56 protein-coding genes and 4 pseudogenes (1 of these 60 cut by a window edge) are annotated in these 55,086 nt (G+C 70.8%); 37 read left to right on the forward strand and 23 right to left on the reverse strand.

The features are described from left to right. Window positions 1–66: 66 nt before the first annotated feature. From ACLQ2T_RS09035 to ACLQ2T_RS09045, 3 genes are all read left to right on the forward strand, one after another. Entirely contained in the window at window positions 67–1,110 is a 1,044-nt protein-coding gene (locus ACLQ2T_RS09035; protein ID WP_425765601.1) for an Rv2578c family radical SAM protein, read from the forward strand. 58 nt (window positions 1,111–1,168) lie between these two features. Continuing rightward, complete coding sequence (locus ACLQ2T_RS09040) at window positions 1,169–1,576, forward strand: CoA-binding protein (RefSeq protein ID WP_425765526.1); 408 nt, start codon at window positions 1,169–1,171, stop codon at window positions 1,574–1,576. Between the two features lie 153 nt (window positions 1,577–1,729). Further along, window positions 1,730–2,257, forward strand: coding sequence for a DUF4190 domain-containing protein (locus ACLQ2T_RS09045; RefSeq protein ID WP_425765527.1), 528 nt, complete (start codon window positions 1,730–1,732; stop codon window positions 2,255–2,257). 6 nt (window positions 2,258–2,263) lie between these two features. On the opposite strand, the gene ACLQ2T_RS09050 is transcribed toward ACLQ2T_RS09045, so the two are convergent. Beyond that, window positions 2,264–3,169, reverse strand: a complete 906-nt coding sequence (locus tag ACLQ2T_RS09050) for an SDR family NAD(P)-dependent oxidoreductase (RefSeq protein ID WP_425765528.1) — start codon at window positions 3,167–3,169, stop codon at window positions 2,264–2,266. A 116-nt stretch (window positions 3,170–3,285) separates the two neighbouring features. On the opposite strand from ACLQ2T_RS09050, the gene ACLQ2T_RS09055 reads away from it, so the two are divergent. The 3 genes from ACLQ2T_RS09055 (at window position 3,286) to ACLQ2T_RS09065 (ending at window position 5,529) form a co-directional block, all read left to right on the forward strand. After that, window positions 3,286–3,807 (forward strand): DUF4190 domain-containing protein, encoded by a 522-nt coding sequence (locus tag ACLQ2T_RS09055; protein WP_425765529.1) that lies wholly within the window; start codon window positions 3,286–3,288, stop codon window positions 3,805–3,807. Window positions 3,808–3,877: 70 nt separating this feature from the next. Next, window positions 3,878–4,726: an SDR family NAD(P)-dependent oxidoreductase gene (locus ACLQ2T_RS09060; protein ID WP_425765530.1), complete on the forward strand. Its 849-nt coding sequence runs from the start codon at window positions 3,878–3,880 to the stop codon at window positions 4,724–4,726. Window positions 4,727–4,809: 83 nt separating this feature from the next. Then, window positions 4,810–5,529, forward strand: coding sequence for a GNAT family N-acetyltransferase (locus ACLQ2T_RS09065; RefSeq protein WP_425765531.1), 720 nt, complete (start codon window positions 4,810–4,812; stop codon window positions 5,527–5,529). Between the two features lie 8 nt (window positions 5,530–5,537). Here ACLQ2T_RS09065 and ACLQ2T_RS09070 read toward each other — a convergent pair whose 3' ends face one another. Further along, a complete protein-coding gene (locus tag ACLQ2T_RS09070) occupies window positions 5,538–6,500 on the reverse strand; it encodes a DMT family transporter (RefSeq protein WP_425765532.1) in 963 nt (320 codons plus the stop codon). A gap of 105 nt (window positions 6,501–6,605) precedes the next feature. On the opposite strand from ACLQ2T_RS09070, the gene ACLQ2T_RS09075 reads away from it, so the two are divergent. Then, complete coding sequence (locus ACLQ2T_RS09075; protein ID WP_425765533.1) at window positions 6,606–7,319, forward strand: HAD family hydrolase; 714 nt, start codon at window positions 6,606–6,608, stop codon at window positions 7,317–7,319. Here the strand turns inward: ACLQ2T_RS09075 and ACLQ2T_RS09080 are convergent. Then, a complete protein-coding gene (locus tag ACLQ2T_RS09080; protein ID WP_425765534.1) occupies window positions 7,313–7,834 on the reverse strand; it encodes a hypothetical protein in 522 nt (173 codons plus the stop codon). The genes ACLQ2T_RS09075 and ACLQ2T_RS09080 overlap by 7 nt on opposite strands. 23 nt (window positions 7,835–7,857) lie before the next feature. Then, the gene (locus tag ACLQ2T_RS09085) at window positions 7,858–8,727 is read right to left on the reverse strand and encodes a PhzF family phenazine biosynthesis protein (protein ID WP_425765535.1); all 870 of its coding nucleotides are present in this window, start codon (window positions 8,725–8,727) and stop codon (window positions 7,858–7,860) included. A gap of 33 nt (window positions 8,728–8,760) precedes the next feature. On the opposite strand from ACLQ2T_RS09085, the gene ACLQ2T_RS09090 reads away from it, so the two are divergent. From ACLQ2T_RS09090 to ACLQ2T_RS09100, 3 genes are all read left to right on the forward strand, one after another. Then, a complete protein-coding gene (locus ACLQ2T_RS09090) occupies window positions 8,761–10,044 on the forward strand; it encodes a magnesium transporter MgtE N-terminal domain-containing protein (protein ID WP_425765536.1) in 1,284 nt (427 codons plus the stop codon). Next, window positions 10,037–10,666, forward strand: coding sequence for a DUF1003 domain-containing protein (locus tag ACLQ2T_RS09095; protein ID WP_425765537.1), 630 nt, complete (start codon window positions 10,037–10,039; stop codon window positions 10,664–10,666). Before ACLQ2T_RS09090 ends, ACLQ2T_RS09095 begins: the two co-directional genes overlap by 8 nt. A 66-nt stretch (window positions 10,667–10,732) precedes the next feature. After that, complete coding sequence (locus ACLQ2T_RS09100) at window positions 10,733–11,881, forward strand: Mrp/NBP35 family ATP-binding protein (protein ID WP_425765538.1); 1,149 nt, start codon at window positions 10,733–10,735, stop codon at window positions 11,879–11,881. A gap of 83 nt (window positions 11,882–11,964) precedes the next feature. On the opposite strand, the gene ACLQ2T_RS09105 is transcribed toward ACLQ2T_RS09100, so the two are convergent. Next, entirely contained in the window at window positions 11,965–12,375 is a 411-nt protein-coding gene (locus tag ACLQ2T_RS09105; protein WP_425765539.1) for a preprotein translocase subunit TatB, read from the reverse strand. Window positions 12,376–12,447: 72 nt separating this feature from the next. Next, complete coding sequence (locus ACLQ2T_RS09110; protein WP_425765540.1) at window positions 12,448–13,770, reverse strand: S1C family serine protease; 1,323 nt, start codon at window positions 13,768–13,770, stop codon at window positions 12,448–12,450. A gap of 282 nt (window positions 13,771–14,052) precedes the next feature. On the opposite strand from ACLQ2T_RS09110, the gene ACLQ2T_RS09115 reads away from it, so the two are divergent. After that, on the forward strand, window positions 14,053–14,640 hold the full coding sequence (locus ACLQ2T_RS09115; protein WP_425765602.1) for an O-methyltransferase: 588 nt from the start codon (window positions 14,053–14,055) through the stop codon (window positions 14,638–14,640). Window positions 14,641–14,667: 27 nt separating this feature from the next. On the opposite strand, the gene ACLQ2T_RS09120 is transcribed toward ACLQ2T_RS09115, so the two are convergent. Next, window positions 14,668–16,134, reverse strand: a complete 1,467-nt coding sequence (locus tag ACLQ2T_RS09120; RefSeq protein WP_425765541.1) for a leucyl aminopeptidase family protein — start codon at window positions 16,132–16,134, stop codon at window positions 14,668–14,670. Between the two features lie 166 nt (window positions 16,135–16,300). Further along, window positions 16,301–16,468 carry a DUF3117 domain-containing protein gene (locus ACLQ2T_RS09125; RefSeq protein ID WP_013283866.1) on the reverse strand — a complete coding sequence of 56 codons (168 nt, stop codon included), beginning with the start codon at window positions 16,466–16,468 and terminating at the stop codon, window positions 16,301–16,303. Window positions 16,469–16,657: 189 nt separating this feature from the next. Between ACLQ2T_RS09125 and ACLQ2T_RS09130 the strand changes: the two genes are divergently transcribed. Both ACLQ2T_RS09130 and ACLQ2T_RS09135 read left to right on the forward strand, forming a co-directional pair. After that, window positions 16,658–17,482, forward strand: a complete 825-nt coding sequence (locus ACLQ2T_RS09130; RefSeq protein WP_425765542.1) for a PaaX family transcriptional regulator C-terminal domain-containing protein — start codon at window positions 16,658–16,660, stop codon at window positions 17,480–17,482. Continuing rightward, the gene (locus ACLQ2T_RS09135) at window positions 17,479–18,270 is read left to right on the forward strand and encodes an enoyl-CoA hydratase-related protein (RefSeq protein ID WP_425765543.1); all 792 of its coding nucleotides are present in this window, start codon (window positions 17,479–17,481) and stop codon (window positions 18,268–18,270) included. The genes ACLQ2T_RS09130 and ACLQ2T_RS09135 overlap by 4 nt, the downstream gene beginning before the upstream one ends. A gap of 3 nt (window positions 18,271–18,273) precedes the next feature. Here the strand turns inward: ACLQ2T_RS09135 and ACLQ2T_RS09140 are convergent, their stop codons facing one another. From ACLQ2T_RS09140 to ACLQ2T_RS09155, 4 genes are all read right to left on the reverse strand, one after another. Next, a complete protein-coding gene (locus ACLQ2T_RS09140) occupies window positions 18,274–18,900 on the reverse strand; it encodes a hypothetical protein (protein ID WP_425765544.1) in 627 nt (208 codons plus the stop codon). A gap of 4 nt (window positions 18,901–18,904) precedes the next feature. Beyond that, window positions 18,905–19,492, reverse strand: coding sequence for a DNA-3-methyladenine glycosylase I (locus ACLQ2T_RS09145; RefSeq protein ID WP_425765545.1), 588 nt, complete (start codon window positions 19,490–19,492; stop codon window positions 18,905–18,907). Window positions 19,493–19,575: 83 nt separating this feature from the next. Beyond that, entirely contained in the window at window positions 19,576–20,073 is a 498-nt protein-coding gene (locus ACLQ2T_RS09150; protein ID WP_425765546.1) for an SRPBCC family protein, read from the reverse strand. Then, entirely contained in the window at window positions 20,070–20,657 is a 588-nt protein-coding gene (locus tag ACLQ2T_RS09155; RefSeq protein ID WP_425765547.1) for a DivIVA domain-containing protein, read from the reverse strand. The genes ACLQ2T_RS09150 and ACLQ2T_RS09155 overlap by 4 nt, the downstream gene beginning before the upstream one ends. A 142-nt stretch (window positions 20,658–20,799) precedes the next feature. On the opposite strand from ACLQ2T_RS09155, the gene folP reads away from it, so the two are divergent. After that, window positions 20,800–21,669 carry a dihydropteroate synthase gene (gene folP, locus ACLQ2T_RS09160; protein WP_425765548.1) on the forward strand — a complete coding sequence of 290 codons (870 nt, stop codon included), beginning with the start codon at window positions 20,800–20,802 and terminating at the stop codon, window positions 21,667–21,669. 6 nt (window positions 21,670–21,675) lie between these two features. On the opposite strand, the gene ndhC is transcribed toward folP, so the two are convergent. Next, entirely contained in the window at window positions 21,676–22,053 is a 378-nt protein-coding gene (gene ndhC, locus ACLQ2T_RS09165; RefSeq protein ID WP_425765549.1) for an NADH-quinone oxidoreductase subunit A, read from the reverse strand. Between the two features lie 220 nt (window positions 22,054–22,273). Here ndhC and ACLQ2T_RS09170 point away from each other — a divergent pair, with 220 nt between their 5' ends. Both ACLQ2T_RS09170 and ACLQ2T_RS09175 read left to right on the forward strand, forming a co-directional pair. Then, window positions 22,274–24,121 (forward strand): 2-oxoacid:acceptor oxidoreductase subunit alpha, encoded by a 1,848-nt coding sequence (locus tag ACLQ2T_RS09170; protein ID WP_425765550.1) that lies wholly within the window; start codon window positions 22,274–22,276, stop codon window positions 24,119–24,121. Further along, window positions 24,114–25,151, forward strand: coding sequence for a 2-oxoacid:ferredoxin oxidoreductase subunit beta (locus tag ACLQ2T_RS09175; protein WP_425765551.1), 1,038 nt, complete (start codon window positions 24,114–24,116; stop codon window positions 25,149–25,151). The genes ACLQ2T_RS09170 and ACLQ2T_RS09175 overlap by 8 nt, the downstream gene beginning before the upstream one ends. Window positions 25,152–25,213: 62 nt before the next feature. Here ACLQ2T_RS09175 and ACLQ2T_RS09180 read toward each other — a convergent pair whose 3' ends face one another. After that, window positions 25,214–26,227, reverse strand: coding sequence for a potassium channel family protein (locus tag ACLQ2T_RS09180; protein ID WP_425765552.1), 1,014 nt, complete (start codon window positions 26,225–26,227; stop codon window positions 25,214–25,216). A gap of 192 nt (window positions 26,228–26,419) precedes the next feature. Between ACLQ2T_RS09180 and ACLQ2T_RS09185 the strand changes: the two are divergent. The 3 genes and pseudogenes from ACLQ2T_RS09185 to ACLQ2T_RS09195 all read left to right on the forward strand — a co-directional run. After that, window positions 26,420–26,656: pseudogene (locus ACLQ2T_RS09185) on the forward strand (helix-turn-helix domain-containing protein); the annotation flags it as partial. Between the two features lie 653 nt (window positions 26,657–27,309). Next, window positions 27,310–27,894, forward strand: coding sequence for an ATP-dependent Clp protease proteolytic subunit (locus ACLQ2T_RS09190; RefSeq protein ID WP_425765553.1), 585 nt, complete (start codon window positions 27,310–27,312; stop codon window positions 27,892–27,894). 196 nt (window positions 27,895–28,090) lie between these two features. Then, a complete protein-coding gene (locus ACLQ2T_RS09195; RefSeq protein WP_425765603.1) occupies window positions 28,091–30,754 on the forward strand; it encodes an HAD-IC family P-type ATPase in 2,664 nt (887 codons plus the stop codon). 3 nt (window positions 30,755–30,757) lie between these two features. On the opposite strand, the gene ACLQ2T_RS09200 is transcribed toward ACLQ2T_RS09195, so the two are convergent. The 5 genes from ACLQ2T_RS09200 to ACLQ2T_RS09220 all read right to left on the reverse strand — a co-directional run bounded on the left by ACLQ2T_RS09200 (window position 30,758) and on the right by ACLQ2T_RS09220 (window position 35,601). After that, window positions 30,758–31,420 (reverse strand): response regulator, encoded by a 663-nt coding sequence (locus ACLQ2T_RS09200; RefSeq protein ID WP_425765554.1) that lies wholly within the window; start codon window positions 31,418–31,420, stop codon window positions 30,758–30,760. A 34-nt stretch (window positions 31,421–31,454) separates the two neighbouring features. Next, on the reverse strand, window positions 31,455–33,437 hold the full coding sequence (locus tag ACLQ2T_RS09205) for a histidine kinase (RefSeq protein ID WP_425765555.1): 1,983 nt from the start codon (window positions 33,435–33,437) through the stop codon (window positions 31,455–31,457). Window positions 33,438–33,464: 27 nt separating this feature from the next. Then, window positions 33,465–33,935: a hypothetical protein gene (locus ACLQ2T_RS09210; protein WP_425765556.1), complete on the reverse strand. Its 471-nt coding sequence runs from the start codon at window positions 33,933–33,935 to the stop codon at window positions 33,465–33,467. A 207-nt stretch (window positions 33,936–34,142) separates the two neighbouring features. Beyond that, on the reverse strand, window positions 34,143–35,198 hold the full coding sequence (locus ACLQ2T_RS09215) for an ETX/MTX2 family pore-forming toxin (RefSeq protein WP_425765557.1): 1,056 nt from the start codon (window positions 35,196–35,198) through the stop codon (window positions 34,143–34,145). 190 nt (window positions 35,199–35,388) lie between these two features. Beyond that, entirely contained in the window at window positions 35,389–35,601 is a 213-nt protein-coding gene (locus ACLQ2T_RS09220; protein ID WP_425765558.1) for a hypothetical protein, read from the reverse strand. Between ACLQ2T_RS09220 and ACLQ2T_RS09225 the strand changes: the two are divergent. Next, a pseudogene (locus tag ACLQ2T_RS09225) lies at window positions 35,555–35,668 on the forward strand (nucleotidyltransferase family protein); the annotation flags it as partial. The gene ACLQ2T_RS09220 and the pseudogene ACLQ2T_RS09225 overlap by 47 nt on opposite strands. A 99-nt stretch (window positions 35,669–35,767) precedes the next feature. Here ACLQ2T_RS09225 and ACLQ2T_RS09230 read toward each other — a convergent pair. Further along, window positions 35,768–36,088 carry a lipopolysaccharide assembly protein LapA domain-containing protein gene (locus ACLQ2T_RS09230; protein ID WP_425765559.1) on the reverse strand — a complete coding sequence of 107 codons (321 nt, stop codon included), beginning with the start codon at window positions 36,086–36,088 and terminating at the stop codon, window positions 35,768–35,770. A 577-nt stretch (window positions 36,089–36,665) separates the two neighbouring features. Between ACLQ2T_RS09230 and ACLQ2T_RS09235 the strand changes: the two genes are divergently transcribed. From ACLQ2T_RS09235 to ACLQ2T_RS09300, 14 genes and pseudogenes are all read left to right on the forward strand, one after another. Beyond that, window positions 36,666–37,394 (forward strand): GAF and ANTAR domain-containing protein, encoded by a 729-nt coding sequence (locus tag ACLQ2T_RS09235; protein ID WP_425765560.1) that lies wholly within the window; start codon window positions 36,666–36,668, stop codon window positions 37,392–37,394. A gap of 83 nt (window positions 37,395–37,477) precedes the next feature. Next, window positions 37,478–38,209: a GAF and ANTAR domain-containing protein gene (locus ACLQ2T_RS09240; protein ID WP_425765561.1), complete on the forward strand. Its 732-nt coding sequence runs from the start codon at window positions 37,478–37,480 to the stop codon at window positions 38,207–38,209. 221 nt (window positions 38,210–38,430) lie between these two features. Next, window positions 38,431–39,150: a SigB/SigF/SigG family RNA polymerase sigma factor gene (locus ACLQ2T_RS09245; RefSeq protein ID WP_425765562.1), complete on the forward strand. Its 720-nt coding sequence runs from the start codon at window positions 38,431–38,433 to the stop codon at window positions 39,148–39,150. 79 nt (window positions 39,151–39,229) lie between these two features. Then, a complete protein-coding gene (locus ACLQ2T_RS09250) occupies window positions 39,230–39,403 on the forward strand; it encodes a hypothetical protein (protein ID WP_425765563.1) in 174 nt (57 codons plus the stop codon). Window positions 39,404–39,703: 300 nt separating this feature from the next. Beyond that, a complete protein-coding gene (locus tag ACLQ2T_RS09255; RefSeq protein ID WP_425765564.1) occupies window positions 39,704–40,741 on the forward strand; it encodes a fatty acid desaturase family protein in 1,038 nt (345 codons plus the stop codon). A gap of 260 nt (window positions 40,742–41,001) precedes the next feature. Next, window positions 41,002–41,400 (forward strand): lipopolysaccharide assembly protein LapA domain-containing protein, encoded by a 399-nt coding sequence (locus ACLQ2T_RS09260; RefSeq protein ID WP_425765565.1) that lies wholly within the window; start codon window positions 41,002–41,004, stop codon window positions 41,398–41,400. After that, on the forward strand, window positions 41,400–41,957 hold the full coding sequence (locus ACLQ2T_RS09265) for a DUF5994 family protein (RefSeq protein WP_425765566.1): 558 nt from the start codon (window positions 41,400–41,402) through the stop codon (window positions 41,955–41,957). The genes ACLQ2T_RS09260 and ACLQ2T_RS09265 overlap by 1 nt, the downstream gene beginning before the upstream one ends. Window positions 41,958–42,086: 129 nt before the next feature. Then, window positions 42,087–42,278, forward strand: a pseudogene (locus tag ACLQ2T_RS09270) (inorganic diphosphatase); the annotation flags it as partial. A 65-nt stretch (window positions 42,279–42,343) separates the two neighbouring features. Further along, a complete protein-coding gene (locus tag ACLQ2T_RS09275; protein ID WP_425765567.1) occupies window positions 42,344–42,517 on the forward strand; it encodes a hypothetical protein in 174 nt (57 codons plus the stop codon). Beyond that, the gene (locus ACLQ2T_RS09280) at window positions 42,514–43,527 is read left to right on the forward strand and encodes a glycosyltransferase family 4 protein (protein WP_425765568.1); all 1,014 of its coding nucleotides are present in this window, start codon (window positions 42,514–42,516) and stop codon (window positions 43,525–43,527) included. Before ACLQ2T_RS09275 ends, ACLQ2T_RS09280 begins: the two co-directional genes overlap by 4 nt. Before the next feature lie 121 nt (window positions 43,528–43,648). Continuing rightward, window positions 43,649–44,785: a glycosyltransferase gene (locus ACLQ2T_RS09285; RefSeq protein WP_425765569.1), complete on the forward strand. Its 1,137-nt coding sequence runs from the start codon at window positions 43,649–43,651 to the stop codon at window positions 44,783–44,785. Then, window positions 44,782–45,834 carry a glycosyltransferase gene (locus ACLQ2T_RS09290; RefSeq protein ID WP_425765570.1) on the forward strand — a complete coding sequence of 351 codons (1,053 nt, stop codon included), beginning with the start codon at window positions 44,782–44,784 and terminating at the stop codon, window positions 45,832–45,834. The genes ACLQ2T_RS09285 and ACLQ2T_RS09290 overlap by 4 nt, the downstream gene beginning before the upstream one ends. Beyond that, entirely contained in the window at window positions 45,831–47,324 is a 1,494-nt protein-coding gene (locus ACLQ2T_RS09295) for a glycoside hydrolase family 130 protein (protein WP_425765571.1), read from the forward strand. The genes ACLQ2T_RS09290 and ACLQ2T_RS09295 overlap by 4 nt, the downstream gene beginning before the upstream one ends. Before the next feature lie 257 nt (window positions 47,325–47,581). Beyond that, window positions 47,582–47,950 (forward strand): annotated as a pseudogene (locus ACLQ2T_RS09300) (IS110 family transposase); the annotation flags it as partial. A 482-nt stretch (window positions 47,951–48,432) separates the two neighbouring features. Here the strand turns inward: ACLQ2T_RS09300 and ACLQ2T_RS09305 are convergent. The 3 genes from ACLQ2T_RS09305 to ACLQ2T_RS09315 form a co-directional block, all read right to left on the reverse strand. Continuing rightward, window positions 48,433–48,885 carry a hypothetical protein gene (locus ACLQ2T_RS09305; protein ID WP_425765572.1) on the reverse strand — a complete coding sequence of 151 codons (453 nt, stop codon included), beginning with the start codon at window positions 48,883–48,885 and terminating at the stop codon, window positions 48,433–48,435. Between the two features lie 118 nt (window positions 48,886–49,003). Beyond that, window positions 49,004–49,570 (reverse strand): hypothetical protein, encoded by a 567-nt coding sequence (locus tag ACLQ2T_RS09310; RefSeq protein ID WP_425765573.1) that lies wholly within the window; start codon window positions 49,568–49,570, stop codon window positions 49,004–49,006. A 93-nt stretch (window positions 49,571–49,663) separates the two neighbouring features. Then, window positions 49,664–52,012 carry a TOTE conflict system archaeo-eukaryotic primase domain-containing protein gene (locus tag ACLQ2T_RS09315; RefSeq protein WP_425765574.1) on the reverse strand — a complete coding sequence of 783 codons (2,349 nt, stop codon included), beginning with the start codon at window positions 52,010–52,012 and terminating at the stop codon, window positions 49,664–49,666. A 61-nt stretch (window positions 52,013–52,073) separates the two neighbouring features. Here ACLQ2T_RS09315 and ACLQ2T_RS09320 point away from each other — a divergent pair, with 61 nt between their 5' ends. The 3 genes from ACLQ2T_RS09320 to ACLQ2T_RS09330 all read left to right on the forward strand — a co-directional run. Next, the gene (locus ACLQ2T_RS09320) at window positions 52,074–52,385 is read left to right on the forward strand and encodes a hypothetical protein (protein ID WP_425765575.1); all 312 of its coding nucleotides are present in this window, start codon (window positions 52,074–52,076) and stop codon (window positions 52,383–52,385) included. Between the two features lie 6 nt (window positions 52,386–52,391). Beyond that, window positions 52,392–53,543 carry a hypothetical protein gene (locus tag ACLQ2T_RS09325; protein WP_425765576.1) on the forward strand — a complete coding sequence of 384 codons (1,152 nt, stop codon included), beginning with the start codon at window positions 52,392–52,394 and terminating at the stop codon, window positions 53,541–53,543. Between the two features lie 355 nt (window positions 53,544–53,898). After that, window positions 53,899–55,086 carry the 5' portion of an IS110 family transposase gene (locus ACLQ2T_RS09330; protein ID WP_425765577.1) on the forward strand. Its footprint extends 18 nt past the window's final position, so the window shows 1,188 of its 1,206 coding nt (coding positions 1–1,188); its start codon is at window positions 53,899–53,901; its stop codon lies off the right edge, out of view.

Consider the following 55,086-nt stretch of genomic DNA (forward strand, 5'->3'; position numbering starts at 1 on the left):
GGTCGGACCGACCCCGCCGGCGTTGCTGCTTGCGGGCACAGTCGTACGTGTGTTCGAATGTCTTCCATGCGCTGGGAGAACCTCACCGCTCCCCCGGTCGAGGGAATCCCCGGACGGGCAGCGTCAGCGACTCCACCCCTGCCGCTGGCGCTGCCCGGCGCGGTCGTCCGCACCTTCGACACCCCCGGTTTCGCCGGGATGACCTTCTACGAGGTGCAGGCCAAGTCGATCCTGAACAAGGTCTCGGGGGCTTCCGGGATCCCCTTCGAGTGGACGGTGAACCCGTACCGGGGGTGCAGCCACGCCTGCCTGTACTGCTTCGCCCGGAAGACCCACACCTACCTCGACTTCGACGCCGGAGCGGATTTCGACCGGCAGGTGGTCGTCAAGGTCAACGCGGGTGAGCTGTTGCGCCGCGAGTTGGCCGCACCCCGATGGCGAGGCGCACATGTGGGCATGGGCAGCAATGTCGACTGCTACCAGCGGGCCGAGGGGCGATACCGCCTCATGCCGCCGATCATCGAAGCGCTGCGCGACTTCGCCAACCCCTTCTCGATCCTGACCAAGGGCACCCTGATCCTGCGCGACCTGCCCCTGCTGCGGCAGGCGGCCGAAGTCACCCGGGTAGGGGTGTCCTTCTCGGTGGGCTTCATCGACGAGCAGCTGTGGCGCACGGTCGAGCCGGGCGCCCCCAGCCCACGGCGACGACTCGACGCCATCCGCCAGTTCACCGACGCCGGCTTCGAGGTCGGCGTCCTGATGGCGCCGATCCTGCCCGGCCTCAGCGACGACGACGAGTCCATCGAGACCACGGTCGCGGCGATCGCCGCCGCCGGGGCGACCAGAGTGCTCCCGTTGCCCCTGCACCTGCGCCCCGGCTCTCGCGAGTGGTACGCCCAATGGCTAGCTCGGGAGCATCCCCACCTGGTCCCCCGCTATCGGGAGCTGTACCGCTCCGGCGCCTACGCGCCGCAGTCCTACCAGCGGGAACTGACCGCCCGGGTACGCATCGCCGCCCGGCGGCACGGCCTGCACCGACCCGATACCGGCGACCACCGCGGGGCCACCGCCGCGCCGGCCCCCGCACCCGAGCAGCTGAGCCTGCTGTAGCGACCGCCGCCACACAGGCCTGCGCACCCCGGGCGGCCGGTGGGACTACAGTCGGCAGATGCGCCCACCCAGCCAGATTCTCGCCGAATCAGCCGTGATCGCCGTCGTCGGTGCCTCCCGTGACCCGGACAAGCCGGCCCACAGCGTGCCGGCGGCGATCCAGCAGCAGGGCTGGCGGATCATCCCGGTCAACCCCACCGCGGACGAGTTGTTCGGGGAGCCGGTGTACCGCTCTCTGGCCGACATTCCGCACCCGGTCGACCTGGTGAACGTGTTCCGGCCGGCGGAGGAGGCCGCGGAGGTGGTCCGGCAGGCAGTGGCGATCGGCGCCCCGGCGGTGTGGCTGCAGCTGGACATCGTCTCTCCGCAGGCCCGCCAGATCGCAGAGCAGGCCGGGATCGACTACGTCGAGAACCGCTGCATCGCCGTCGAGCGGGCGGTGGCGGGCCTGACCCGGCTGGGCTGACCCCTCTCGGGCTGCCCTCCGGACAGCAGAACAAGGGCCGGTGCGGGCAGTCCACCGAACCGCTGTGAAACACCTCCGGTGCAGGTAGCGTCCCGAACTGGGGGCGTCATCCGACAGCCACCGGCACCGTGTCGGCGGACGGAGGAGATCAGCGTGAGCCAACCGCCCGAGCCGGACCAACCGCAGTCACCGTACGAGCCGCCGCCGTCGCCGTACGAGCAGCCGTCGCCGTACGAGCAGCCGTCGCCGTACGGGCCGCCGGGCGAGACCGGGCAGCCACCGTACGGCCAGCCGGGCGAGCCGCAGCCGGGTCAACCGGCCTACGGGCAGCCCGCGTACGAACAGCCGGGGCAGCCGCCGCACGGCCAGCAGTGGGGGCAACAACCGCCGTACACCCCGCAGGTGCCCTACGGGCAGTACGGCCCGCCCTCCCCACCGGGCGGTGGCGGCACCAACGTGCTCGCCGTCCTGTCGCTGGTCTTCGCGTTCGTCTTCGCCCCCGCCGGCATCGTGCTGGGGCATCTGGCCCGGCGGCAGCTGCGCACCAGCGGCGAGCAGGGCGACCAGCTGGCCAACTGGGGCCTGATCCTCAGCTACATCTTCACCGGCCTGTACCTGGTGGCCTGCTGCGGCTGGCTGGCCCTGGCGCTCTGGGCCGGTTCGGACAGTCAGTACACCTGAGACGGCTCAGCGGAACTCGGCCTCCCGGACACTGTTGCCGCCGTCCACCACCAGCATCTGCCCGGTGATGTACGAGGCCGCCGGCGAGCAGAGGAAGGTGATCGCGGCGGCCACCTCGTCCGGCGTACCGGGGCGTCCCACCGGGGTACCCAGGCCCTGCTTGATCTCGGCCATGGTGGAGGCTGCGGTGTGGATGGTGCCAGGTGCCACCGCGTTGACGGTCACCCCGTCGGCGATCATCTCCATCGCCAGGGCCCGGGTCAGCCCCACCACACCGGCCTTGGCCGCCGCGTACGCCGCCTCGGTGGGCAGGGCGTTCACCGGCCCGGCGGTCGCCGCCAGGTTCACGATCCGCCCCCACCCCCGTTCGGCCATCCCGCCGATGAAGGCCCGGCTGCACAGGAAGGCCGTGCTGAGGTTCCGGTCGATCTCGCCCCGCCATTCGTCGTAGCTGAGCTGGGCCACCGGGCGCAGCACCTCCGGGGAGGCCCGGCTGGCCAGCCCCGCGTTGTTGACCAGAACCTCCACATCGCCGAGCTGCTCGGTGACGGCGTCGGCCAGCGCCCCGACCTCCGACTCGTCGGTGAGGTCGGCGACGAATCCGGTGACCCCTAGTTCGCCGGCCCGATCGTGGATGCGTCGGGTGGTGGAGACGATCGCCACCCGTGCCCCCAGGTCGGTCAGCCGCCGGGCGGTGGCGTACCCGATCCCGTCCGCGCTACCGGCCCCGGTCACCAGGGCCACCTTGCCGTCCAACCGCATGGTCACCGGCTCGGGTAACACGGCCGGCGAATCCTGCTCCTCCGCCCCGGCCGCCGCGGTGGCGCGGGTCCGTCGGACCGCACCTGGCCGACTGTTGTCCCGTCGCGGCCTGCTGCCGAACCGGTCCGCCGCTCGTGCGTCAATCCCCATGCCGCGATCCTGCCCTGCGTCACCGCCTCGGGCAACGCGGCACCCGGGACGGTGTCGGTGCACCCTGGTCGGCAGTGGCTACGCTGACGTCCCGATATCCCGATGGAAGTGAGCCGATGACACAGCCCACGTCCGGCGGCTGGCCCGATCCCTCGACCGGCCAGCCCTCCAGTCCGCCGGTCGATCCCACCCTGCCCGCGAGTGCGCCACCGTACGTGCCCGCCCAGCCCACCGGGTACGACCCGTACCAACCCGCCGACCCGTACGGCGGCATGAAGGCCGACCTGGGCACGCCGGCTCCCGCGCCGTACCCGCCTGCCGGTTACGGCGGGCAGCCGGGATACGGGTATCCGCAGCAGGGATACGGCTATCCGCCCCCGCAACCGACGAACTCGATGGCCATCGTCGCGCTGGTGCTCGCCCTGCTCGGGATCGGCACGTGCATCACCGCACCGATCGGCGCGATCATGGGACATGTCGCCATGCGGCAGATCCGGGAGAGCGGCGAGGGCGGCGAGGGCATGGCGAAGGCCGCCATCATCGTCGGCTGGATCCTCACCGGTCTGATGGTGCTGACGATCGCTGCCTACGCTGTCCTGATCGCCTTCGCGATCTCCAGCAATCCCGCGAGCTACTGACCGGAGTGGGCCCGTCGCGCGGCACGGTCGAGGCGGGCTCCCAGCCGGGTTGTCACGGTAGTCTCCTCCGGTGACCGGGGTGAATGGACCTGCGGAGAAGCCCACCGGCCGTCGGCTGGTGGTGGTCACCGGAGCCAGTTCCGGCATCGGACTGGCCGCCGCGGTCGACCTGGCCCGCCGAGGTGACCAGGTGGTGCTGGTCGGTCGAGACCCCTTCCGGTTGCGCGCCGCCGCCGAGGAGGTACGCGAGTGCTCAGGTGAACGTCCGTCGGTGTTCCGCGCGAACTTCGCCGTGCTCGACGACGTCCGGCAGTTGGCCGAGCAACTGCGGGTCGCGTACGACCGGATCGATGTGCTGGCCAACAACGCCGGGGCGATCGTGCTGGCCCCGGCCACCACGGTCGACGGTTTCGAACTGTCCATCCAGGCCAACCACCTGGCCCCCTTTCTGCTCAGCAACCTGCTGGCCGACCGGGTCCGCCGGATGGTGGTGACCGCCTCCGGGGCCCATCGCAGCGGGGTACTGGATCCGGACGATCTCAACGCCCCACTGCGCCGTTACCGCCCGATGACCGCGTACGGCACCAGCAAGCAGGCGAACATCCTGTTCACCGCGGAGGCGGCCCGGCGATGGCCGGCGGTCGACTCGTACTGCTTCCATCCCGGGGTGGTGCGGACCCGGTTCGGCAACGAGAGCCGGCTGGTGGCCGTGGGGATGCGCCTGCTGCCGCTGCGCAGTCCGGTCAAGGGTGCCCGGACCCTGGTGTGGCTGACCCACCAGGACCGGTCGCGGCTGCGCGAGGGCGGGTACTACTTCGACTGTCGGCCTCGGCGGCCGCTGCGCAAGGCGGCCGACCCGCAGTTGGCCGCCCGGCTCTGGACGGCCAGCGCGGTCGCGGTCGGTCTGCCTGAGCGCTGATCCACGCCGGCCATGCCCTGCTGTGCGCCCGATTTGTGATCGACGGGGTCGCGGGGCTGGTGGGGCGTTGGGATACTCTGCCGGTGACGACCACGGGGGACGCAAGCCTTGAGGTGCTCGACAAGGACGACGAACTGACCGAACGGTTGGACGCGGAGCTGACCGCGTACAACCGGCGGGCGACCGGAGCCGACGACGAGGCGGAGTTGTCCGTCCGGGTCACCGGGGCCGACGGCGAACTGGTGGCCGGGCTGACCGGGTGGACCTGGGGCGGCTGCGCCGGGATCAACATGGTGTGGGTCCGGGAGGACCGCCGGGGCCAGGGCTGGGGCGGCCGGTTGCTGGCGGCGGCCGAACAGGAGGCCCGACGGCGGGGCTGCACCCAGATCTCGGTCGCCTCGTTCTCCTTCCAGGCCCCGGACTTCTACCGACGCCACGGTTATCTGGACACCGGGCATCGGGAGGGCATCCCGGGCGGACATGTCGATCACCAGTTCTTCAAGTCGCTGGTCACCGAATCCGCCGCCGCGGTACGCCTGGTCGCCCTGGTGGAGCTGGCGGCCACCGGGGTCGAGGCCGGGCAGCGGTACGAGGATCAGGTGCTCGCCCTGCTGGCCCGGCACGGCGGCCGGATGGAGCGGCGGTTGCGCACCGGCGACGGGCGTACCGAGGTGCACCTCATCCGGTTCGACACCCGGGCCGGCTACTCGGCCTTCCTGGCCGACCCGCAGCGGCTGGCGCTGCGGGCCGAGCTGGGTGACGCCGCGCCGGAGACCCGGGTCCTGGAGGTCCAGGAGGTCTGAGACGGCCCTCAGTCCCGCACCGGTGCGGCGTCCGCCGGCACGGCGGTGCTCACCCGGGTCGCCCGGCGGGCGGTACGGGCACTGGTCAGCACCACCACGGCCACCCCGGCCAGCAGCAGCGCCAGGCCGGGCAGGGTCACCGGGTCGGGCAGTTGACCCAGCCAGGCCCAGCCGATCAGGGCCGCGCCGGGCGCCTCCAGCAGGATCAGCACGCTGATCGTGGTGGCCGAGACCCGCCGCAGGGCGTAGCTGAACATCGAGTGCCCCAGCAGTTGGGCACCGGCGACCAGGGCCAGCACCGCCACCCAGGTCCCGGTGTCGAAGCCGCCCAGCGGCACCCCGGCCACCAGGCAGACCACCAGCAGGATCAGGGCGCACACCCCGTAGCAGATCGTGGTGTAGGTGGCGGTGCTGACGGTGACCCGGGCCCGCTCGCCCAGGGCCGTGTAGATCGCCGCGAACAGACCCCCGACCACCGCCAGCAGATCACCGGTGAAGGCTTCGGCGGAGACCGTGAAATCGGCGCCGGTGGCCAACACGGCACCGACAACGGCCACCCCGATACCGGCCCACACCCCGGCTGGGAGTCGGCGGCCCTGGGCCCGGGCGATCAGCCCCTGCCAGACCGGCTGGGTGGCCACCAGGGCGGTCGCCGCCGCCACCGAGGTGAGCTTCGCGCTCGGCATCCAGGTGGCGAAGTGCGCCGCCAGCGCCACCCCGGACAACACACAGAACATGCCCTCCCGCCGCCCGGCCCCGGTGACCAACGACCGGAACTCGGCCCGCCGCCGGATCACCGCGAAGGGACTGAGCACCCCTACCGCGATCATGTTGCGCCAGAACGCGACGGCCAGGGCGGGCGCGGCGGCGAAGGCGATCAGCGGGGCGGACGAGGACACCGCGACGACGGCCAGGGCCAGCGCGCCGGTGGTGAGCAGGTCACGGGGTGGACGATGCGGTTCGAGGGGCACGAGGGGTAATCCTCACACGCCGACTTTCGGCACGATCTGTCAGCGTTCGGTTACGATCATGCGCGTCCCGTCGGGACCCCTCCCTTGCGCCGGAGGCGCCTTCACATGCCCAGGTTTCAGGCGGTGCTGTTCGACTTCTTCGGCACTCTGACCCGTCCGGTTCAGCGTGGCAGCGGCCACCGTGCCACCGCCGAGTTGCTCGGCTGCCCACCCGAGGACTTCGTCGAGGTGCTCGACCGCAGCTTCTACGAGCGCGCCTGCGGTCGCTTCGGCAACGCCGAAGCCACCCTGCGGTGGGTCTGCGAGCAGGCCGGGGTACGCCCCTCGGAGGAGGCCCTGCGGGCGGCGGTGGCCTGCCGGCAGCGGGCGATTCGCGCCGACACCCGGCTACGGGTCGACGCAGTGTCGACCCTGCGAGCCCTGCGGGACCGGGGGATGCGTACCGGGGTGATCAGCGACTGCACCCACGAACTGCCCCTGTTCCTGCCGGAACTGGCCGTAGCTCCCCTGCTGGACGTGCGGATCTTCTCCATCCAGGTGGGACGCTGCAAGCCGGACCCGGCGCTCTACCTGGCCGCCTGCGCTCGCCTGGGGCTGCCGCCGAGGGACTGCCTCTATGTGGGTGACGGTGGCAGCCAGGAGTTGACCGGGGCCCAGCAGGCCGGGCTGACCGCCGTCCGGCTGGCCGCCCCCGATCTGGTCGACCATCTGGTGTTCGGCGTCGACAGCGGCTGGGTGGGCCCGGCCCTGCTCACCCTCGGTGAGGTGGTCGGACTGATCGACAGCACCCCGGTGACCGTGCACGTCGCCGGTCAGTGACCGCGTACCCGGTGCAGTCGGAAGGGCTTGCGGACCTCCCGTACCGCCGGGGTGGGTCGGGGTGGCTCGGCCAGCGATTCGGCCGGCAACCGCCCGCCGTGCACCGCCTCCCCGGCCGGCGTCAGCCGCACCAGGGCGCAGTCGTCGGCCGCCCAGCGGGCCACCAGGTCGGCCGTGGGACCGGGGGCGTTGAGCCGTTTCGCGCCCACCAGGGGAGCCAGGGTGTCCCACTCCTCCGTCCCGGGCCGCACCCGGGACACCTGGGCCGTCCAGGTGATGATCCGGCCGCCATGGTCACCGCGGAGGGTCACCTGCGCCTGGTCAGCCTCGGCCAATCCCGGTGCGGTCTGCTCTCCGGGACCACTGACCACCAACAGGGCACCCTGATATGACACGCACCACAACGCCAGTGCCGGGCCGTCGGCCACCGCCACCCAGGCCACCGAGGCCTTCTTCGTAGCTTCCTCGACCAGCGGGGTGTTGTGCGTCTCGGTCACCACGGCATCCTCTCCCACCAGGCCCCTCCCTCGTCGACGGGTCAGCCGACGAAGGGCGGGATCAGGATCTCTCCCCGGGCCACCGCCATCACCTGGCCGGCCACGGTGGCGCCCAGCACCGTACCCCCGGCGGCGGTGACCGTGCAGGCCAAGGAGGAGGGCCTACCCATCTCCACCCCCTGCCGGACGGTGTACGACGAGCGCCCCTCCCCCGGCAGCAGGCCGCTGGCGACCAACCACACCCCCAACCCCAGGGCCGCCGAACCGGTCGCCGGATCCTCCGGCACCCCCAGGCCGGGCACGAAGACCCGGGCGTACGCGGTTTGCGAGGCCGCCTCCCAGGAGAAGACGCTGACATGCTCGATTCCGTACCGTCGTGCCGCGGCCGAGTCGACCTGGGCCCGGGCCAGCGCGTCGGGGTGCACCGGCAGGAAGGGGAACTCCAGACCGCAGCCGGCCACCCGGGGCGCCGGTCCGACATGGTCGCCGGCGCTCAGACCGGCCATCTCCAGCAGCGGCTCGGGATCCAGTTCCGGCCCGAGGGTGGGCATCCCGCCGGTGAGGGTCGCAGCCCCCGGGGTCACCTCGATGGGCAGCACACCGGCACCGCACTCCTGGGTGACCTGTCCGGGCGCGAACATTCCCCGCCGGCTGGCGGTGACCGCCGCCCCCACGCTGGGGTGGCCGGCGAACGGCAGTTCCTCCACCGGGGTGAAGATCCGGGCCCGGTAGGTGACGCCGACCTGGGTGGCGGGCAGCACGAAGACGGTCTCCGACAGGTTGAACTCCCGGGCCAGCGCCTGCATCTGCTCGGTGGCCAGCCCTTCGGCGCCGAACACCACCGCGAGCGGGTTTCCCGCGTACGGCCGATCGGTGAACACGTCCACGATCTCGTAAGCCAAGGTCGACATGTTGATAAACCCTAGGCGCTTAGGCTGGTGCGCGTGAGCACGCCGACCCGGGTTTACCTCGCCCGCCTCTCCGGAGTCGCCGTCTTCGACCCCAACGGTGACCAGGTGGGTCGGGTCCGTGACGCGGTGGCACGGTTGCGGTCGGGCCAGCGACCCCCTGAGGTGGTGGGGCTGGTCGCCGAGATGCCGATGCGCCGGCGCATCTTCCTGTCCATCAACCGGATCACCTCCATCGACGCCGACGCGGTCGTGCTGGGCAGCGGAATGCTCAACCTGCGTCGGTTCGAGAAGCGCCCCAACGAGTTGCTGGTGCTCCAGGAACTGCTGGACCGCCGGGTGCAGGTCCAACCCGACGGCCGGGCGGGGACGGTGGTCGACGTGGCGATGGAGTGCAGCCGGGGCGGCGAGTGGTCGCTGGCCCGGGTGGCCGTACGGGAGCAGACCGGCCGGCTGGCCCGCCGGGGCAACCTGCACCAGGTCGAGTGGGACAACGTACGCGGGCTCAGTGGGGTCGCCGACGCCCGGGGCACGGCCAACCTGCTGGCCGTGCTGGAGGACATGCGCCCGGCCGACCTGGCCAACGCGTTGCAGGACCTGCCCGACAGTCGGCGCAACGAGGTCGCGGCGGCCCTGGACGACGAGCGGCTGGCCGACGTGCTCAGCGAACTGCCCGAGCACGACCAGGTCGAGATCCTGGCCGCGCTGGACCGTGAACGGGCCGCCGACATCCTGGAGGAGATGGACCCGGACGACGCCGCCGACCTGCTCGGTGAGCTGTCCCCGCCGGAGCAGGACGTGCTGCTGGACCTGATGGAACCCAACGAGGCCGACCCGGTCCGGCAGTTGCTGAAGTACACCCCGGGCACGGCCGGCAGCGTGATGACCTCCGAACCGGTCATCCTGCCGCCGGACGCCACGGTAGCGGAGGCCCTGGCCCGGATCCGGGAGCCGCAACTGTCCCCGGCGGTCGCCGCGCAGGTGTTCGTGACCCGGGCGCCGATGACCACCCCGACCGGCCGTTACCTGGGCATGGCGCATTTCCAGCGGCTGTTGCGTGAGCCCCCCGCCGACCTGCTCGGCGGGGTGCTGGTCAACGACATCGACCCGTTGCGCCCGACCACCCCGCTGCCGGAGATCACCCGCCGGATGGCCACCTACGATCTGGTGGCCATGCCGGTGATCGACCGGAACAACCGGCTGGTGGGGGCGGTCACCGTGGACGACGTACTGGACCATTCGCTGCCCCGGGACTGGCGGGACCGCAGCGCGGTCATGAGCACCAACCCCGACCCGGTGACGGAGGGCAGGGATGTCTGAACAGCGCCGAGCGGAGCGGCTGGACCTGCCCCGGGAGCCCCGCGGGCTGAAGCTGCCCCGAGTGGATCAGGAGACCTTCGGCCGCTGGGCCGAGGGCATCGCCCGTGGCATGGGTACGGCGAACTTCATCGTCTACATGACGTTGGTCATCGGCGCCTGGTTCGCCTGGAACACCCTGACCCCGGCGGACCTGCGCTTCGACCCGTACACCTTCACCTTCCTGACCCTGGTGCTGTCGATCCAGGCCTCCTACGCGGCTCCGCTGATCCTGCTGGCCCAGAACCGGCAGGCCGACCGCGACCGGGTGGCATCGGACGAGGACCGCCGCCGGGCGACGATGCAGAAGGCCGACACGGAGTACCTGGCCCGGGAGATCGCGGCGCTGCGGATCGCGCTGGGGGAGGTGGCGACGCGGGACTTCCTCCGCTCGGAGCTGGCCCGGATGGCCGAGGAGTTGGACGAGGCCGCCCAGCGCCGGCAGCGGCTGGAGCGCCGCCAGCGGGAGGGTGCGACCGCCCGCAGCGGTGGTGATGGTCTCGACGAGCCGCGCGACGAGCTGGACGGTGACCATCCCAGGGAGGGGCGGCGGGACTCCGACACCCCGCACCGGAGGGAAACCTGATCGAGTCGCTCACAACCGCCCCCGCTGACGCCGGTGCAGGTCGGTCCCCGACGTAACATTGCCACCATGTCAGCTCCCGTCAGCACCGTCAACGACGCTGTTCAGGCCGCCCTGGCCACCGTCAACGACCCGGAGATCCGCCGGCCGATCACCGAACTCGGCATGGTCCGCTCCGCCGAGGTCGGCGAGGACGGTGTGGTCCGGGTCGAGTTGCTGCTCACCGTGGCCGGCTGCCCGTTGAAGGACAAGCTGCGCTCGGACATCACCGCCGCGGTCAGCGCGGTGAGCGGAATCACCGGGGTCGAGATCGAATTCGGTGTGATGAGCCCCGAGCAGCGCCAGGAACTCCAGGCCAAGCTGCGCGGCGGTGGCGCCACCGAGGAGCCCGTCATCCCCTTCGCCCAGCCGGGCTCCCGCACCCGGGTGTACGCGGTGGCCAGCGGCAAGGGCGGGGTGGGAAAGTCCAGCGTGACGGTGAACCTGGCCGCCGCGCTGGCCGCCCGGGGCCTGTCGGTCGGGGTGGTCGACGCGGACATCTACGGACACTCCGTGCCACGGATGCTCGGCGCGGATGGCCGTCCCACCCGGGTCGAAGACATGATCATGCCGCCGCAGGCGCATGGGGTGAAGGTCATCTCGATCGGCATGTTCACCTCCGGCAACGCCGCCGTGGTCTGGCGCGGGCCGATGCTGCACCGGGCGTTGCAGCAGTTCCTCGCCGACGTCTACTGGGGCGACCTCGACGTTCTGCTGCTGGACCTGCCCCCGGGCACCGGTGACGTGGCCATCTCCCTGGCCCAGTTGCTGCCCAACGCGGAGATCCTGGTGGTCACCACCCCCCAGGCCGCCGCCGCCGAGGTGGCCGAGCGGGCCGGTGCCATCGCGCTCCAGACCCACCAGCGAGTGGTCGGGGTGATCGAGAACATGTCCTGGCTGGAGCTGCCGGACGGCTCCCGGATGGAGATCTTCGGAGCGGGCGGCGGCCAGACGGTGGCCGACTCGCTGACCCAGACCATCGGGGCCCAGGTGCCGCTGCTGGGCCAGGTGCCACTGGACACCCGGGTACGGGAGGCCGGCGACGAGGGGAACCCCATCGTGCTGGCCGAGCCGGAGTCCCCGGCGGCCAAGGCCCTGAACCAGGTCGCCGACCGGCTGGCCCTGCGCCGCGAGTCCCTGCTCGGCAAGCCCCTGGGCCTCAAGCCCTCCGGTCGCTGACCCGCACCCCTGACTAACCACAGACCGCCGGCCACCTCTGAGGTGGCCGGCGGTCTGGCGTAGCGGGCAGGGAGGGCGGGTGCTCAGGTGACCTCGTCGTAGCCTGCGGTACGCGGCGCCGGGGCGGGAGCGACCGGGGTGGGGTCGGGGGTCCGGGGATCCGCCGCGGTGGCGACGTTCTTGATGTCCTTCTGCACCTTCGTGACATCCGTCCGCAGATCGTCGTACATGCCCTGGAGGGGCTTGCGGATCGCCTGCTCGTCCTCCTCGCTGAGCAGGTGCTTGCGGATGAACGCCTTCGGGTGCAGGTCCTCCAGTTGGATGTCGGTGCCGAGTTCCTTGCTCAGGTCGGTGGTCGCGTTGCGGGCCATGGTGCGCAGATTGCGCACCATGCGAAGCCCGTCGCCGATCACCGCCGGCAGCCGGTCACCGAAGATCAGCAGCGCCAGCAACAGCAGCGCGCCGACCTCCCACACGTTCAGGTTCTCGAACACCCCTGGGGCCTCCTCACCGGGCTACCCAGCAAGACTACGCACGTCAGCGGCCTGCCAGAAGGGGGGACGAGGTCACTTCGCATCGGCGGCCAAGGTCACCGAAGTGTTCTGTCGGCTGGAGCCTCGGCGATACTCGACAGTCACCACCGAACCGGGCGCGTACTTGCGGACCAGGGCGATCAGGTCGGTCGGCTCGGTCATCGGCTTGCCGTTGAGTCGCAGGATCACGTCGCCGGCCCGCAGCCCCGCACCGGCGGCCGGACCGGAGGGCTCCACCACGGCCAGGCGTACCCCGGCGCCGCCGGTGTTCGACCCGGGCCCACCCACCTGGGCACCGATCACCGTACGACGGGCCTTGCCGGTGCCGATGATCTCCTGGGTGATCCGCTTTGCCTGGTTGATGGGGATGGCGAAGGCCAGCCCGATGTTGCCGGCCTCCTGCCCCTCCGACACCAGGGACTTGATTGTGGAGTTGACCCCGATCACCCGCCCGGCCGCGTCGACCAGCGGACCGCCGGAGTTGCCGTGGTTGACGGCCGCGTCGGTCTGGATGGCGGCGTAGTAGCGGGTCGGCCCGCCGGGCTCACCGGCCTGCATCGTCCGGTCCAGGGCGCTGACGATGCCCGCGGTCACCGTGTTGGCCAGGGACAGCGGCGAACCGATGGCCAGCACCGGGTCGCCGACCGCGAGCGCGTCGGAGTCACCGAACTCCACCGGACGCAGCCCGCTGCGAGTGACTTTGATCACCGCGATGTCGGACTCCTCGTCCTGCCCCACCACGGTCGCCGGGGCGGTACTGCCGTCGTTGAAGATCACGGAGGCCTTGCCGGTGCCACCGGCCACCACATGGTCGTTGGTGATCACATGCCCGTCGGCGCTGACGATGAACCCGGAACCCTCGCTGGTGCCGCCGATCCCCGCCATCCGGACGGTGACCACGCTGGGCAGGACCCGCTCGGCGACCCCGGCCAGGGACTCCGGGGGGCGCTGGGCCAGGGTCGGCACCGATCCCGCCGCGGCGCCGAGGACCGGCCCGGCCGCACCGCCGCGCACCGCGAAGGCGTAACCGAGGGCACCGCCCAGGGTGCCCGCCAGCAACGCGGTGATCAGGGAAATCAGCAGCATCTGGCGGAGTTTCGGAGACCCGGGGGCGTCCGGGTCGGTGACCGGTTCCGGCTCGGTTCCCGGGACCGGCGCGGCCGGCACCACCACTGCGGTCGGAGCGTACGGGTCCCGCCACGGGTCAGCCAGCGCATCGGACCACCACGGCGAGGCGACCGGCCCAACGCCGTACGGCGATGTCGTCGGTGAACCTCCCGGCGGGTGTCCAGGCCCCGGCTGTCCCGCCGGTACGCCGCTTGCCCCGGGCTGGCGCCAGTCCCAGCCGTCGGTCACTCGGTGCCTCCCAGTCCGTCCCCCGGTATCCACGATCCGCGATGGACGCCGTCGGACGCGCGGTCGACGGGATACCGCTTCCAGGATTGCACGGATGTGCCGGGTGGGGTCAGCGGTTGTCGCCTCGGGTGGGTGCCCGGCTGCGCCCGTGGCGGGTCACCTCTAGAGTCACAGTGCCCGGCCACCCCTCATTCCCCGCTCGCTGCCCGGAGGTGTCCCATCGCCACGGTCGCTGGTTCCGGCAGTTCGGTGAACCCGGCGTTGCACTTCGCCGAGTCGTACGTGCCGGAGGACCTCGTGCTGCGGACCGCGCGCAGCCTGGCCAACGAGGTCGGCCTCGACGCGGTCACCCCCGGGGCAGGTGCCGCCCTGCGCCTGCTGGCCGCCGCCGGCAACGCCCGTGCGGTGGTCGAGATCGGCACCGGCACCGGGGTCAGCGGGGTGTGGCTGTTGCGGGGCATGCAGGCCAACGGGGTGCTCACCACCATCGACCTGGAGGTGGAGCACCAGCGCATCGCCCGACGCATCTTCACCGAGGCGGGCTTCGTCGCCGGCCGGACCCGGATCATCACCGGCCGGGCCCGGGAGGTCCTGCCCCGGCTCGCGGACGGCGCGTACGACCTGGTCTTCTTCGACGCGGACGCCACCGGCTTCTCGGCCTGTGTGGACGCCGCCCTGCGGCTGCTGCGGCCCGGCGGGGTGCTGGTGCTCAACGGTGCCCTGGCCGGCGGCCGGATCGGTGATCCGGCCGCCCGCGACGCGGAGACCGTGACGGTGCGTGAGACCGTCAAGGCCATCCGCGAGTCGGAGCACTGGATTCCGACCTTGTTGCCGGTCGGGCACGGCCTGCTGGCCGCGGTCCGCTGCTGAGCCCGGCCTCAGCGCCGGGCACCGCCTTCAGGACAGGGTGGCCAGCCACCGCAGCAGGCCACGTACTCCCCAACCGGTCGCACCCCGGGTCAGCTCCGCGTCGTCCCGCTCGCACCAGGAGGGGGCCGACATGTCGATGTGCAGCCACTTCTCGCGCAGGTCGCCGGTGAACTCGCGCAGGTAGAGGGCGGCCAGCACGGAACCGGCGCCCTGGGTCGGTGCGCTGTGCAGGTCGGCCAGTTCGCTGCCGAGGTGCTCGACGTAGTCGGCCGGCAGCGGCATCCGCCAGGCGGCCTCGCCGGCTGCGGCCACGGCGGCCAGCATGTCCTCGGCCAGTTGGTCGTTGTCGCTGTACAGGGCACCGGTACGCATACCCAGGGCGACGGCGTTCGCCCCGGTCAGGGTGGCCAGGTCGATCAGCAGGTCGGGCTTGAGTTCGGCGACGGCGTACGCCAGGGCGTCGGCGAGCACCAGCCGCCCTTCGGCGTCGGAGTTCGTCGTCTCGCTGGTCAGCCCGCCGTAGTGCCGGACGATGTCGCCGGGCCGGAAGGCGGCACCGCTGACCATGTTCTCGGCCAACGGGGCCAGGGTGGTGATCCGTACGGGCAGCCGCAGGGCCGCCGCCCCGAGGGTCGCCGCCATGACGGCCGCCGCTCCGGCCATGTCCTTGCGCATCAGCTTCATGGCCGGCACCGGCTTGATCGAGATGCCGCCGGTGTCGAAGGTGATGCCCTTGCCGATCAGGACCACATGGGTACTGGCCTCGGCCGGCTGCCAGGACAGCTCGACCAGTCGGGGGCCACTGGCCGAGCCCCCACCGACGGCGAGGATCCCGCCGAAGCCCTCGGCGGCCAACTCCTCGGGCTCGCGTACCCGCAGCCGCAGTCCGGGTCGATCGGCGGCGGCCTCGGCCACCTGGCCGGCGAACCACTGCGGGTTCTTCATCGACGAGGGGGCGTTGGTGAGGTCCCTGGCCAGCCGGGTCATCTCGGCCGTGGTGCGCGCCACCTCCACCGCCTGCTGGTATGCCTCCGGCTCGGCGACCGCCAGATCCACCCCGGTCAGGGCGGGTGGCTCGGTGTCGGCGCCCAGCCGGTACCGGTACGAGCCCAGGAGCAGCCCCTCGACCAGGCCACGGAGCGCTTCCGCTGTCGCATCGACCGGCAGCATTACTGTGAGATAGGTCTCATTCTTGCCGGCGCGGGCCAGGGCCGCTCCCGCAGACCGCCACCCCGCCTCGTCGCCCTCCCCGATGCCGACCAGCAGTAGGCGGGAAGGAGTCGAGCCAGGTCGCAGCTGCCGGTGGGCCTCACCGGCCCGTCCGGTCAGCCCGGTCATCGAAGCCAGCGCGGTGGCCTCGTCGGCGACCCCGTGGGGTAACGCCACCGCGGTCGGGACCGGTTCGGCCGAGGCGGTGTCGGTGGTACCGGGTCGAAGGGGCAGCGCTACGGCGTCGAGCTGGTCCGGCTCGGCGATCAGACGAATGGCGAGCACGCGGAGCCGTACCTCCTGAAGACGATGTGGGCCTAATCGCCCACATAATGGGATGAAGGCCCTGAGCCATCGGACGAGCCGATGGCTCAGGGCCTGGGCGCGACCACCGAAGTCGCACCCAAGACGAACCGTCCGCAGCAGCGATCGTCGCCGACCACCCGCCAGCTCAGCCGGCAGCCGCCTTCAGCGCGTCACCGAGCGCCGTCGCCTCGTCGGGAGTCATCTCGACGACGAGCCGGCCACCGCCCTCCAGCGGGACCCGCATGACGATGCCCCGGCCCTCCTTGGTGACTTCCAGCGGACCGTCGCCCGTCCGCGGCTTCATCGCCGCCATGTTGTCTCCCCTCAGACCTACATCAGGGTCGGTGGGTTGCCCCACAGCCACTTCGCCACGACCACCCGCAACTTGCACGGGGGGTCGACCAACGATTTTCCCTGATGAACACCGCCGGACCCAAACCGAAGCAGCATTGATGTAACAGCATCTAGCTTATCCCGAGACGGCCTGTCACAATGTGCGGTCATGCAGGCACGGTCGGCACTATTCGACCTGTACGGCGACCACCTTCGGCCCCGGGGTGGCCGGGCACCGGTTGCTGCCCTGGTCAAGCTCCTGGCGCCGCTCGGGATCGCCCCACCGGCCGTGCGGACCGCGGTGTCCCGCATGGTGCGACAAGGCTGGCTCGAACCGGTCAAACTGCTGTCCGGTCCCGGATATTCGATCACATCCAAGGCGGCGCGCCGACTCGACGAGGCCGCCTCCCGGATCTACCGCACCGGTCGGGTCACCTGGGACGGCCGGTTCGATCTTCTGGTGCTCGACGCACCCTCCGCCCGACGGGACCGCCAGCGCCTGGCCGCCAACCTGCGCTACCTCGGCTACGGCACCCTGGACGAGCAGATCTGGGTGGCCACCCGGCCCGGCGAGGATGTCGACCTGATGCTGGACGAGGCGGGGGTGAGCTTCGAGCGGTTCAGCGCCGCGCACGCCGCCGGCACCCCCGGGGCGATGGGCCTGGTGCGCCGGGCCTGGGACCTGGCCGAGATCGGCCGGGCCTACGAGCAGTTCGTCGCCGAGCAACGCACCCTGCTGACCGGGATCACCGCGCGCAGCGGCGACGAGGAGGCGTACGCGGCGCGATTCCGGTTGGTGCACGCGTGGCGTACCTTCCTCTTCCGGGACCCGCAGCTGCCCCCGGCGCTGCTGCCCGAACGTTGGCCCGGCACCGCCGCGGCCAGCTTCTTCGACCGCCACGCGGCCCGGCTCCGGCCGGCCGCGGACCGGTACGTCGAGCAGTGCCTCGACAGTGGTAACCGGATGATCCGACAGAAGGAACGCCAGCCGTGACCGAAGCGCTGCTCGTCGACCGCACCGACGCCGTCGTCACCCTCACCCTGAACCGCCCGTCCGCGATGAACTCGCTGAACGTGGAGCTCAAGGAGGCGCTGCGGGACACCCTGGCCGAGCTGGAGGCCGACCGGAGTTGCCGGGCGGTGGTGCTGGCCGGGGCCGGGAAGTCCTTCTGCGCGGGGCAGGATCTGCGCGAGCACGTGGCCACCCTGGAATCGGGCAGCACCAACTCCCTGGACACCGTCCAGGTGCACTACAACCCGATCGCCGCCCGGCTGTCCAGCATGCCCAAGCCGGTGGTGGCCGCCGTCCGGGGGATGGCCGCCGGGGCCGGTGCCTCCCTGGCGTTCCTGGCCGACATCCGCGTCGGGGGGCCCTCGACCAGCTTCCTGATGGCCTTCGCCAAGGTGGGGCTCGCCGCCGACACCGGCGCCTCGTGGACCCTGCCCCGGCTGGTCGGCCACGCCAAGGCCGTCGAGCTGCTGATGCTCGCCGAGCCGGTACGCGCCGAGGAGGCCTGCCGACTCGGCCTGCTCACCCGGATGGTGGAGGACGACGAGGGGGTGCTGGCGGCCGCCCAGGAACTCGCCGCCCGACTCGCCGCCGGCCCGACCGTGGCCTACGGCGCGATCAAGCGTCAGCTCTCCGTCGCCGACGCCGGCACCCTGGCCGACGCCCTGGCGGCCGAGGCCCAGGCACAGGCGATCTGCGGCGGCACCGCCGACCACCGGGCGGCCACCATGGCCTTCGTCAACAAGCAACCGGCGGTCTTCGAGGGCCGCTGAGCCTCAGTCGTCCTCTTCCGGGTCCTGGTTGGCCTCGGCGCCGAGCACGAAGGCCTGCATGGCCAGCTCGTCACCGTAGGGGGAGACGAAGGCGGGCAGTTCCTGGGGGCCGAGTTCCTGCACGTACGCCCAGAACAACCGGACCGCCTCGGCCCGGGAGTCGGCCTCGATCGGCAGGTCCAGGCTGACCAGCCAGGACTGCCGCTGCGGTGGCGGGCCCAACCGGTCGACCAGGTCCCGGAAGGCCCCGGGGTCCAGGGCGGTCACCGGGCCGCCGAGGGCCAGGGTGTCGGCCGGCACCGGGTCGTCGAAGGCCCGTCGGGTGTACGTCACCACCAGGGTCTGCGGCCCCGGGTCGGACTGCGGGTCGTCCGGATCCTCCGTGGGCCGGACGGTCGGGGTGGCCACCCGGCCCACCGCCACCAGTCGCAGCGGCTCGTCGGCCAGCACCGCGACCTGGTCACCGGGGCTCGGCAGGGCGGCGACCTCGGCCAGCCCGGTCAGCTCCAGCGTGTCATGGTGCACGAGCCGCTCGGCGTCGTACCGGCCGGCGGGCAGCAGCACGGCCCAGGTGCCCGTACCGTCCGTCGGGTTCACCCCGGCCACCCGGGGTGCGGTGTCGGTCGTCATGCCTCTATCCCATCACGGGTGAACCGGCCGGCACGACGTGACAGCCCGCGAGGTGATCGTCGACCATCCCGGTGGCCTGCATCAGCGCGTAGGCCGTGGTCGGGCCGACGAATCGGAAACCCCGCCGCTTGAGCGCCTTGGCCATCGCGGTGGAGGCCTCGGTCAGGGCCGGCACCTCGGCGAAGCCGGCGGGCCGGGGGCGGGGCGGGGGCGCGAAGGACCAGAGCAACTCGGACAGGCCCTCGGGCAACTCGAGGGCGGCCCGGGCGTTCGCGATCGCCGCCTCGATCTTGGCGCGGTTACGGACGATCCCGGCGTCGGCCAGCAGCCGGTCCACCTCGGCCTCGCCGTACTCGGCGACCGCGCTGATCCGGAAGTCGTCGAAGGCCCGCCGGAAGGCCGGCCGCTTGCGCAGAATGGTCAGCCAGGACAGCCCGGACTGGAAGGCCTCCAAGGTCATCCGCTCGTAGAGGGCGTCGTCGCCGCGTACCGAGCGACCCCACTCCTCGTCGTGGTAGAAGGCGTAGTCAGTCGTACCCGCGCCCCAGGCGCAGCGGGATAATCCATCGGCCCCGATCACCAGGTCAGTCACCCCACCAGGCTAGGCCCGCCCACCGACAGAGCGCCGCCCCGGTCGGCTCCCGGGGTGATCGGCTCCCGACCTGCCGGGCGCGATCAGGGCAGACGGCCCTGCTCGACCTGCCGGGCCAGCCGCCGTAGTGCCTTGCTCAGACCGAACTTGGAACCCGGCCAGAGCACCGGCCAGGCCACCCGGCCGGCCGGCCCGCCCGGCAGGTGGAACCACTCGTGCCAGACCACCTGGCTGCGTCCGCTGGCCAACTGGGTGCAGCGCAGCACCCCCGGGCCGCGCAGCAGGGTGCCGCAGTGCACCACCCCGATCTCGTACGGCGCGTCCACCCGGACCACCCGCATCCGGTCCCGCAGTACCGCCGGGCCCAGGGTGGTGACCGCCTCCACCAGGCTGCCCTCGCCACCGTCGCCCTCGACCACCCGCACGGTGGTGAAGGGAATCCACTCGGACTGCCGTTCCCAGGCGAGCAGGGCCGCGAAGACCCGCTCGGCCGGGGCGTTGACGATGACGCTGGCGGTCACCTCACCGGCGCCCCGCTGGGCCGCCGCACGAAGCTCGTCCGGCGCACCGGGGTCGGTCATGGCGACTCCGCACGCACCACGGACGCCCGCGGCTCCCCCTGCGCGACCTCGTCGTCCGCCTTCACGACCTCGTCGTCCGCCTTCACGACCTCGTCGTCCGCTTTCGCCGCCGGGTCGGTCGACCCGGCATCGAGCTTGCCCAGGTCGATCTCGACCGCCTCGGTCTTCTCGGCGGTGTCGCCTTCCTTCGCCGCCTCGGTGTCCGGGGCCGGGCCACGGGCCAGGCTGGCGGACTGCTCACGGGCAGTACGCAGGGCGTCGGCCTCGGCCGTCCGTCCCTCCCGCAACGCGGTCACCTCGGCCTCCAGCACCCCGATCAACTCGGTCTTATAGCCGATGTCGTAGGCCGCCCGGCGCATCGCCTGGTCGACCTGGGCCATCCGGTACCCACGCAGGGCGGTGTCGAAGCGCGCCTCGCCGACGTCGGACTCGCGCAATGGTCGGTCACCCGGCAAGGGCACCGCCCGCCCGTCCGCCTCGGCGGGCACCAGACCGGGATCCCGGCCGGTGGCCACAAGCGTCACGCCGAACACCACCGCCGCGACGGTGACCGCCACGACCAGCAGGAGCAGAAGCTGATCCATGCACTGATCGTGGCATGTTCCGCGGTGCGGAGCGACCCCACTCGGCGCGCCGGACCGCAGCGGCCCCGCGACCTGCGACCGGATAGCGTCACGGTGTCCGGCAAACGGCCAGCCGGGCGGCGTACGGCGTGAAGGAGGCGGCGTGTCCGGGGTGCTGCGACTCGGTGGACGCACGTTCGACCCCGACGAGCTGGTGGTGATGGCGATCGTCAACCGCACCCCGGACTCGTTCTTCGACCGGGGCGCGACCTTCGCCGCCGACAGCGCCCTACGAGCCGTGGAGCGGGCCGTGGCCGAGGGCGCGGAGATCGTCGACATCGGCGGGGTGAAGGCCGGCCCCGGTGCCGAGGTCGACGTCGCCGAGGAGATCCGCCGTACCGTCGACACCATCGCCGCCGTCCGGGCCGCCTTCCCCGACCTGGTGATCTCGATCGACACCTGGCGGGCCGAGGTGGCGGTGGAGGCGGTGGCGGCCGGGGCGGACCTGCTCAACGACACCTGGTCGGGGGCGGATCCCGCGCTGGCCCAGGTGGCCGCCCGCACCGGCGCCGGCCTGGTCTGCTCGCACGCCGGAGGGTTGAGCCCGCGTACCCGCCCGCACCGGGCCGCCTTCGCCGACGTGGTGGCCGACGTGGTGACGACCGTCACCGGGCTCGCCGAACGGGCGGTATCCCTGGGAGTACGCCCCGACGGGATCCTCATCGACCCGGCGCACGACTTCGGCAAGAACACCCGACACTCGCTGGAGATCACCCGACGCCTCGGCGAGCTGGCCGACACCGGCTGGCCCCTACTGGTGGCCCTGTCGAACAAGGACTTCGTCGGCGAGACGCTGGACCTGCCGGTGGCCGAGCGGCTGGAGGGCACCCTGGCCGCCACCGCGGTCTCCGCCTGGCTGGGTGCCCGGGTCTTCCGCGCCCACCAGGTGCTACAGACCCGCCGGGTGCTGGACATGGTCGCCAGCATCAAGGGCAGCCGCCCACCCGCGCTGAGTCGACGAGGGCTCGCCTGAACCGGATCAGGTCCAGTGCAGGATTCGGCGCCGCCAGGCGTAGAACAGGCCCAGGGCGAGCACGGCCACGAAGATCGCCATCTCCACGACGGTGACCAACCCGAAGTCCGGACGATCGAAGATCAACGCCCACGGGAAGAGGAAGACCGCCTCGACGGCGAACAGCACGTACAGGTAGGCGTAGACGTAGTAGCGGATCTGCATCTGCGCCCAGTCCCCGCCGACCGGGTCGACCCCGCTCTCGTAACTGGCCCGCTTTCCGGGCGGATCGGCTGGTCGAGCGGGCCGCAGCACCCGGTTCGCCGAGAAGGCAACGACAAAGAACAGGACGCTGACGAGCAGCAGCAGCCCGAGCGTCGCGTACGAGCCCAGATAGCCGGTCACAGGAGGTCAGCCTACCGGCCGCCGGTCCGGCCCACGACCGACGGCGCGGCGGTGATCTGGATTACCCAGAGGCCGCGAAACGGCGCAACACGCCGCATAAACCCGCACAATCCAGTCCCAGTCGACGGACCTCCGGCAAAGGTGCGAGGCCGATTCGACGTAGGCTCTCGGGTGAGGACGACGCGCCGCACCGCGGCGCGCAGCGAAGCGAGGTGCGGGCGTGACCAAGCAGATCCGCCAACTGGACCGGGTGGTCATTCGATTCGCCGGCGACTCCGGCGACGGTATGCAGCTCACCGGTGACCGGTTCACCTCGGAGACAGCCCAGTTGGGCAACGACATCTCCACCCTGCCCAACTTCCCGGCCGAGATCCGGGCCCCCGCCGGCACCCTGCCGGGCGTGTCGAGCTTCCAGGTGCACTTCGCCGACTACGACATCCTGACCCCGGGCGACGCACCGAACGTACTGGTGGCGATGAATCCGGCGGCGCTGAAGGCGAACCTCGCCGACCTGCCCCGGGGTGCGGACATCATCGTCAACACCGACGAGTTCACCAAGCGCAACCTGGCCAAGGTCGGGTACGCCAGCAGCCCGCTGGACGACGACACGCTCGACGGATACGCCGTGCACCCGGTGGCGCTGACCTCGATGACCATCGGCGCCCTGGCCGACCTCGACGTGTCGAAAAAGGACGCCGAGCGGGCCAAGAACATGTTCGCCCTGGGCCTGCTGAGCTGGATGTACTCGCGGCCGTACGCCTCGACCCTGCGGTTCCTGGAGCGCAAGTTCGCCAAGCGGCCGGAACTGGTGGCGGCGAACGTGGCCGCCTTCAAGGCCGGCTGGAACTTCGGCGAGACCACGGAGGACTTCGCCGTCCGGTACGAGGTCAAGCCCGCCAAGATGCCCCCGGGCACCTACCGCAACATCACCGGTAACGCGGCCCTGTCGCTGGGCATCGTGGCCGCCGGGGTCCGCTCCGGTCTGCCGGTCTTCCTCGGGGCGTACCCGATCACCCCGGCCTCGGACATCCTGCACGAGCTGAGCAAGCACAAGCGGCTGGGCGTCACCACCATGCAGGCCGAGGACGAGATCGCCGCAGTCGGCGCCGCGCTGGGGGCCTCGTACGGTGGCGCCCTGGGCGTGACCACGACCAGCGGCCCCGGGGTGGCCCTCAAGAGCGAGACCATCTCGCTGGCGGTGGCCCTGGAGCTGCCGCTGCTCATCGTCGATGTGCAGCGCGCCGGCCCGTCCACCGGCATGCCGACCAAGACCGAGCAGGCCGACCTGAACATCGCGCTGTTCGGCCGGCACGGTGAGGCCCCGGTGGCGGTGATCGCCCCGAAGTCGCCCTCCGACTGCTTCTACGCGGCACTGGAGGCGGCCCGGATCGCGTTGACGTACCGCACTCCGGTGATCCTGCTGTCGGACAACTACGTCGCCAACGGTTCCGAGCCGTGGCTGCTGCCGGACGTGGAGTCCCTGCCCGACCTGCGGGTCGAGTTCGCCAGCGCGCCCAACGGCGAGGACGGCACGACCTTCCTGCCGTACCTGCGTGATCCGCAGACCCTGGCCCGGCCGTGGGCCATCCCGGGCACCCCCGGCCTGGAGCACCGCATCGGCGGGCTGGAGAAGGCCGACAAGACCGGCGACATCTCCTACGACCCGGCCAACCACGACTTCATGGTGCGTACCCGGGCCGCCCGGATCGAGGCCATCCCGGTGCCGGACGTCGAGGTGGAGGATCCCGACGGCGACGCCCGGGTGCTGGTACTCGGCTGGGGTTCCACGTACGGCCCGATCGGCGCCGCCTGCCGGGCCCTGCGTCAGCGCGGCCTGCCGGTCGCGCAGGCACACCTGCGACACCTGGCGCCGATGCCGGCGAACCTGGGCTCGGTGCTGCGCTCCTACGACCGGGTGGTCATCCCCGAGATGAACCTCGGCCAGTTGGCCCAGGTGATCCGGGCCCGCTACCTGGTCGACGCGATCGGCTACAACCAGGTCCGCGGCCTGCCGTTCACCGCCGCCGAGCTGGAGACGATGCTGGAAGAGGTCCTGAAGAATGTCTGAGCCCGTCGCCCTGAAGCTCACCGCCAAGGACTTCAAGTCCGACCAGGAGGTGCGCTGGTGCCCCGGTTGCGGTGACTACGCCATCCTGGCGGCCGTCCAGCAGTTCATGCCGGAGCTGAACATCCCCCGGGAGAACACCGTCTTCGTCTCGGGCATCGGCTGCTCGTCGCGGTTCCCGTACTACATGAACACCTACGGGATGCACTCGATCCACGGCCGGGCCCCGGCGATCGCCACCGGCCTGTCGGTCTCCCGTCCGGACCTGTCGGTATGGGTGGTGACCGGTGACGGTGACGCCCTCTCCATCGGCGGCAACCACCTGATCCACGCCCTGCGCCGCAACGTCAACCTGAAGATCCTGCTGTTCAACAACCGGATCTACGGCCTGACCAAGGGGCAGTACAGCCCGACCTCCGAGGTCGGCAAGATCACCAAGTCGACCCCGGTCGGCTCGGCGGACGCGCCCTTCAACCCGATCTCGCTGGCGCTGGGCGCGGAGGCCACCTTCGTCGGCCGCACCATCGACTCCGACCGCAAGCATCTCCAGTCGGTGCTGCGGGCCGCCGCCGAGCACGAGGGCTCGGCCTTCGTGGAGATCTACCAGAACTGCAACATCTTCAACGACGGGGCCTTCGACCAGCTCAAGGATCCGGGCATCCGGGACGACCACCTGATCCGCCTGGAGCACGGCCAGCCGATCACCTTCGGCAAGGACGGGCAGTTCTGCGTCGTACACCCCCCGGGTGGTTTCGGGCTGGAGGTCCGGGAGACCGCCGGCACCCCCACCGAGGAGATCGTCGTGCACGACGCGGGGGTGGCCGATCCGGCGTACGCCTTCGCGCTCTCCCGGCTGCCCGGATTCGACCTGCGCAACACCCCCATCGGGGTGTTCCGCTCGGTGTCCCGGCCCTCCTACGACAGTGTGGTGCAGGCTCAGGTGGCCGAGGCCAAGGCCACGGCCACCGAGACCCCGGAGCAGCAGCTGGCCGGCCTGCTGGGCAGCGGCGACACCTGGACCATCGTCGGCTGAGGACGATATGTGGCAGGGGCGGGCCGGAACCGGTCCGCCCCTGCGCTGCCAGAGCGACCGGTTCAGGGCAGGGTGTGGGCCGTGGGCCGGTCGTCGCGTACGTAGACCAGCATGTCGCCGGTCTCTACGACCGCGCCCGCCTGGTCCGCCAGGGTGACCACCTTGCCCCGCCGGACCAGCGCGATCACCAGCGAGTCCAGCTCCCGCGGATTGCGGCCCACCTCCTGCCGCTCGGCCGAGCGCATGGCCAGCGCCATGCCCTGGCCGGGGGTCAGCAGGTCCTCCACCACGTCGATCAGAGGTGGCGCGGAGGTGGACAGGCCGAGCAGCCGACCGGCGGTGGCCGAGGAGACGATCACATGATGGGCGCCGCTCTGCTTGAGCAGGGGGGCGTTCTCGGCCTCCCTGGCGGCGGCGATGATCCGTACCTGACCGGCGGTCAGCTGGCGTACGGTCAACGCCACCAGCACGGAGGCGTCGTCGCTGTCCGTCGCGATGATCACCGCTTTGGCGGTCCGCACATGGGCCTGGTTGAGCACCGAGGAACGGGTGGCCGAGCCCTCGATGGCGACCAACCCGTTCGAGGTGGCCTGGCGCAGCGCCGACCCGTTGCGTTCCACCACGACGATCCGGGACTTGTCCAGCCCGTTCTCCTGTAGTGCGGAGATCGCGCTGCGCCCCTTCGTGCCGTAGCCGCAGATGATGACGTGGTCCTTCAATTTCCTCTCCCACCGGTGCAGACGGCGCCCGGTCCGGTACTGCTCGGTCAGCACCTCCAGGGTGGTGCCGACCAGGATGATCAGGAACAACACCCGGGCCGGGGTGATGAGCAGGACGTTCACCAGCCGAGCGGCCTGGGTGGCCGGCACGATGTCGCCGTAGCCGGTGGTCGACAACGAGACCACCGCGTAGTAGAAGCAGTCCAGCAGGGTCAGGCCGTCGCCGTTGATGTCGCGGTACTGGTCCCGTTCGAGATAGACCACCGCGACCACGAGGAGCACCAGCCCGACGGCGGCGGCCAACCGTAGGCTCAGCGCGCTCAGCGGGCCCCGCCGCTGCGCGGGAAAATGGATCACCGGGGGACCTGCCCCGCCTCCGTCGCCTGCACGCCCACAACATAGCCCTTGGCCGGCGATCCGCACGCCGAGGTGCCCGAGCAGGTACGCGGCAGGCGGCGGGGCTGATCCGGCAGGCGGCGGGACGACATCAGGGCCGCCGGCCGGGCATGATGAACGGGTCAGCGCAGGACCGGCGAGAGTGAGGCCCGCATGTCGTTGCTGCGACGGGTGATCGGGGCGGTCCTGCGCCGGGAACGCCAACGCCAGGGCCTGACCCTCCGCGAGGTGGCCCGGGCCGCCGGGGTCTCCGTGCCCTACCTGTCCGAGGTGGAACGGGGGCGCAAGGAGGCCTCCTCCGAGGTGCTGGCGGCCGTCTGCCGCGCCCTCGGCCTCTACCTCTCCGACCTTCTGGAAGCGGTCCGGGACGACCTTCGCCGGGTCGAGCGCAGGGCGTCCTCCGCCGCCCCGGGCACGGTCGGGTTCGGCGGCCACCTGCCGGGCACCCGGCCGGCCGGCTCTGTGTTGCCGTCCACCCGGCCCGCCTCCGGCGGCACCCCGCACCCGATCGCCCGACTCGGCGCCGACCCCACCCTGCGCCAGGTGGGTGGACTCGGCTACGACCCCACCCTGCGGCAGGTGGGTTGGCTCGGGGCCGGCTGGTCCGGCGACGCGGTCAGCGGGAGCAGCATGTTCCTCAGCGGAGGTCTGCGGATCATCGTGTTCGCCGACCGTTCCGAGGCCTCCGGCTTCGACGACCAGCTCATCCGGGGTGCCCTGCGCCGCCCGGCAACGGTCACCAGGCCCAGGGGCAGGGCACTGGGCCGGGCCCGTCGGCGGCGGTCCGCCGCCCTGGCGGCCCGGTTGATGCGTACGCCGGCACGCCAGGACCCCCGGCGAGGGCGACGGCCGGGTGGTCACCTGGTCGTGGGCGTACCCCGGCTGTCCCGCCCGGCACGCGACCTCGCCCGCGCCTAGGTTCTGCCGAGGGCGAATCTGCCCCGGGCAGAAGCTCTGGGAACCCCACCCCCCGCCGGTCCAGGCTGAGGTGGCCGGTTTCCGGGCGGTCGCCTCGCCCACCGGTCGATGGAGGGGTGGACGAGATGATCACGATGCTGGACGACGGACAGCGGGCCTTCGGCGACCAGGTGTTCGAGCGACTGCTGCGAGAACGGATCGTCTTCCTCGGCAGTGAGGTGACCGAGGAGTCCGCCAACCGGATCACCGCCCAGATCCTGTTGCTCGCCGCGGAGGACCCGGAACGGGACATCCACCTGTACATCAACTCGCCCGGTGGCTCGGTCAGCGCCGGCATGGCCATCTACGACACCATGAACTTCGTTCCCAACCAGGTGGCCACCCTGGCCCTGGGGCTGGCCGGGTCGATGGGACAGTTCCTGCTCTGCGCGGGTGCGGCCGGCAAGCGGTACGCCCTGCCGCACACCCGGATCCTGATGCACCAGCCCTCGGGGGGAATGGGTGGCACCGCCTCCGACATCACCATCCAGGCGGAGAACATGCTGCATGTGAAGCGGACCATGCTGGAGTTGATGGCCCGGCACAGCGGGCGGGACCTGGCCGAGATCCAGCGAGACTGGGACCGGGACCGCTGGTTCACCGCCGAGCAGGCCCGCGACTACGGCCTGATCGACGAGGTCCTCACCACCCCCCGGCTGCCCAGCCCCTGACCACCCGGTCTGGCCTTTTTACGGCGTTTGCCGCTCGCCCGCCCTGGGGTTGGTCGAGGATTTTCTCAACCACTCAGGCGACAGGGCCTCGATGACCCTGCTCCGGCGCAGGCGACCTGAGTCTGATGTCGATGCGAGGTGACGGTTGGGTTCCGCAGAGCCGGCCGAGTCGACTCGCCAGAACGAGCACCACGCCATGTCCTCCCACGAGGTGGTGCTCCTGCTGGAGACGGACCCCCGGAACGGGTTGAGCCGGGAGGAGGCCGGGCGCCGGCTGGAGCGGTACGGGCCCAACCTGCTGCCCGCCTCAGGAGGCGGTGGCTTCCTCCGTAGGGTGCTGCGGCAGTTCGACAACCCGCTGATCTATGTGCTGCTGGCCGCTGCGGTGATCACCGCCGTCCTAGACGAGTGGGTCGACGCCAGCGTGATCCTCGGGGTCGTACTGGTCAACGCGGTGGTCGGCTACCTCCAGGAGTCCAAGGCGGAGGCCGCCCTGGACAGCCTGCGGTCGATGGTGCGTACCCAGGCCCGGGTGGTGCGGGACGGGCAGGAAAGCATGATCTCCTCGGAGGAGCTGGTTCCCGGGGACCTGATCGTCCTGGAGGCGGGCGACAAGGTGCCGGCGGACCTGCGGCTGGTCCGCCTGGCCGAGCTGCGGGTGGACGAGTCCGCGTTGACCGGCGAGTCGGATCCGGTGCCCAAGGACGAGGCGGAACTGCCCGGGATCACCGCCGTCTCGGACCGCCGCAACATGGTCTACTCCGGCACGCTGGTCACCGCGGGCAGCGGGGCGGGCATCACGGTGGGCACCGGCGCCGAGACCGAGCTGGGCCAGATCCATCGGCTGGTGAGCACGGCCGACACCCTGGCGACCCCCCTGACCCGCAAGCTCGCCTGGTTCAGCAAGGTGCTGACGGTGGCCATCCTCGCCCTGGCGGCGGTGACCTTCGGGGTCGGGGTGCTGCGGGGGCAGGACGCGGCCGACACCTTCACGGCGGCCATCGCGCTGGCGGTGGGGGCGATCCCGGAGGGGCTGCCGGCGGCCGTCACCGTCACCCTGGCCATCGGGGTGACCCGGATGGCGCGGCGGCGGGCGGTGGTCCGCCGCCTGCCGACGATCGAGACCCTGGGCAGCACCACGGTCATCTGTTCCGACAAAACCGGCACCCTCACCGAGAACCAGATGACCGTCCAGTTGGTCTGGACCCCGGACGGCGAGTTCACCGTCACCGGATCGGGCTACCGGCCCGAGGGCGAGCTCCGGGACAGCTCGGGTGCCGCCGCCGACCAGACCACCAGCGAGGCCCTGCGCTGGTCCCTGCTGGCGGGGTCGGGCTGCAACGACGCCCGGATCGGCGAGAGGAACGGGGAGTGGACCATCACCGGCGACCCCACCGAGGGGGCGATGCTGGTGGTCGCCGGGAAGGGGGGCATCGACCACGAACGGCTGCACACCACCCTGCCGCGTACCGGAACCATCCCCTTCAGCTCCGATCGGCAGTACATGGCCACCCGACACGAGGAACCCGACTCCGGGCAGGAGGTAGTGCTGGTCAAGGGCAGTGTGGAGCAGGTCCTGTCGATGTGTCGTACGGAGTTGGGCGCGGACGGCAGGCCCCGACCGCTGGACGCCGAGGCGGCCCTGCGCTCGGCGGAGGAACTGTCCGGCCGAGGGCTTCGGGTGCTGGCCACGGCCGTTCGTCGTGGCGAATCCGGCGACTTCGACGAACAGGGGTTGCCCGGCACCCTGAGCCTGGCAGGTCTACAGGCCATGCTGGATCCCCCCAGGAGCGCCGCCGCTCCCGCGGTGCGGGCCTGTCACACCGCCGGAATCGGGGTGAAGATGGTCACGGGGGATCACGCGGCCACGGCCACCGCCATCGCCACCCGCCTGGCCATTCTCGGCGACGATCACGAGGGTCAGGTGCTCACCGGCCGGGAGCTGACGGAGCTGCCGCCCGAGCAGTTCGCTGACACGGTGGACCGCGCGGTGGTGTTCGCCCGGGTGTCACCGGAGCAGAAGCTGCGTCTGGTGGAGACCCTCCAGCAGCGCGGCCATGTGGTGGCGGTGACCGGTGACGGGGTCAACGACGCCCCGGCGCTGCGTCAGGCCGACATCGGGATCGCCATGGCGCGTTCGGGAACCGAGGTGGCCAAGGACGCCGCCGACATGGTGCTGACGGACGACAACTTCGCCACCATCGAGGCCGCGGTCGAAGAGGGTCGCGGGGTGTTCGACAACCTGATCAAGTTCATCGTCTGGACCCTGCCGACCAACCTGGGCGAGGGACTCGTCATCTTCGCGGCCATCGTCGCGGGCACCACCCTTCCCCTGCTGCCCACCCAGGTCCTGTGGATCAACATGACCACGGCCGTCCTGCTCGGCCTGACTCTGGCCTTCGAGCCCAAGGAGGTCGGGGTCATGGGGCGACCGCCCCGCGACCCCCGTCAGCCGCTGCTGACCGGGGCCCTCGTGGCCCGGATCGGCCTGGTGTCCGCCCTGTTGGTCGCCGGCTCCTGGTTGGTGTTCGTCCGGGAGCAGGACCAGGGGGCCAGCGTGGCCGAAGCACGGACCGCGGCCCTCAACGTCTTCGTCGTGGTGGAGATGCTCTATCTGTTCAGCTGCCGCTCGATGGTGCGTTCCGCCTGGCGCATCGGCCTGTTCTCCAACCGGTGGGTGCTGGCCGGGGTGGGGATCCAGGCCGTCGCCCAACTGGCCATCACCTATCTGCCCGTGATGAACAGGATCTTCGACACCGCCCCGATCGGCGGCGATGTCTGGCTGCGCATCTTCGCGGTCGGGGTCGCCGCCGCAGCAGTGGTGGCGCTGGACAAGCGACTCCGACGACACCGGATGTGAGGGTCAGGTGGACCGCTTGTCGGCACCGATGCCGGCGTCCCGGGCCAGCAGCGCCGCCTGCACCCGGTCGCCGACCCCGAGCTTGCCGAGGATCGCCGAGACCTGGTTGCGGATGGTCTTGGTGCTCAACCCGAACCGGCGGGCGATCTGGGCGTTGTCCTCACCGGCGGCCAGGTGGGCCAGGATGTCCCGCTCGCGCGGGGTGAGGCGGTCGAAGGGCGGCGGCAGGCTGTCCCCCACCGGTTGGGCCCGGCCAAGGGCGGCGACGGTGATCCCAGGCCCCAGCACCAGACCCCCACCGGCCACCGTCCGCAGCGCGTCGACCACCAGGTCGGGGTCGGTGTCCTTGAGCAGGTAGCCCCGGGCGCCGATGCGCAGGGCCCGGGCGACCAACTCGTCCTCGTCCGCCATGGTCAGCATGATCACCGCGATCTCCGGCCGGTGCCGCAGGATCTGGCTGGTCGCCTGGATCCCGTCACCGTCCGGCAGCGCAAGGTCCATCGCCACGACGGTGACCTCTCCGTGCGCGACTGCGGCGATCGCCTCGGCGCAGGAGGCCGCCTCCTGCACCTCCGCCACCCACGACTCACCCTCCAGCATGGTGCGCAGGCCACGGCGTACCACCGGGTGGTCGTCCACGATCAGCACCCGGGCCCGGTCCGACATGCTCGCTCCCTCACAGTCCGCCGCCCACCGGCGGCTACCCATCCTCGACCCATGGCAGCCGTACCCGCACCAGGGTTCCGCCCCCGGTACCGGGGGTGATCTCGCAACTGCCGCCGAGTTCCGTGGCCCGGTGCCGGATCGAGTCCAGCCCCACCCCGCCGGGTCGCGGGCCGGTCACTCCGACCCCGTCATCGGCGACCTCCACCAGCAGCCCCTGGCCACGGCAGACCCGAACCTGGCATCGGCTGGCCTGCGCGTGACGTACCACATTGGACAACGCCTCGGCCACTATCCGGTACGCCGCCACCTCCACGGCGGCAGGCAGGCTGCGCAGGTCGCCCTCGACCTGCAACTCCGTCGTCAACTGGGGGCCGTCGAAACGGCGGCACTCCATCCGCAGCGCCGACTCCAGACCCTGGTCCAGGGCGGCGGGCCGCAACTGGTCCACCAACCGGCGTACCTCGGCGGTGCAGGTACGCAGGTCGTCCGCCAGGCTGTCCAGGATCTGCCCCAGCCGTGGGGTACCAGTGGAGAGCTTGCTCGCCGCGCGCACCTGCATCGACATGCCGGCGAAGGTCGGCCCCAACCCGTCGTGCAGGTCCCGGCGTAGCCGGCGGCGCTCCTCCTCCCGGGCCAACACCAGTCCCTCCCGGGCCTGACGAAGCTGGCGGATCAGCCGGGCGGTCGCCACCGCCGCCGTGGCCTGCCGGGCCACGTCGGTGAGGATTCGGCGCTCCATCGGGGTGAACCGGTCGCCCGTGCGGCGATGGGCCACCACCAACCGACCTACCCGGTCGCCGTGGATCAGCATGTCGAAGCGTTCCACCGAGGTGGTCGGGGTGCCGTGCGCCACCTGCGGCCAGCGCGTCGCGCCGCCGCCCGGCGGATCGCCACCCTCCGGGTCGTCCACCTCGACCGCCACGTACGGCACCCGCAGCGACTTGGCGATGGTGTCGGCCAGCAGCGCCGGCACCGCGTGCGGTTGTCCGGTCCGCTCCAGCAGACTGCCCAGCCGGGTCAGCATCGCGTACGGGTCGTCCCGGTCCCCGTAGAGCAACCGGTTGACCCCCCGCTGCACCCGGTTGCGCAACGGCTCGAAGGTGATCGCGATCAGGCCGGTGGCCACCAGCGAGGAATTCGAGGTGTCCGCGCCGACGAACAGATCCCGCAGCAGGGCGACGATGGCCACGAACCCGGCGATCACCAGCAGGCTCATCACCAGCCAGACCAGGGTCCGGTTGATCACCCGTTCCAACTGGTAGAGCCGGTAGCGCAGCACGGCCAGGGTCAACGCCCCCGGGATGGCCACCACCATCAGCGCCCAGGCCCCGGCCAGATCGAGGGTGTCGAGCACCCCGCCGAGGAGGAACAGGGCGCCGGCCGCCAGCAGGCAGGCCAGTTGCTGGCGGCCCTCACCGGTCGCCCGGCGCCACCGCCCCACCAGCGACCCCAGCACGGCCACCACCAACAGCACCTGCACGGCGATGGCCAGCAGCGCGATGCGTACCAGCAGTTGGGCCCGCCCGGTGGCGGCCAACTCGCCGGAGAGCAGCAGACCGCGTGGGTCGTCGAGGGCGGCGACCGCGAAGGCGCCGGTCGACAGGACGGCGCAGCCGATGAGGCCCGCGGCGACGACGCGCCACCGCGGGCCGGGCAGCTTCCCGTCCGGGAAGACCAGCAGGGCCAGCATGACCAGGGTGTACGGCGGCCACCACAGCCACTGACCCAGCCAGGCCAGCGGCAGCCACGACGACCAGCTAAGCGCCAGCACCGCGACCGAGGCGACCAGGCCGGCGGCGAGCATCAGCCGACCCACCGGGTGACCCGGCACCCCAGCCAGTACCAGGGCACCGAGTGCGGTGAAGGCGGCGGCGAAGACTGCGGTCAGCGTGCTGGGGCCGACGAGCAGAGAGTCCCGCTGGTAGAGCTGGCCGGCCAGCACCAGCAGCGCCACCACCACCGCCGCACCGGCCAGCAGGCCGCGGCGGCTAGATGTGATCTCCTCACCCGGTGTCACGGTGGGCCTCCTGGTGGCTGATGTCGGTCAGTGCGCCCAACCGGCGGCGTGCATGGCGTTGTGCAGGAAGTTGCCGGAGGTTCCCTTGCCAGGCTCGTGCCATGGCATCTTGTCGAGGGCATCGGACAGGGTGCCGTTCAGCGTGGGCAGGGCCTTGATCATCACTTCGGCGCCCATGATGCTGGAGTCGTCTCCCGCCTCCGACTCGGCCTTGAGGAACCGTTCGAGGTGATCGAGTACCGCCTGAAGGCGGCGCAGCACCGCCTCCGGATCTGCGGGTTCACTGCTCGGCTGGAGTTCGGTCAGGCGCCACTCCTGGTCGAAGCTGGGGACCAGTCGCCGACCGGTGAAGTCGAAGAACTCCACAGCACCGCGCAGCGGATCCCCCTCGGACTGCTCTTCCAGCAGTCGCCGCAGGTCGGGGTAGGTGTGTGCGAAGGTGTCGTCGTTGGCGATCAGCAGGATGCTCTCATCCGTCTCACCCGAGACCAGGCCCATCTCACTCTCCTTTGTGTACATCGAGCTGTTGGGTAGGGCATAAGACAATACGATGGGTCGGGACGCCCCCCCGGTCGCCCCGACCCCTTCCGGCGGCCAGCCCCCGATATCACTGGGCCGCGGAATTGTCGTACTCGTTGCCACGCCCGTGCCGATCCCCCCGCCGGGGCGGTCTGCACCGCCCCGGCAGTCGGCTCCGGCGCCTACCTAGCTGATCTTGAGCAGGGTGGCCTTCGGCTGCGAGGCCGGTGCGGCTGCGGGGCTACCGTCCAGGTTGTACTGCTTGAGGTTGACCTGGACGTTCTCGCTGTTACCGCCGGCGAACATGCCGCCTACGGTGCCGGCGGCCCGAGCGCCGCTGCGGTAGATGAAATCACCGCTGAGGGAGTACGGCACCCGGATGTTCGCGTGGGTGACCGTTACCGTCGCCTCCACGATCGATCGCGCCGGCACCAGCACCGGCTGCCGCCAGGAGACCGAACGGGTACGCGAGGTGGATCCGTTCTGGGTGAAGCTGAAGGACCCCTCGGCCGAGACCGTCACCTTGCCCTCGGCGAAGATCGGGAAGCCGGCCTTGAGGGAGGTCGACACCGAGACCCTGACTCCGGCGGTGTCCGACCACCCCTCGGTCTCCGTCACCGACTTCGTACCGCTGATCTCGGTCGACTGTTGCAGGGTCGTGTCGTTGCGGTTGGTCACCTTGTCCAACTGCTGGAGTGAGGTTCCGACCAACTGCGCCCGGGAGAGGTCGTAGTCGATGTCGTACGCCATGAACTCGACGATGTCGTCCATCTGCCGGCAGACCTGCTTGTTCGCTCCCCCGCCGACGCTGATCGCCGTCACACAGACGTTGTGTCCTGCGGCCGAGGCCGGCAGCACCACCTGGAAGCCGTGTGCCGCACCGAACCTCGGGTAGACGGCGGCCACGTCGGGCCGGTGCTGGTTGGCGACCATGGACCGGACCAGGGTGCCGTCGATGCGGATGTTCACCGTCAACGGCGTGGTCGGCGCGTCGTCGTCCGCCGTCCAGCCCCAGATGTTCACCCCATCCCGGGTGACCGTCTGCTGTGCCCCGTCGAAGGCGAGCGCCGGGATGTGGCTCGGCGGCGGCGGCGGATCCTCCGGGAGCCCAGGACCGCAGACCGGCGGCGGCACCGGCACGTCACACAACGGTCTCGCGGCTGCCGGCTGCGCCATGACCAGGGCGGTCGCCAATCCGGTCACGACGGCGGTCAGGACCGCCACGCTCCTTGCAACTCGCATGGAACCTCGATTCCTCATCGCCTCGCCAGGAGGCGTTTTCCGCGCCCCGGTTCGACGGGGCGCCTGTTACGCCTCGAAGTCTGTTTGCGCGGCAGACCCGATCACCAGGGACGGCCGTCCCTGGTGATCGGGAGGTTGTCCCGGCTGGACACGCGGGCCGGAGACCCGGAGCGACCATCCGGTCAGGCGCTCAGATCCAGCCCGCTTCGGTGGCGATGCGGATGGCGTCGACCCGGTTGCGGGCGTTCAGCTTGGTCACGATCCTGGTCAGCGGCGAGCATGGGAAAACGGTGCGGGAAGACGAACTGCGGGACTTGATCCAGCGCAGCCCTTGGCTGATCCGAGCGCTGTGCGTCGTGCGGTACTCCGCCCTGCCGGACGACTGGATCGGCGCCGGCACCATCCGCGACCTCGTCTGGGCCGAACGGTACGGCAACGGCTTCGACCCGTCAGCGGTACGCGACGTCGACGTCGCCTTCCTCGACCTGACGGACCTCAGCCGCGACAACGACGACCGCGCCACCAGGCGCGAGGATCGTGGTGGCTGGTCGCGTGGTGATGGACACGGCTCATTCGTCCTGATTCTCGGGGCGGGGCGACAGCGGGACGCTGGCGATGCCGGTTGTCGGTGGGGGAGTCGGGTCGGGCCCGGGCCGGCCGTCCGGCTGCGTGGCGGGACGGCGGTCGAGCATCCTGAGCTGCACGATCCGGGCGGTGCCGGGCAGGGCGACGAGCAGGATCCCGAAGACGGCGGCCAGCAACAGTGCCACCCCCATCGGCAGGGTGCCGTGTGCGCCGAGGAACGACACCTCGGCGCGTTGTCCGTTCTGCAGGACGAAGATCAGGAGCAGCAGGAGCACGAACGCGAACACCACGGCGGCGACCCACACGCCGCCGATCCGGGAGCGCTTCGGCGACGGTCGCCGAGGCGTCGCACGAGAAGCATCGGTGCCGCCGCGGCCGTCTGGCGGGAAGAATCGAACATGACTGTTCCGGGGTGCGGTCATCACGAACCGCCGCCTTTCGATGAGGATCTGGCGCGCCTGGAAGCCGTGGTGCGCTGGCGTGCCTGGATGAGGGCGGGCCTGCGACGGGCTGCCGCGGTCCGGCGTGCCGGCGCGAGGGAGGTGCCTGGCCAGGAACGCGACGGAGATCCGGCGACCTGACCGGCGGATGTGGTGTGGCGGGTGGCCAACACGGTGACCTCGATCGGTGGGGTGCGTCCGCCGACGGCGAACTGTCAGCCACCGGGGTCCCGAGCGACACCGCAAGCGTACGCCTCCGCGACCGGATCGGCAGCCGCCGACGCCGCCGCGGTCCGGTGGGGCCGCCGGTCGCGCGGTGGCGTCGGCGGGAGTACGGTGTGACCGTCGCCCAAGACCTCGGCGCCGTACGGCAGCGCGTCCGTTCGACTGATCCGGGGCGGAGTCAGCAGTGGACAGGGACAGCCCGGGGCGCGGCGGTCCGATGACCGCCGATCGTCACCTGCGGCTGTGGGCTGTTCTCGTCGACGCCGCCCGGGGCGAAGCCGTCGCGGTCGATCATGTCTGCGCGGCGGCGGTGTCGGTCGCGGGCGTCGATTCCGCCGCCGTCGCGGTTATCCTCGACGCCACCCCACGCGAACTGATGTACGCCACGGACCGGACCGCGTCGGAGCTGGAAGACCTGACCCTCACCCTCGGTGAGGGGCCGTGCGTGGACGCGACCACCGGTGGACCTGTCCTGGTCGGCGATCTGACCGTGCCGGAGTGCCGGAACCGCTGGCCGGTGTTCGCGCCAGCCGCGGTGCTCGCCGGGGCCGGCGCGGTGTTCGCGTTGCCGCTACGGGTGGGCGGGATCCGCCTCGGTGTCCTGGACCTCTACCGGGCCTGCGCCGGTGACCTCGGGGCGGAGCAACTGGCCGACGCACTGGTTCTGGCGGACACGGCATGCGCGATGCTGCTGGACGACGCGACACGCCACGGGGCGGACCGGGACGATCAGTGGCCCGAGCGGACCGGCCTGCACCACCCCGAGGTGCACCAGGCGACCGGAATGATCACGGTCCAGTTGGGAGTGTCCGCGGCGGTGGCGCTCATCCGGTTGCGCGCCTGTGCGTACTCCCAGGACCGGCGCCTCCGGGATGTGGCAGCGGACGTCGTCGCCGGGCGCCTGCGTCTCGGACCAGCCGGGACACCTGGTGATCGACATGGGTGAACTAGCGAGCGACGCCAAGTCGGCGCGTTATGGATCATGCCGTCGGGCAACCGGCGGTACCACTGATTGACGAGGTGACTGACATGGCCGAGACCCCGCTGGCCGACGTTTTCGTGGAGATGGCCGACACTCTCATCGACGATTTCGACGTGATCGAGTTCCTGCACGTGCTGACCGAGAGATGTGTCGAGCTGCTGGGTGTGTCGGCGGCCGGGCTGCTCCTGACCGACCAGCGCGGCACGCTGCAGGTGGTCGCCGCCTCCTCCGAACGCACCCGACTGCTGGAGCTGTTCCAGCTCCAGACCGACCAGGGGCCCTGCCTCGACTGCTTCCATACCGGGCAACCGGTGTCGGTCGCCGACCTGACCCTGGCCACTGCCCGATGGCCGCGGTTCACCGCCGCCGCGGCCGAGGTCGGCTTCGTCGCGGTGCACGCCCTGCCCATGCGCCTGCGCTCCGAGGTGATCGGCGCGCTGAACCTCTTCGACGTCCGGCCAGGGGCCATCGATGAGGACAAGCTCCGCATCGGTCAGGCGCTCGCCGATGTGGCCACCATCGGACTGCTGCAACACCGCGCCATCTATCAGCGTGACATCCTCACCGAGCAGCTACAGACCGCCCTGAACAGCCGTGTCCTGATCGAGCAGGCCAAGGGAATCATCGCCGAACGCCTACAGGTGGACGTGGGCCAAGCCTTCGCGATACTGCGCGACGGCGCCCGCAGCCGCAACCGGCGACTGTCCGACCTGTCCCAGGCGATCGTCGACGGCTCCGAGCAGCTCGCGCCGGGACCGGTCACCAACCGGCCCGGCTGACGACCGGCTCCACCGCCGAGTCGGTTCCCGAAGGCTTCAGGGGTGTCGGTCGGGGAGACGAAGGCGTACGGTGACGGTGTCGCCCGGGTCCCCGGTGGCCGCCAGTCTCGCCGCCACCAGCCCGTTAGGGGCGTAGAACAATGGTCACCACCATCGTGACACCCACGGCCGCTTTGTCCCCTCCGACGCTGAGCCCGGAAACAGGGGCCAGCGAACAACTGTTGCGTCGACGCGCAGCCCTGAACGTCGACGATCCCGACCGCGCACGGCTGCGAACCCAGATCATCGAGGCGAACCTGCCGATGGCCATTCGACTGGCCCGCCGCTACACCGGCCGCGGAGAGCCCTACGACGACCTGGCGCAGGTCGGCACGCTCGGCCTGATCAAAGCCGTCGACGGATACGACACCAACCGGGGTGTGCCGTTCTTCAGCTACGCCATCCCGACCATCCTCGGCAGCATCCGACGGCACTTCCGCGATTCGGCCTGGACGATCCGGGTGCCGCGAGCAATGCAGGAACTGGGCGCCCGGGTGCCCGAGGCCCGGGGCAAGCTCGGGCAGCAGCACGGTCGCGAACCGACTGCAGGGGAGCTCGCCGACCACCTGGAAGTGACCGCCGCCCAGCTCGTGGCCGCTGTCGCCGCCTCCGATGTCTATCGCCCGCAGTCGTTGAACGAGCCACGGCCCGGGGGTACCGGCATCGAGCAGCACGCGCACATCGGCACCGCCGATCCGGGATACGCAGCGGTGGACGACCACCTCACCCTCCGACTGCTCCTCACGGCGCTTCCGCTACGTGAACGTCGGATCCTGACCATGCGGTTCTACGGTGATCTGACCCAGGCACAGATCGCCACCCGGGTCGGGCTGTCACAGATGCACGTCTCCCGGCTGCTGAAGCACTCTTTGACCCAGCTGAGAGCCGAGATGCTCCGGTGACCGGTAGTCGACCGGGACCAGCGTGTTCGCAGTGGCCGGTAGCACGACCCTTCCGGACGGCCTTACCAGGGAGCATCCGATGAACATCGCCAGGCAGAAGATCGTCAGCGTTCTTCGTCAACGCGGCCAGCAGGTCAGGGCCGACTGGGTCGAGCGCGAGCTACCGGAGCGGGTGGACCTCGAAGAGCACGCCGGGCTGCTCGCCATCCTGCATCTGGATCCGGCCGATCTCGCGGGCGAGCCGTCCCCGTGAGGCGCGCTCTGCTCGGACCCTTCGCCAGGCCCACGCCTCCCACCGCGGCGACCCCGTGCTCCGGGGCTATTGAGCCAATCCGCTGCGACGGGTCGGGTGAATGACGAAAACTCGAGGTGAAGAGGCATCGGAGCCGGCCACCTCGGGGCCGACCGGGGAGGAAGCATGCGGCCTGGTGCGGCGTGCCCGCCGGAGCCCGGTCCCGTGGCGGATGCCTCAACAGCTCATGGCCAGTCCGACCGGTTGGTCGAGCCGCCGGTGAGACAGGCAGACGGACAAGGATCAGCGGGAGCAGCCATCATGAGCGATACCAGCCTCGGCATCGACAGGCAGCGTGGCAGCGACTACGCGAACCTGTCCCGGCTGGTCCGAGCGGCAGGTCTGCTCGGGCGACGGCGAGGCTACTACGCGGTGCGGATCGGCCTCGTCCTCACGGCCTTCGCCGGACTGTGCGCCCTGTTCGTCCGGTTGGGTGAATCGTGGTGGCAGCTCGGCGTCGCGGCGGCTCTGGCGGTGGTCTTCGCGCAGGCCGGGTTCATCGGCCACGACGCGGGGCACCGGCAGATCGCCAGATCGCGCCGGGGCAACGACCTGATCGGCATCGTGCACGGCAACCTCCTGACCGGGCTCAGCTACGGCTGGTGGGTGGACAAGCACAACCGGCACCACGCCCACCCCAACACCGAAGGCAAGGACCCCGACATCACCGTGGCGCCCCTGGCCTTCACCGCCGACCAGGCTCGCCGTCGACGTGGACTCGGTGCGCTGCTCGTGCGCTACCAGGCATATCTGTTCTTCCCGTTGCTCCTGCTGGAGGGCCTGCACCTGCACGTCAACAGCGTGAAGGCGGTCCTCGGCCCGCGCCGCATCGCCCGCCGACCCGTCGAAGCCGGACTGCTGGCCCTGCACCTGGGCGGCTACCTCACCGCCGTGTTCCTGGTGCTGAACCCGGCACAGGCGGTCACGTTCATCCTCGTCAACCAGGGCCTGCTCGGCCTCTACCTCGGCTGCTCCTTCGCCCCGAACCACAAGGGCATGCCCGTCCTTGACGCCGACGACAACCTCGACTACCTCCGGCGGCAGGTCCTCACCTCCCGCAACGTCCGCGGCGGAAGGTTCCTCGACATCATGCTCGGCGGCCTGAACTACCAGATCGAACACCACCTGTTCCCGAGCATGCCGTGTCCCCACCTACGCCGCGCCCGACCACTGGTCAGGCGGTTCTGCGCCGAGCATGACATCGACTACCGCGAAACCACGCTGGTCCGCTCCTGGACCGAGGTACTGCGCCACCTGAACGACACCGGATCCCCCGTACCTCCGGTCGCGACGCGTTGAGCTGCCGTGCCGCCCAGGCACGAGCTGAGGTGCCCTCCTGGACCGCACGGTGTGGGCCGGATGCCAGCGAGCGCTGAGATGCCGGTGCGCTCGCGCACCTCGTCGATCTGGATGCGGCGGCACGTGTTCGTCCGGATTGGTAGATCCGACATCTCCGGCGTACCGATCAGCCAGTCGGAGAGTAGGCTGAGGATGTCGTCCTGGACCCCGACGGCTCCGGATCGCGTACATCGCGCGCCACCGTCGAGATGAGGTCCACAATGACCCGGTTCACCGACTCCACCCACTCCACCAACGTGCAGTCAGGCCCCAGGGTCAACGACCGGCCCCGTCCTGTGCCGCGTGTCCGCGTCGAGAGTTCCCTGGTCGCGTTCGCAGCATCCGCCGTGGTGCTGCTCCTGCTATTGATCTTCATCCTGCAGAACGGTCAACGCACCGAGGTGTACTTCTTCGGCGCGCAGGGGCAACTGCCCATGGGAGTCGCGCTACTGCTCGCCGCGGTGTTCGGCGTACTACTGGTGACCGTTCACGTCACCATGCGGCGCCTCCAACTGCGGCTGTCGACCCGCAGCCACCGCACCGCCCCCTCCACCACCATCACCCGTCCAGGCCCCGCTGACACCGACCCGGGCGCCGACATACCGGAGGGACGGAACTGATGGTCCGCTCGGCTGAGGACCGCATGACGTGGGTCTGCACCGGTGAGCCGCCTACGGCACGCCTGCGGCTGGCCGACCCGCCGTCCAGCCGCGCGATGATCGACGGCGGCTGGTGGCCCGCCTCACGCGACCCGGTCATCGAGTTGTGCAGCCTGGTCACGGCGCTGACCGCACAGCGTGGTGGCGGGATCGAACGGATCATGCTGCAGCCTGCGGCCTGGGACAGGCATCCGTGCCGGATCGGCGTCGGCGGCACCGTGGTGCGAGTGGGCTGGTTCGCCACCCTCGGTGCCGAGCTGGTGATCATCACAGGCCGGCGGGACCTGCGGATCGACCTGGCCGTGATAGCGCCCGAGACCACGTACGCCGCGGCGACCGCGGCCATGCTCGCGGCCACCCGCCCCGCCACCACCACCCGTGCCGCCGACATCCTGTCCATACCGCCCAGCCCTCGCTCACGACCGTTGGTGCGACACGGTGACGATACGGCCGTCTGGGAGACCGAAGGCGGCCACCTTCAACCCGATCGACACCCCACAGCGCCGGCCCGGACCTGAACGCTCCAACCGGCCCGGGTCGGCAAGCGCGGGGTCCGGGACCTCGGTTCGAGGTCCCGGACCCCGAAGCCATCACCGACCAGACCACAGCCGGCCGCCGACTGAAGGTCCGAGGAGCAGAGCAACCGCATGGAGTTCGACGTCACCATCGAGATTTCCAAGGGAACACGCAACAAGTACGAATCGGATCGCCGGACCGGCCGGATCCGACTGGACCGCACCCTGTTCACCGCTACCCAGCACCCGGCCGAGTACGGCTTCATCGAACACACCCTCGGCGAAGACACCGACCCCCTCGACGCGCTGGTACCGGTACAGGAACGCGCCCGCCAGTCCACCTCTGCGAGATGACCATGACCACGTCAGGCCGAGCCAGGGAGCATTCGATGAGCATCGCCAGGGACCGGATCATCAAAGTCCTTCGGCACCGCGGCCAGCAGGTCAGGGCCGACTGGGTCGAGCGGGAACTGCCGGAGCGGGTGGATCCCGCCAGGCACGTGGGGCTGCTCGCCACCCTGCGTCTCGATCCGGCCGATCTCGCCGACGCGCCGTCCCCGTGAGGATCGCCCTGCTCGGACCGGTCGCTTGGCGGACACCCCCGCACCACTACGGTCCCTGGGAGCAGGTGACCGGGCTGCTCGCCGAAGGGCTGGTCACCCGCGGCGTGGACGTGACCCTCTTCGCGACGCTGGATTCGGTCACCTCCGCAGCCCTCGACGGTGTGTGCCCCCGCGGTTACGCCGACGACCCGAGCATGGACGGCCGGGTGTGGGAGGCGATGCACGTCTCCCACGTGATGGCCCGCTCCGGGCAGTTCGACCTGGTGCACAACCATCTCGACTGGCTGCCGCTGGCCTTCGCCGAACACTGCCGCGCTCCGCTGCTCACCACCGTGCACGGCTTCTCCGGTACGGGGATCCTCCCCGCGTACGCCCGGGCCCGCTCGTCCTATGTGTCGATCTCCGACGCCGACCGGAGCGCCGAACTCGACTACGTCGCCACGGTGCACCATGGTGTCGACCTCACCGGGCTGCCGTTCACCCGCGACGCCGGCCCAGGACTGGCCGCCTTCGGCCGGATCCATCCCGACAAGGGCACCCACACTGCCATCGAGATCGCCCGCCGCACCGGCCGGCCGCTGACCATCTGCGGCATCGTGCAGGACGAGCGGTACTTCGCCGAACAGGTGGCCCCGCACATCGACGGCGACCAGGTCGTCTTCCTCGGGTCGGTCGGCCCTCGACGGCGTGCGGAGGTGCTGGGCGCGAGTACCGCCCTGCTGCACCCGATCGCCTTCGACGAGCCGTTCGGACTGTCGGTGGTGGAGTCGATGGTCTGCGGCACGCCGGTCGTCGCGTACGCGCGGGGATCGATGCCGGAGGTCGTCGACGAGGGGGTGACGGGGTTCCTCGTGCAGACCGTCGATCAGGCCGTCGACGCCGTCACCCAGGCCGGTGGGCTGGACCGGGCCGGCTGCCGGGCCCAGGCCCGGCAGCGCTTCGGCGTGGACCGGATGGTCACCGACTACCTGGCCGTCTACGACCACCTCACCCGTCGATCGCACCGCTGAACACGGCCACCGCCTACGAATCCGTTCCGACGGCCACACACGCCCGCCGGCGTGCGCCGTCACCGCGTGAGGCCGCCCCTGCATCTCAGGAGGCGGCCGACAACCGGAAGGCCCGACATCCATGCCCAGCTACGGATTCCTCAGCACGCACCCGCCGACGCGGTGCGGACTGGCCACCTTCAACTCTTCCCTCGCCGCCCACCTGAGCGCCGACGGTACGCGCGGCGGCATTGTCCGGGTCACCGACCGCGGCGACGACCTGCGGGCCGGACCCGGGGTCGTGCACACCTGGTCGACGCGTACCCAGGCCGGCTGGCGGGACGCTGCGGCGGCCCTGAACGCCTTCGACGTGGCCGTCGTCCAGCACGAGTACGGCATCTACCCCGGCGCCGACGGCGAGGACGTCCTGCCGCTGCTGCGCCGGCTCACTGTGCCGAGCATCGTGGTCCTGCACACCGTGCTCCGCCGGCCCTCCGTCCGGCAGAAGTCCCTGCTGGAGCAGATCGTCACCGCCGCCGCAGCGGTCGTCACGATGACCGACACGGCTCGCGACCGGCTGCTCGTCGGCTACACCGTACGTGCGGACAAGGTGACGGTCATCCCGCACGGCGCGGCCGAGCACGTCGGCGTACCCGCTGACCGGCGTACCCGCCCACACCTGCTGACCTGGGGACTGCTCGGTCCCGGCAAGGGCGTCGAGTGGGCGTTGCGGGCCCTCGCGCAGTTGCAGGACCTCGACCCGACACCCACCTACACTGTCGCGGGCCGGACCCATCCGAAGGTGATCGAGCACCACGGGGAGGCGTATCGTGCGGGACTGCACCGGCTCGGCGCGCAACTCGGCGTCGCACACGCCGTGGACTTCCAGGACGTCTACCACGACCAGGCCGCCCTCGGCCGGCTGATCCGCTCCGCCGATGTGGTGGTGCTGCCCTACGACTCCCGCGAACAGGTCACCTCCGGGGTGCTCATCGAGGCGGTGGCCGCCGGGGTGCCCGTCGTGGCCACGGCCTTCCCTCATGCTGTCGAGCTGCTCACCGGCGGCCCCGGTCTAGTCGTACCCCATCGGGATCCGGCGGCGCTGGCCGGCGCGATCCGGCGGATCCTCAGCGAACCGGGCCTGGCGGCCCGGCTGGCCGGCCGCGTCCGGCCGCTCGCTGCGGACCTGCGCTGGCCGGCGGTGGCGGCCCGCTACGGCACGCTCGCCGAACGGCTCGTCGCCGCCCGCCTTCCCGCGGTCAGTGCGGCATCGGCGTGACAGCGACCACCGGCCTTCCCAGCACACCCGGCGGCGGTCGCGGGCAGCCCGCGCCCCGACCGAGCTTCGCGCATCTGAGCCGGTTGAGTGACGACACAGGGCTGTTCGAGCACGCCCGGCACGCCATCGTCCGGCGCGAGCACGGCTACTGCACCGACGACGTCGCCCGTGGCCTGGTCGTCACCAGCCGCGAACCGGAGCCGGCCAAGGAGGTGCTCCGGCTCGCCGAGCGCTACCTCGCCTTCCTGACCCACGCCCAAGACGCCAGCGGCGCCTTCCACAACCGGCTCGGTCACGATCGGCGCTGGACCGACGAGGCCGGCCTCGGCGACTGGTGGGGCCGAGCGCTGTGGGGGCTGGGCACCGCCGCCGCCCGCAGTCCCGCCGCCTGGATCCGGGAGGAGGCACTCGTCGCCTTCAGCCGGGGCGCCAACCGGCGCTCCCCGGCGCCGCACGCGATGGCCTTCGCCGGGCTCGGCGCGGTCGAGGTGCTTCGCCGCCACCCGGCCCACACCGCCGCAGCGGCGCTGCTGACGGACGCCGCCACGACGATCGGCGGTCCGGGCTCTGACCCGCGGTGGCCCTGGCCGCGGCAAGGGCTGACCTACGCCAGCGCGGCCCTCGCGGAGGTCGTCATCGCCGCCAGCCAGCTGCGCCACGGCGGTCCACCCCTCGGCGACGGGCTACGGATGTTGGCCTGGCTTCGTGAGGTCCAACTGCGCGACGGACGGCTGTCGGTCGTACCCGCCGGCGGGTGGCAGCGCGGCGAGGCGCGGCTGCGCCACGACCAGCAACCGATCGAGGTCGCGGCCTTCGCCGACGCCTGCGCCACCGCCGCCACGGTCACCGGCGACCCCGGCTGGGAGGACGGGGTACGGCAGGCGGTGGGGTGGTTCCTCGGCGAGAACGACGTCGGCACGCGGATGTGGGATCCGGCGACCGGCGGCGCCTACGACGGGCTGACCGCGTACGGGCCGAACCTCAACCAGGGCGCCGAGTCGACCCTCGCGCTGATCTCCACCCTGCAGCACGCGCGGCGGTGGTCGTGACCGGCACCCTGGCCGTCCGGCACGGCACCACCCTCGCCCCGGATCCACGCCGGGTCGTCATCAAGCTCTTCGTCCCGGGTGAGGACGCCGCCCTGGTACGCAGCCGCGCGAGGGCGCTCATCGACCGTGTCGCGGACCTCGACGACGAGGAGACCGGCCGGCTGCTGAGGGAAACCTTCGACCGCTTCGGTACCCGACACCGCGACCTGGAGGACACGTTTCACCACCACTACGACCTCGTCCGGCACCGCATCGCCCGGGCCCGGGACCTGCCCCCCACCACCCGACTTCTGATCGGCGCCTACTTCAGCCACGAGTACGCGGTCGAGGCCGCCGCGCTGTGCAACCCGTCCATGATGATCCACCCGGACCAGGACGGTCTGGACGCCGGGCAGGTGCGCGTCGCGATCAGCCTGCGCCAGATCGGCGAGGGACACCTGTCGTCCATCGGGTTTGCCACCGCCGTCCTCGGACCCGGACGCCGACTCACCGTCGTCGACCGCTCGGGCCCGCTGGTCGTCGGGCAGCGGACGGCCGCACGGCACCGCCGCGACCTCCTGGCCGCCGGGCTGACCGAGGTGGACTGCGACAACGAGATCACCGCCACCGTGCTGGACGCCCTGCCCGAACGCTACGACGAGGGGACCTTCGATCGCGTACTCGGCGATCTGCCACCGGACCTGCTCTCCCGCAGCACCGGACCGGACACCCTCGAACACGTACGCCGCACCAACGCCGCCACTTACGCCACGACCTTCCCCGCCGGCACCGCCCTGCACCAACGGGTGCTCTGGCCGGCTGTTCCGGCGGAGAGCAACGGCATGGAGGACGCCCGGTTCATCAGGTTCACCGACGAGTCCGGACCGGTGTACCGGGCCACCTACACCGCCTACGACGGCCGGAGCATCGCCACCCGCGCCTTGGCCAGCAGCGACCTGCGCCGCTTCGAGATCACCCCGATGCGTGGGCCGGGCGTCCGCAACAAGGGCGTCGCGCTGTTCCCCCGTACCGTCGGCGGCCGGCACCTCGCCCTGTGCCGCGCCGACGGCGAGACCATCGGCCTGACCCGCTTGGACGGTGAGAACCGGTGGCAGGAGCCGGTGCCGCTGCACGCCCCCCGGGACAGCTGGGAACTGATCCAGGTCGGCAACTGCGGATCGCCCATCGAGACCGACGCCGGCTGGCTTGTCCTCACCCACGGCGTCGGCCCGATGCGCCGGTACGCTATCGGCGCGCTCCTGCTCGACCTCCGCCGACCGGAACGGGTGATCGCGCGGCTGCCCGGTGCGCTCCTGGCGCCCGACGAGGCTGAGCAGGACGGTTACGTCCCCAACGTCGTCTACTCCTGCGGCACGCTCGTCCACGACGGCGAGCTGTGGCTGCCGTACGGGGCCAGCGATAACCGGGTCGGGTTCGCCACCGTGCCGGTGGCCACGCTCCTCGCCGCGATGGTGGCGTCCGCACCAGCACCGGGCGGCCAGGACGGATGAGCGGCCGCCGGTACAACCGTCCGGACGGGGGGGGTATCGGCGCCCCGCCGACCGCCCGGTCGCACGCGCGGCGACGGGGCTCCGCCGCGGCAAGCAGCTCGTTCACTGGTCATCTGTCCAGGAGTCCACCACCTCCCATCCGGCACGAAGAGCAACCACGAATCGAGCTCTGTCGTGTATCAGCACTGGATGGAGACTTGCGACCGATCGCCCTTTTCGAAGTTGTGACTACTGAACCGCGGCGGGTCCACGCCCCTGACCAGCAGTCCATCTCCGGCATCGTTGGGCGGCTCGGCAAGCGTCGTAAGCCGGTCCGCTGGGCCGTCGACCTGCGCGGCGGACCGGCGTCACTGCTGCTGGCGGTCCTGTTCGACCGGGGCGCGGACGTTCGCTACGTCAGCGGCACCGTCACCTCACGGATGGCGGAGGCGTTCCACGGCGAACGCAAGACCGACGCCCATGACGCCTACGTCATCGCCCAGACCTTACGCATGCGCACCGATCTACCGACCCTCACCCTCGCAGACGGGGTACAGCAGCAACTGAAGCTGCTCGTCTCCCGCCGCCTCGACCTGGTTGCCGACCGGGTCCGCATCACCGCCCGCATCCAGGACCTCCTGACCATGAGAGTAAGCCAGCCGGTCAAGGCCCCCGACCAAGATCCGACTGGCTCAAAACTGCTCTAGGATCAAGTACGCCCGGCTGACGCCGGGCAGCGCGCACGCGCTACAGCCGTTCCGGCCCCCCGCGCACGCCCACCAACACCGAGCACCCCAACTCCCGAGCCAGCGCCCGTCGACCATGCCGAAACCGTGACGATCCCTTCACCGATCACCCGCGGCAAGTGGTTCCGGGGATCAACGCCGCACCGCTACGCGCACGCCACTGGACCGCCGCTTCCGTCGCCATACCGGCCGCACCACCATTCATCGATACATCGACATCAGCTAGAGGCGTGTGACGGCAACCGTGACGGCAACCCAAGCGGAACCCTACAGCCAACGACAACACTTCATCACCCTCAGTGAGATCTAGTTATCGTCAGCGGCGCAGGTGTAACCGCCGGAAGAATCTTCTCCCAGCGATGCAGACGGCCTTCGTGATCACATCAAGATTGACCAGACACGGGGCCATAGTTGGCAGTCAGCGTAGCAGCGTAGCCATCCGGCGCAGCGCGACCTTTGTAGGTCCATGGAAAATAAGAATCCAATGCATCGGACACCTCCAGGAATGGACCAAACCGGGCACGCCATTCCCTTCGGGTGGAGGAATCAGGGAAGCCACTGAAAACCGCTACTTCGGACTCCCTTTCGCCCCAGCAGCCCCATCCTCTAGACGCTCCAGTAACAGCGACAACGTTCGCCGTGATTGCCATCGACGCATAGGTATCGCCGAGCGGCTCATAACCAATCGCCGCCCAGTACTCGTCCACGCCGGCTTCGACAGAAAGAGAGACTGCCGAATAGATCCGATACTTCCGGTAGTAGTACTCATCGCAGTCGGGTTCCAGAACAAGCAGCTCGACCCGCTGGTCGCCATGCCAACGCGCCAACCGCCGCATTTCCGATCTGCGAGGCCCTTGCTTTCGATTTGCGGCACCCGAAGCGTTCGATACGCAGTCATTTGATGTTCGATCTGCGGGCCAGGCGAACGGGGCGGTTCGTGGAAGGGGTCCACCGCTACGTCGCGTTGCTGCGGGTCGCGGCGAGTTCGGGGAAGGCGTCCTCCCAGTGCTGGCGGAGCTGGGGTGGCAGCCACAGGGTGGGCCAGAGCCGCCGCAGCAGGTCGGCATTGAGCCAGGTGTTCAGGTCCTCGACGGTGCTGGCTTCGGTGAGCACCGCCTTGTACATGCTGGCCAGGCGTGCGGGCTGGGTCAGGTCGTACTCGGCGTGCCCGGACCAGTCGAGGTGATGCGGGAGCGTCACCGTGCCGTCGGTCGGGCCGTGTAGTTCGGTGAGGGTTTCGGCAACCACGTAGGGCTTCCGGTCACCGTAGGGCCGGTAGTCCGCCGGCGGCTGAGGTGATGTCCTGCGCCGGCTGATGTTGGTCGCCCGTCGGACTTCAGGTCGGAGCGCCTGACGGATCGTCTCCCGGCTGTACCCGGTGACCCGCTGCAGATCCACCGGCCGCCAGCCGGCCGCGTGGAACGCCCGCAGCTGCTCGTCCCGCTCGGTCAACGCCTGCGCCCGCGTCGCCTCGTACCGGGAGACAACCGCCTGCAGCTCGTCCTCCGAGAACCGGCCCATGGCCCTTAGCCTGCCATGTTAGGCCCAGCACGCTTGGCTTCTGTCAATCTCTTTAACCGGTGGGCCAGTGATGGTGATCGCTATGGGATGTGCTCATGTTTTGGTGAAGCCGAGTGTCCGGTATCCGGGCATGCGGCGTGGGAGCGAGGCGGCGAGGATGGGGGTGGCTGGGTCGTGGTAGTCGTGGACCTCGGCGAGGTCCTTGCCGGGCGCGGCGCGGATGACGCGGCCGGCGCATTGGACGAGTAGGCCGTCGTAGGAGATCGGGCCGGCGAGGAAGAGGGTGTCGAGGGCGGGGGCGTCGAAGCCTTCACCGATGAACGGTGTGGTGCCGATGACGAGCAGGCCCTCACCGGCCTTGGCGCCGTCGAGCCGGTCAACGATGGTCCGCCGTTCGCTGGTGCTCATCGTGCCTTGGAGCACGAGCGGCTGGTGTCCGCGTGCGGCGAGCAGAGCGGTGAGTGCCTCGACCTGGGCGACCCGGCGGGTCAGGACGAGACAGTTGCGGCCGCAGGTCAGGGCCGCGGCGACGTCGTCGGCGATCTGGGTGTTGCGGGGTTCGTCGAGGGCCAGCCTTCGGTGCACCTCGGCGAGTGCTCCGGGCGCGTCCAGGTCGATGTCGCCGGGCTGGAATGGGGTCTCGTGGATGAACAGCGCTCGACGGGGTCCGGTGTCGGTGTGCATCGCGGCCTCGAGGGTGCCTTGTTCTTCGTCGGTCAGGGTGTGGCGGACGGGTCCGAGTTGCCAGGTGACGAGTTGGCCGAGGCCGTCGCGTCGGGTGGGTGTGGCGGTGAGGCCGAGCCAGAACTGCGCGGCGATCCGTTTGACCGAGTGCTCGTACGCGGCGGCGCCGAGGTGGTGGCATTCGTCGACGATGACGTGCCCGTACGCCTGGGTCAGGGTGGCGACGTCGTCGTGCCGCGCGAGGGAGGGCAGCAGCGCGATGTCCACGGTGCCGGTGAGCTTGCGTCGGCCGCCGCCGAGTTGGCCGGGCTTGATGTCGAGGAACTGTTGGATGCGGGTGCGCCATTGGTCGGCGAGGGCTTTGCGGTCGACGAGGACGAGGGTGGAGGTGTTGCGTTCGGCGATCACGGCGCAGGCCATGACGGTCTTGCCGGAGCCGGGTGGGGCGACCAGGATTCCGTCGTCGTGGGCGAGAAGTGCGCCGACCGCGGTGGCCTGCTTGCTGGTGAGTTCGGCGGTGAACGAGGTGTCGATCTCGGTCCCGGGGTTTCGTACGTCCGTGACGGCCAGCCGTGACCCGGCGTGTTCGACGATCGTGGTGATGGTGTGCCGCAGGCCCCGCGGGAGGACGAGGCGGTCGTCGAGGGTGAGGTCGTAGCCCTGGATGAAGCGTGGGGTGTCCCAGGTGGACTTGCGGAGTCGTTGCAGCTCGTAGAACTTCGGGTTGGCCATGGCGGCGGCGTGCTTGAACGTCGCCAGTGCGGCGGGGGTGAGCTGTCTGGCGTCGATGCTCAGCCCGGCACCGGCCTCCGCGTGGACCACCGGAGGAAGCGAAGGGTGGACCTGGGTCGCGGCGGACCGGCTCATCGTGGCGACGTCGGCACCGGTGACTGCTTGTTTGGCCTGCCGGGCGACGTGTTCGGCGTCGCCGGGACTGAGCCGGTCCAGCGTCGACAGGAACGCCCACTGGTCGGCGTACGGCTCGAGCGTGCCGAGGTCGAGGAAGGTGGTCAGCCCGTCCTTGCGGCGGCGGCCCTGCAGGGGTGCGGCGATGAGGTTGCCGAAGCCACCCTCGGGCAGCACGTCCTGGTTGGGGAACAGCCGGTCGTACGAGCGCAGGTCCATCGATCCGCGCAGCACCATCGCCTCACGCAGCAGGACCGTGCCCACGGCGCGCGCGGTCGCTGCCGGGACCGCGCCGGTGAAGAAGACCCACACGTGGGCTCCGCGGCCTGACTGGGAGATCTCCAACGCGGCCGGCACCGCGCTGGCTCGTGCCGCCTTCGCGTAGGCGAGGGCGTCGAGCATCGCCGTCGGCCCGTCGAAGTCGGCCACGACGAAGTGGCAGGTATTGCCGGGCATCAGTGGGTACAGGCCCATGAACACGTCGCCGACCAGATGCGCCGCGACGACCTCCGTCGTGCGGGGCAGGTGGGTGGCACCCCGCCGGTCCATACCCTTACGCCAACCGCCGGCGACCGCGGGCATCCACCCGGCAGCGCCGGTACGGGCGTTGTCCCACCGCACGGCGTACACGTCAGCCCGGGCCCTGAACCGGTCGGCGAACAACGCCAGCTTGTCCCGGGTCGGCGAGGCCATGGTGACCAGCCCCGGCGGCTCCACCGGCGCGGACAACTGCTCCGGTGCCGCAGACGTGTCCGCACCGCGCAGCTCCAGCAGACGTCCCAGCCGGGCGTTCTCCGCCCGTAACCGCTCCACCTCCCGCCGAAGATCGACGAACTCGGCCACCGAACCCATGCCGACCATCCTCGCGCATCAGGCTCCGAACACCCCGATACCGGTCCGCTATCCTCCGTCGATGGCATCGAAGGGCAACGCCACGCTGGAGGCGATGATCGAGGAAGCCACCGTCGACACGGACGGTTACCAGGACGAGCGCGCTGGCCTGTTCGCCATGATCGAGGAGCATCTGGCGGTGCCGTTCACCACCACCGTCCTCGGCGTCGAGGCCACCGTGCGGAAGATCGACCTGACCGAGGACAACATTGTCGCGGTCTGTGTCCGGGGCCACCACCGGCAGAGGATCGGTCTGCTCGACCTGCCGCTACCCAGTCCGGCACCAGACGGCGCCGCGTGGATCGACGCCTACCGGCACTGGGCCGGAAGGTAGGCCACGGTGAGCGAGTACCAGTACTACGAGTTCACCGCCGTCGACCGGCCCCTCACCGGCCGGGAGCGGGCCGAGTTGCGGTCGCTGTCGACCCGGGCCGACATCACCGCCACCAGCTTCGTCAACACCTACGAGTGGGGCAACTTCAAGGGCGACCCGCGCACGCTGATGGAACGGTACTTCGACGCGCACCTGTACCTGGCGAACTGGGGCACCCGCCAGCTCATGCTGCGGCTACCGAAACACGTGCTGGACCCCGCCACGGTGGCCCAGTACTGCCAGGGTGACAGCGCGGCCATGTGGACCGCTGGCACGCACGTCATCATCGACCTGCATGACGGGGACGAGGACGGCGTCGACGAGTGGGAGCTCGACGGCCACGGTCTGCTCACCTCCATCATCCCGGTCCGGGCCAGCCTCGCCGCGGGCGACCTGCGCCTGCTCTACCTGGCCTGGCTGCGCTGCGTACAGTCCGAGGACATCGCCGACGACGAGCCCGAACCACCCGTCCCGGCCGGACTGGGCGCCCTCGACGCGCCCCTCACCGCCGCCGCCGAATTCCTGCGCATCGACCCCGACCTGATCGCGGCCGCAGCGGCCGGGTCGACGCCGGACGCCTCCGGCGAACCGACCGCCGCGCAACTACGCACCTGGGTCATCGGACTGCCCGCAAGGGACAAGGACACCATCCTGACCGACCTGATCACCAGCGGCGACAGCCACCTACGCAACCGACTGCTGCGCCGCTACCGCGACGCACACCGCACCGATACCCCGGCCCCGGCAGCCCTCCGCACCGCCGGGAAACTGCTCGCCACCGCTGCGGACCTGCGCGCCCAGCGGGAACGACGGGACGCCGAGCAGCGCGAACGCGACCGGATTCGCCGCGAACGGTCCGCCGCAACCGCCCGGCAACGGCACCTCGACACCCTCGCAGTCGACCAACCCGCCGCCTGGCAGCGGGTCGACGAACTCATCGCCACGAAGAGACCCCGCGAGTACGACAGCGCCGTTCAACTCCTCGTCGACCTGCGCGACCTCGCCGAACGCGACGGAGACAGCGGGCTGTTCCAACAGCGGCTGACCGAGCTACGGGCAGTGCACGCCCGCAAGCCCAGCCTGCTCGAACGCCTCAACCTCGCAGGCCTCGACACCTGACGCATGGTTCGCCACCGGTGACCATCACCGAGGCGCGCAAGATCGTAGGCCGCTCGGCGTCCCCGGCGCGACGTCCCTGACAGCGGCGGCTTGGGCTCCGGGTGTCCGTCGGGACCCGCAACCGGACATAGAACTGTGTCGTTTGACGGGGTGGACCCGGAGGGTCGGGTGACTGTCTGGGTGTGTGCTGCCGATGTCATGGCCAGCTAGGAGTAGGACGCCCCGACCCTCGCTGACGACCGCTGTATCAGCACTGGATGGAGACTTGCGACCGATCGCCCTTTCCGAAGTTGTGGCTACTGAACCGCGGCGGGTCCACGCCCCTTGACCAGACAACCGACGAGGGTGATGCCCGATGGGCAGCCTGTGGGCCGGCGTCGACGTCGACAAGACCCACCACCACGTGTGCGTCATTGACGACGACGGCACCGTGGTGGTGTCCGAGAAGATTCCGAACGACCAGCAGGCCATCTCCGGCATCGCCGGACGGCTCGGCAAACGCCGCAAGCCGATCCGCTGGGCCGTCGACCTACGCGGCGGACCAGCGGCGCTGCTGTTGGCGGTCCTGCTCGACCGGGACGCCGACGTCCGCTACGTCAGCGGCACGGTCACCTCACGGATGGCGGAGGCGTTCCACGGCGAACGCAAGACCGACGCCCATGACGCCTACGTCATCGCCCAGACCCTGCGCATGCGCGGCGACCTACCGACCCTCACCCTCGCCGACGGGGTGCAGCAGCAGTTGAAGCTGCTCGTCTCCCGCCGCCTCGACCTGGTCGCCGACCGGGTCCGCCTTACCGCCCGCATCCAGGACCTGCTGGCCATGATCAGCCCAGCGCTCGAGAAGACGCTGAACCTGCGCAGCAAGGGCGCGCTGCGGCTCCTCGCGCAGTGGCAGACACCCGCCGGACTGCGCCGCGCCGGTGAAGCCCGCATCCTGGACTACCTGCGCCAGCACGGCGCCCGGGCCGCCAGGGCACTCACCGCCAAAGTCCTCACCGCCGCCCGGACGCAGACCATCGCCGTCGCCGGAGAGGCCACCGTGGCCGGGATCGTGGCGCAGATGGCCACCGACCTGGAAGCGGTCAACGACCGCATCACCGCCATCGAAGAAACCATCGCCGTGATTGTCGCCGAGCACGAGCTGGGAGAGATCGTCACCAGCCTGCCCGGCATCGGCACCACCCTCGCCGCCGAGTTCCTCGCCCACGCCGGCACCCTCACCACCTACCCCAGCGCCGCCGCACTCGCCGCCCACGCCGGGCTCGCGCCGATCTCCCGCGACTCCGGCCGCAGGCAGGGTCACCAGATCCGGCCGCACCGCTACCACCGGGGCCTACGCCGGGTGTTCAGCATGTCCAGCTTCACCGCCCTGACCCACTGCCCACGATCCCGCGCCTACTACGACAAGAAGAGAGCTGAGAGTAAGACCCACCGCCAAGCCACCGCCGCCCTGTCCAGACAACGCCTCAACGTCCTCTGGGCCTGCATCCGCGACAAGACCCCCTACCAGCCCAAACAAGCAAGATCAGCAGAGGTGGTG

Source organism: Micromonospora sp. DT229 (genome assembly GCF_049844505.1).
GTDB lineage: Bacteria > Actinomycetota > Actinomycetes > Mycobacteriales > Micromonosporaceae > Micromonospora.

Bases quoted from the DNA above. Each gene is read 5' to 3' on its own strand.
- ACLQ2T_RS09215 (WP_425765557.1), bottom strand. From the start codon at position 35,198: ATGCGAGTTGCAAGGAGCGTGGCGGTCCTGACCGCCGTCGTGACCGGA.
- ACLQ2T_RS09150 (WP_425765546.1), bottom strand. From the start codon at position 20,073: ATGACCGACCCCGGTGCGCCGGACGAGCTTCGTGCGGCGGCCCAGCGG.
- ACLQ2T_RS09210 (WP_425765556.1), bottom strand. From the start codon at position 33,935: ATGGGCCTGGTCTCGGGTGAGACGGATGAGAGCATCCTGCTGATCGCC.
- ACLQ2T_RS09195 (WP_425765603.1), top strand. From the start codon at position 28,091: ATGTCCTCCCACGAGGTGGTGCTCCTGCTGGAGACGGACCCCCGGAAC.
- ACLQ2T_RS09190 (WP_425765553.1), top strand. From the start codon at position 27,310: ATGATCACGATGCTGGACGACGGACAGCGGGCCTTCGGCGACCAGGTG.
- ACLQ2T_RS09125 (WP_013283866.1), bottom strand. From the start codon at position 16,468: ATGGCGGCGATGAAGCCGCGGACGGGCGACGGTCCGCTGGAAGTCACC.
- ACLQ2T_RS09155 (WP_425765547.1), bottom strand. From the start codon at position 20,657: ATGGATCAGCTTCTGCTCCTGCTGGTCGTGGCGGTCACCGTCGCGGCG.
- ACLQ2T_RS09100 (WP_425765538.1), top strand. From the start codon at position 10,733: ATGTCAGCTCCCGTCAGCACCGTCAACGACGCTGTTCAGGCCGCCCTG.
- ACLQ2T_RS09275 (WP_425765567.1), top strand. From the start codon at position 42,344: ATGAGCATCGCCAGGGACCGGATCATCAAAGTCCTTCGGCACCGCGGC.
- ACLQ2T_RS09320 (WP_425765575.1), top strand. From the start codon at position 52,074: ATGGCATCGAAGGGCAACGCCACGCTGGAGGCGATGATCGAGGAAGCC.
- ACLQ2T_RS09235 (WP_425765560.1), top strand. From the start codon at position 36,666: ATGACCGCCGATCGTCACCTGCGGCTGTGGGCTGTTCTCGTCGACGCC.
- ACLQ2T_RS09130 (WP_425765542.1), top strand. From the start codon at position 16,658: ATGCAGGCACGGTCGGCACTATTCGACCTGTACGGCGACCACCTTCGG.
- ACLQ2T_RS09175 (WP_425765551.1), top strand. From the start codon at position 24,114: ATGTCTGAGCCCGTCGCCCTGAAGCTCACCGCCAAGGACTTCAAGTCC.
- ACLQ2T_RS09310 (WP_425765573.1), bottom strand. From the start codon at position 49,570: ATGGGCCGGTTCTCGGAGGACGAGCTGCAGGCGGTTGTCTCCCGGTAC.
- ACLQ2T_RS09255 (WP_425765564.1), top strand. From the start codon at position 39,704: ATGAGCGATACCAGCCTCGGCATCGACAGGCAGCGTGGCAGCGACTAC.
- ACLQ2T_RS09250 (WP_425765563.1), top strand. From the start codon at position 39,230: ATGAACATCGCCAGGCAGAAGATCGTCAGCGTTCTTCGTCAACGCGGC.
- ACLQ2T_RS09265 (WP_425765566.1), top strand. From the start codon at position 41,400: ATGGTCCGCTCGGCTGAGGACCGCATGACGTGGGTCTGCACCGGTGAG.
- ACLQ2T_RS09140 (WP_425765544.1), bottom strand. From the start codon at position 18,900: ATGACGACCGACACCGCACCCCGGGTGGCCGGGGTGAACCCGACGGAC.
- ACLQ2T_RS09260 (WP_425765565.1), top strand. From the start codon at position 41,002: ATGACCCGGTTCACCGACTCCACCCACTCCACCAACGTGCAGTCAGGC.
- ACLQ2T_RS09095 (WP_425765537.1), top strand. From the start codon at position 10,037: ATGTCTGAACAGCGCCGAGCGGAGCGGCTGGACCTGCCCCGGGAGCCC.
- ACLQ2T_RS09040 (WP_425765526.1), top strand. From the start codon at position 1,169: ATGCGCCCACCCAGCCAGATTCTCGCCGAATCAGCCGTGATCGCCGTC.
- ACLQ2T_RS09200 (WP_425765554.1), bottom strand. From the start codon at position 31,420: ATGTCGGACCGGGCCCGGGTGCTGATCGTGGACGACCACCCGGTGGTA.
- ACLQ2T_RS09315 (WP_425765574.1), bottom strand. From the start codon at position 52,012: ATGGGTTCGGTGGCCGAGTTCGTCGATCTTCGGCGGGAGGTGGAGCGG.
- ACLQ2T_RS09050 (WP_425765528.1), bottom strand. From the start codon at position 3,169: ATGGGGATTGACGCACGAGCGGCGGACCGGTTCGGCAGCAGGCCGCGA.
- ACLQ2T_RS09075 (WP_425765533.1), top strand. From the start codon at position 6,606: ATGCCCAGGTTTCAGGCGGTGCTGTTCGACTTCTTCGGCACTCTGACC.
- ACLQ2T_RS09035 (WP_425765601.1), top strand. From the start codon at position 67: ATGCGCTGGGAGAACCTCACCGCTCCCCCGGTCGAGGGAATCCCCGGA.
- ACLQ2T_RS09240 (WP_425765561.1), top strand. From the start codon at position 37,478: ATGGCCGAGACCCCGCTGGCCGACGTTTTCGTGGAGATGGCCGACACT.
- ACLQ2T_RS09055 (WP_425765529.1), top strand. From the start codon at position 3,286: ATGACACAGCCCACGTCCGGCGGCTGGCCCGATCCCTCGACCGGCCAG.
- ACLQ2T_RS09220 (WP_425765558.1), bottom strand. From the start codon at position 35,601: ATGGTGCCGGCGCCGATCCAGTCGTCCGGCAGGGCGGAGTACCGCACG.
- ACLQ2T_RS09285 (WP_425765569.1), top strand. From the start codon at position 43,649: ATGCCCAGCTACGGATTCCTCAGCACGCACCCGCCGACGCGGTGCGGA.
- ACLQ2T_RS09085 (WP_425765535.1), bottom strand. From the start codon at position 8,727: ATGTCGACCTTGGCTTACGAGATCGTGGACGTGTTCACCGATCGGCCG.
- ACLQ2T_RS09305 (WP_425765572.1), bottom strand. From the start codon at position 48,885: ATGCGGCGGTTGGCGCGTTGGCATGGCGACCAGCGGGTCGAGCTGCTT.